Raw genomic sequence first — 57671 nt, 5'->3', positions numbered from 1 at the left:
CTGCTCGTCTAAAGCAGTTAAACGGAACAAATGCCCAGTTTCTTTGAATTGAGTGCAAAATATCGGCAGCCTCGCTTATACTCGAAAACTCTGCCATAAACGGTTCTTCCATACAAAGGCGGCTCCAAAAAACATCTTTTGGAAAATTTTCTCTGTATATTATGTTACCGTAGACAGAGGCATCCTTGGGGAGATTTTTAATTTCCATAGGAGCTACTCCATGTGGAATTCCTAATTCATCGAGAAGATGATTTTCAAACTGAGGAATGGTAAGCCACGCTCTGCCTTTTAATAATTTTATACGGGAGTCATCTTTATTTGGCATAATCTTAGTATTCTCTTAAAGGCATATTTTCTTTTTTTTGCTTTAGCTTGTCAATCGGGTTCGTTTGTGCTATTATTAAATTGCATAATATCGTTTTTATGGAGGAGTTTTAAAATGTTTCAATTAAAAAAGAAAGGTATAAATCTTATTTTTATACCGGTATTGTTTGTTTGTGTTATATTATTATTTTCTTGCAGTGCAAAAGATAAAGCTGCCGTCAATACGGCCAGGCCTAATGAACCTAATGTAGAGGATATCGCCGAAGTATCCGAGACCGAGGAACATGAAGGAGTTTTGCTTGCAGAGGAATATCTTAAAAAAATAATGTACAATAATAATTTGAATGTAGAATTTGAGAAAAGGTCAAATGCACCTTCTGCCCACCAAAAGTATTTAAAAGATAAGCTTGTTTTTAAAACTTTCCCCTTTAATAAGGTGCAAGAAGGAGCGACTGCTGTCGTCGGAAGCGATCTTTGTTTATTCTATCCTAATGCAGAATTAAAATCTCAAGAAGACTTAGAAAAACTGCCTAAGGGGATTCCTGTTCCATTCGGCACGGTTTTAAGTATTGAAGAAGAACCGGTAAGGCTTCCGTTCGATGCCGATGATGAGTTCGATTTCGGTGTTTTTAAGTTTCAAGAAAATCAAAATTATTTTTATCAGACAACATGGAACGGAGAAAAAGGTCTTGTTTTTGGAGCCGATCTTACAGGTATGAATAACGATTTGAAAATAAATCAAGTTATTTCTATGCGTTATTTGACCAACGGTGCTCCTAAAGAATTTTATACGGTATTCGGTTATGAATTTTTAAGCAAGGCTCATCAAGCTGTTTTGGAAAGAGATAGGTTAATTTTTGAAAAAGTTAAACCCGATGAGTACGAGCTGCATATGATGTCTGCTGATGATATGATTGCCTTGTACAGAAATCATTATGGTTATCATTACGAATCATATGAAGATAATTATACGCCGACTCTTCGTGGAAATGACGGCACTACGGTTTTTATTACCACCGATTTGATGGCCCATGCAAAGCATCTTCTTTTTGATAGGATATTACAAAATATTGAAGAGAATTTTTTTACACCTAAACTTCTTGAACTCGTAACAGCCTTTGATGATAGTTTAAGTAATGTAAACAAAAAAGGTTTTCCTACAGCAAGACCTGAAACCTTAGAAAAAGCTAAACTATATTTTCAAGTTGCCCGTGCCCTCTTGGAGCTTGCTCCTGAATCCGTAACTGAAAAAGATAAATACGGTTCTAATGAAACTGTTTATAAAGAGCCCGATAAAAATGAAGTTCTTTCAAAATATCCCAAAACGGTAAGTGAAGAAATAGATTTGATTGATAAGGCTCAAGGTGCTGCCGTTTCTCCTCTTTTTACTTTTGAAGACGGTGCTTTTACAAAAGAAGATTATTCCCAATATAAACCGAGAGGACACTACACAAAAAACGGTATCTTGTCTGCCTATTTTAGAGCAATGATGTGGTTCGGACATGCTCATTTTTTAATTGCAGATAGGGGGCCTGAAGTTTTGGAACAGGATGGCAAGACAGCTTCCGATGCTTATGCTCTAACTTTGAACATGGAGCCTATAGCTCTTTTGATTACCGAGCTTGTAAAAAATGATGAAGAGCTTTATAAAAAGTGGTCGGCTCTTTTTGATCCTATAACCGATTTAATCGGCCTATCCGATGACCTATCTTTTAAAGAGGTCTTGCCTCTCTGGAAAAGCTATGATGTAAAAGATTTTGAAAAATGGGCGAGCGATAAAAACAACCTGTTTGCATTTATGAAATCGGCTCACGAAAAACTAAGACCTCCGGCTATAGCGGGCTCTTCCGCTTTTTACACAGCTTCCGAAGGTACCGATGAAGAAAGAAAGCCTCCAATGGGTTGGAGACTTTTCGGTCAGAGGTTTACTCTTGATTCTTATATTCACAGCTTGGTAAGCTCTCCCAGACTGTATGGCCGTGCACATGTTAAGGGGTTGGATATTATGAAGGCTCTGGGTTCAAAGTCTGCCGATTTATTGCTTCAAAAAGATTACTCCGATTTTCCTGAGTTAAAAACAATCCTCGATAAAATCGAAAAAGAAGCAGTATCTTCTCCCGACAAAATATTTGGAAAAACCTATTACGGTAAAATCTTAAACGGGATAGGCCTGCAAGCCCGTTTTGAGCAAGGCTCAGGCTTTTATTTTACCGAAAGCCCTGCATGGAGTGTAAAGTCCTTATTGTCGGCTCACGGAACATGGGCTGAGTTAAGGCATGATACTATTTTATATACAAAGCAGTCTGCCGCAGAGCTTGGAGGCGGTCCCGGTCCCGACCTTACCTATAGGGTAAAGAAGATTCCCAATCCGGTTCACTATATAGAGCCTAACTTGGCATTTTGGAAAAACGCTGCTTCTTCTGTGGATGTTCTTATAAATGCATTAAAGCCTTATAAGCTCATAGATGAAAAGAATTTACAAAAGCTTGAAATGTTAAAAGATACGGCTTTACATGCTGCCGATATCGTTAAGCTTGAAATTGCGGATAAGCCCGTTTCTGAAAAAGACCTAAAATGGATAGCCTTGATGCCCGGCTTCCTGGCCCGTATTCTTATGCCTTCCATAAATGCAGTTGTTGAGCCTGAACAATTGCGCATGGCCTTGGTTGCCGATGTGTTTACAAATGGAGAAGAAGGCTTTGTCCTTGAAACGGCTGTCGGTATTCCCTATAGAATCTATGTTCCCTTAAACGATGCTCAAGGCGGAAAAAGAATAGCTGTCGGTTATTGTTTTAATTACTATGAATTTGAACAAGACATATCTAAACGTCTGACAAACGAAGAATGGAAAGAAAGGGTTTATTCTAATGAGGACATGGAGGACTTAAAGCCTTTCTGGGCTCAGAATATTTCTTTTTAAAAAAAGCATTTTTGACGGACTCGAATTTTAGATAATATGAAAGTTATAAAATTTATAATCACCGTTTTTTTTATTTGTTTTTGTTTGACGGCTTGTACCGGCAAAAAAGACGAGACGGAAGAGACTGAAAAAATTTTCAGAACATGGAGCTCTGATGGGGAAAAGCCTCCTAAGACGAGGTTTATCCCCAAGGAAGCTTCTTTGCCGGACGGAGCAAAGCCTTGGGGCGGAACGGTGAGCCATCATCTTCTAACCGATGCCTTAATAGATGATTGGTTTACCGAACTTGCCGAGGCGAGAAAGATAAAAACTTTTTATATCTTAAGCCCTTCTCATTGGGGCCTTTCTCTGTACGATTTTTCTTTAACAAACGGATCATGGCAAACTAAGGACGGCCTTGTCAATTCTGCAAAGGATAAGGTTGAAAACTTATCGCGTCTTTTTGATGTGCCCTTTGATGATAAAGTATTTGTATACGAGCACGGTGTTTCAACCTTGATTCCATACATAAAAAAATACTTTCCCGATGCAAAGGTTGTTGCCCTTGCTTATTACGGAGAGCCTCCCGTAAATATGAATCTTGCAACTAAACTTTATGAGACGGTAACAAAAGTTTTTTCTATCAAAGATAAGGATTCTTTCCTTTTAATTTCTTCCGATTTTTCGCATAAATCCGATATGGAAAAAACTGCCGAAAAGGATGCAAAGTCCCACTATTTTTTGACAAGTCTAAAACCTTCTGCATGGACGCTCGGTATCTGCGATAACAGGCCTGCAATGTATTTGCTTTCAAAATTATTTACAGAAAAAACTCAATGTACAATTCAAAGAAATACTAATGCCTATAAGCTAAGCGATGAAACTGACCCTGAAGACATAACAAGTTATTTCTTTACATACTTTTGGGAAAAAGAAGATTAATCTTTTAAATTGTTTTTTATAGTTTCTAAATCTATTTTAAAAAGAAGCCTATCAGCTTTGTGTCTTTTGCAAAATTGAAGGTGTAGCATAGAGTTTTATTTTCGTATCCTACCTTAACGATAACAACTCCTATAACTTCTCCCGAGTTTTTATCTTTTGTTTCCAAAAAATAGGCTTCTTTTGTATACAGGTATTTTCCTGCCGGCTCAAAAAATATTTTAGTATTTACATTTATAAATTCTTCATCCAAGTTTTTTTTAAATTCTTCGGTGCTTAAGTTTCTTATGCCTTCCCAGTCCTTATCGTTTATCATAAAAATAATTTCTTCAGCCTTTTCTTTTAAAAAAGGAATGTGAAATGTTTCCGATGCGTCCTTAGGCTTACAGCTCCATAAAAAAGAAAATAAAACAAAAAGAAAAAATATTTTTAAGGGTTTCAAAAGCTCTTATTCCTTCGGATCTAAAATATCGGCTGCGACTGCATTAAAAAAGTCTTCGGCCTTTTTATTATTTTGACGCCTTATTATATCCTGAACGTCGGCGATTTCTTCAAGCTGTTTTTGAAGAAACTTCGTCTTATCGTTGTCTATAACTATTGTTTTCCCGTCAAGCAATACCATCTTAACTTCGGTAAAGGTGCCGAAGCGGGCCGGCCTTTTGAAGGTTTCAATTTCGATGCTGTGTATTGCCGAAAAATTTATAATTTTTGTTTTTGGAAAAAAGAATATCCCTGCTTTTTGAATAGCCTGTTCTTTTGTGATATTAAAGTACCACGAATTTTCGAAAAGGCCCGCAACTAAAAATAGGGTTCCAAAAATAAGGGCAATTATGGAATACTCTCCTTCTTTCATGGAAGATATATTCAAATAAAAAATTGCACCTCCGATTACAATGGCCGATATACGTAGCCATAATTTCAAGGTAAAAAATTTTACTATCCTGTCTTTTTCTTGTTTCATAAGTTTAACCTATTATTTCAATTTCAGCTGCTTTTCCGTTCCTGTCAGCCGAGTCTTCGCCCTTGGGATTGGGCATCTTAAACACCCTGAACTTTACCGGTGTTCCCTCTTTTATAAGTTTGTCCCTGCATTTTTTATCGATGTTTGTGAACGAAAAGAAAAAGTCTCCGTTTTCGTTTTCGATAATTCCGTATCGGTTCATAAGCCGTTTTATTTTTCCCTTTATTTTTGGCGTTTCATTTTTGCGGCCTATTGCCTTTATCCAATAGTTGGGAGGTATCCTGTCGTCGGATCTTAGTTCAAAATCATCCGATAGGGCATCGATTATTTCTCTCAATGTATTGTGGCTATAAGAGCGTGGATCGAATTCCGGCATAAAGTTACGGATAGAATTCCCTAGGTCGGAAAGACTTACCCAGCCTTCTTCTGTCATGCGGGAATTTCTATAAGCATGGCAGATAAGGTCTTCGAGGGATTTAAACTTTTTGCCGCTTTTTGAGTCTTCTTCGTATTCTTCAGTTTCATCAAAGTTTTCAAGATATTTAAATTCGTTGCAGGCGTTTACCCAAAGAGGTTTTGCATTGGACTTTCCGACTCCCAAAACATAGAGACCATACTCCCGTAATTTTAGGGCAAGGCTGTAATAATCGGAATCGGTAGAAACTATGCAGACGGCATTTATGCCTTGATTTGTGTTTGCAAGTTCTATGGCATCCATTATGATTGTGTTATCGGTTGCATTGGGCCCGTTTCTAAATTGCTGGACAGGCCGGATAGGTACTTTTTCAAGCCAAGGTTTCCAGCCGTTCATATTGGGAGTAGTCCAGTCCCCGTAAAGTCTTTTTATCAGAACCTCTCCTTCTTTTGAAACTTCGGAAATTATCGAGTCGAGATAGGAAGGAGCTATGTTGTCTCCGTCAATTAAAATAGCATATTTTTTTTCCATTTTGTTATTACCTTATTCTATTATTTCTACCTTTAGAAGGTTTGTAGATCCTGCTTTGCCTATAGGAATACCTGCCGTAAGGATTGCTATGTCTCCTTTTTTTACATGGCCTGTATCCTTTGCAATTTGCGAACACACATCGAACATGTTGTCGGTCGATTTTATAGGATCGGCTAAAACCGGATATACGTCCCAGTCGAGGGCCATCTTTCTCATAACCTGAGGCGATTCCGTTATTGCAATAATCGGTACCTTTGGTTTAAATTTTGAAAGAGCTCGCGGTGTTATTCCCGAAGCGGATGCCGTTATTATTGCATTTGCATCGAGGGCCAGGGCAGTGGAGCAGGTGGCTCTTGCAATGGCATTTGTGATTGTGGTCTCATGAAGAGATGCATTTTCAGCAAATAGTTTTTCATAATCTAATGTTTCTTCTATAGAGTTCGCAATTGAGGTCATCATGGCCACGGTTTCGACAGGGTATTCGCCTGCTGCGGTTTCTCCAGAAAGCATTACAGCTGATGTTCCGTCGAGAATAGCGTTTGCAACGTCGGTAACTTCGGCTCTGGTGGGACGCAGGTTGTGGGTCATAGATTCGAGCATCTGAGTTGCGGTGATAACCGGCTTTCCTGCAAGGTTTGCTTTTTTTATCAGCTGCTTTTGAAGATGGGGTATTTTTTCGGGTTCTATTTCTACACCCATATCTCCCCGGGCTACCATTATTCCGTCGGCTTCCGCTAAAATTTCATCTATGTTGTCCAAGCCTTCTTGATTTTCTATTTTTGCTATAACGGCGATTGTACTTTTGTGTTTTTCCAAAAGTTTTCTTATTTGGATAATATCGTCGGCTCTTTGTGTAAAGGATGCGGCAATAAAATCCACATCGTTTTCAATTCCAAATTCGATATCGGAGATATCCTTTTCACTCATGTAAGGAAGGTTTACCCTCAAGCCGGGAATGTTTACACCTTTTCGGCTGCTTAGGGTTCCGGAATTTACTGCAACACATTCTATGTCCGTATCGTTTAAAATATCGATAACCTGTAACTCCAATAATCCGTCATTTATAAGGATTCTGCTTTTAGGTTTAATTTCGGCGGCAATATTCTTATATGAGATGCTGCATATTTGATTTGTTCCGATTACATCTCTGGTTGTAATTATAAATTCCTGACCTTGCACAATTTCTACAGGCTTTTCAAAAAGGCCCAAACGGATTTCGGGTCCCTTAGTATCCAGTAAAAGTGCAATAGGCATTTTTAACTCTTCTCTTATTTTTTTTATTCGATCTATTTTAACCTTGTGTTCTTCATGGCTTCCATGCGAAAAATTAAGGCGGCAGACATTTAAACCGGCTTTAAACATTTCTGCCAAGACTCTTTCCGAGTCGGAAGCAGGCCCTATTGTGCATACTATTTTTGTTTTTTTCATGGGATTCCTCCAAAACTTCTGATATTATGATACTATAAATCGCAAAAAAATTCAAATGCCCAAGATAAAACAAATTGTTTTAAGCGGAGGAGTTAAGCTGAATGAAACTCGGCATTTATAAATTCTTCATACAGATATCGGATAAAAAACAGGTTTCACATTCCGGTTTCCTGGCCTTGCAGATATAGCGCCCATGCAGGAGAATCCAGTGGTGGGCATTTAGTAAATATTTTTTTGGAGTAACTTTAAGTAAATCTTCTTCAACTTGAATCGGAGTCTTGCCCGATGAAAGACCGATACGCGGGGCGGTGCGCAGGATATGGGTATCTACTGCGATTGCGGGTTTTCCGAAACCCATATTTAAAACCACGTTTGCGGTTTTGCGGCCGACTCCGGGAAGTTTTATAAGTTCTTCCATTGTATCCGGAACCCTTCCTGCATACTCATTTTGAATTATGCGGCTTAATTCAAAAATACGTTTAGCCTTTGTCGGATATAAATTTATTGTTTTAATGTATTCGCGGATTCCTTCTTCACCCAGTTCTATCATTTTTTGAGGCGTATCGGCTGCCTTAAAAAAAGGCCCCGTTGCTTTATTTACACCGACATCAGTCGCTTGTGCAGACAGTACCACCGCTACCAAAAGGGTAAAAATATTTGCAGAATGTAATTCTCCTTTCGGGTTAGGATTATTTTTTTTAAAGCGGCGGTATACTTCTTCGATTTTATCTTTATCCAATAAATTCATTTTTTTCCCTTAACGGTTTTAGTTTAGGTGAGCCCGACAGCTTGCATCCCATGATAAAAAGAATCGGAACCAAAATTAAAAAAACCGGTACTACCGTGATAAATGCAATAAACAAATCGTATTTATCGCCGACTATTCCCATAATAAAACTTGCAGTGCTGTAACCGGGAACTCCGAAGCAGGATAAAAAAATCATAAGGGCTGTTGCATCCACCGGAAGGATTGCTGCGGCAAAGGATTGGATTGTCGGCCAAAGGCATGCAAGGCAAAGTCCCATACAAAATAAAAACACCGCCAAACCGAAAAGCGAGTTTACAAAAACAAATAATAGGCTGACTATAAATGAAGCAATCGAAGAAACTATTATCGCTTTTTGAATGGAAACTTTTTTTAAAACCTTGCTGTTTAAGGATCTTCCGATAAACATTCCGAGGGCAAAGCTCGCCGTTACAATTCCTGCATAAAAGGCAGAGGCTTTTAAATAAAGCTGAATTAATGTAGCCGACCAAAAGGCAAAAGCTCCTTCGGCTCCTCCTGCAAAAAAAAGGGATAGGCCGAAAAGCCAAAAGGAGGGCAGGGAAAATATTTCTTTAAAGGCTGCCTTACTTCCGTCCGAAGGAGGAAGTTTTATTTTTTTTGATGAAGGATAGGAAAAACAAATCAATAGAGCAAAAATAGATAGGCCTATGTAAATGTATCTCCAGTTTATTCCTATCGAAAGAAGATAGCCGAAGCCTATCAGACCGGAACAAGTTCCCAAGGGCCAAAAGGCATGCATCATATTCATCTTTGCTCCCGTATCGTTCGGATATAAATCGTTTACTATGGGAGTCAGCAGGGCTTCCATATTTGCAACACCCAAGCCCATACAAAGAGCACTTAAAAGAGCCGTAAAAAAGTTTATGCTTTTTGAAAAGAAAAAAAGCCCTGCGGCTAATATCAAAAGAGAAGTACGCAAAACTTTTATCTTGCCGAATTTGGCAGCAAAGATGGGGCTTATAAAAAGAATTATCATCTGCTCGATAGCACAAAGCATTCCGAATAATCCCGCTTCCGTAAGCGAAAAATTTAAGTCTCTTTTAATATTTACGAGACATATCGAGATTGCAATGGAAGAAAGAGAATAAACTAAAAAACTAAGGCCTGAAACATTAAAGGTTCTTTTTCGTAGATCTTTCATAAGGAATTATCGATATGATATTGTTTTTTATAAGAATAGTCAAGGCGGAGTGTTTTGCTTAAAATTCATCACAGGATATTTTGTAGCTATATTTCCTGTTGAAATGGGTTTATAAGGGAGATTTCTTGATATTTTTGCCCTGAATTTAAATCTTCGGATATAATCAATTTACAATTAGCTTTTTCTGCTGCGGCAATAATTAGTGAATCCCAAAAGGATATCTGTGATTCTATACTTATGTTTATAGCATTTTCTGTCAATTGTAAATCACTTGTTATAATTTCCATATTTTTAAAATTGTGAACTATGGTTTTTATAAGAGTTTTGTCTATGTTTAATTTTTTAGTGGCGGCAACATAGAATTCATTTATTACTTGTGTGGATATTACCGGCTTGTTTTCATAAATTACCTTTCTTAATATATTGCGTGCTTTATTCATTTTATCATTGTCTCGATTGTCAAGTGCATAAACAAGTATATTTGTATCAATAAATATTTTATTCACGATATAACTCATCCCTTGTCCATTGTTTTTTTTCCGAAGAAATATAAACCTTATCCATTAAGGAAAATGTATCATCAAGCCATTCGTTTTTTTGAGGGTGAATTGTTTGTTCAAGTAATTTGCGAATCAGGCTGTTGAAAGAAATATTTTGATGTTTAGCATATTCTTGTCCGGCTGTGAGTATATCTTCATCAAGGCTTAATGTTATATTTTTCATTGTAACCCTCCTGTAATTATTATATATAATTTTTCCAAAAAAAACAAGATTTTATTGACAAAAAAGCTATCAAAAAAATTCCAATTGGGATTGCTGCTTATCTTCAAAGCTGTTTAAATATGCAAATATCTTATCGGGATTATGCTCGATGCCGTTTTCTTTGCAGAGTTTAAAAAACAGATTCATAAGACTTGCATTATGCGGGCTCATTACCGAGTAGTTTTCTCTATATAGTCTTATGTATTTTTGCTTTAGTCCCGGAAAATGTTGATCAAGTTTTTTATAAAAGAATTCCCTGTTTCCCTTTCTGAGAGTAAGTCCCATTCCGAATGAAATTATACCGAACACTTTAGCTTCGATACAATACCTCAGAATGCCATCTATATTTTCCGGAGTGTCGTTTATAAAGGGAAGAATGGGAGTAAGCCAAACCACTGTAGGAATTCCTTCTTCATTTAATTTTCTTAGGACTTTAACTCTTTCGCTTGTTACGGCAACATTCGGCTCTATTATTTTACACAAGGCATCATCATAGGTTGTCAGCGTCATTTGAATAACGCATTTTGTTTTTTTATTTACTGCCTTTAAAAGATCCAAGTCCCTCAGTATAAGGGAAGATTTTGTTATCAGGGTAAATCCGAAACCGTATCGATAAATTGTTTCGATAATCTTTCTTGTAAAGCCTAGTTCTTTTTCAAGAGGAAGATAGGGGTCTGTCATTGAACCCATCCCGATCATGCACTTTTTTCTTTTTTTAATTAAGGCTTCTTCCAAAAGTTCTACTGCGTTTTCTTTGACTTCGATATCTTCAAAGCTGTGAGTCATTTGATAACATTCACTTCTTGAATCGCAATAAATGCAGCCATGAGAACAGCCCCGATAAATATTCATTCCGTTTTTAGGAGATAAAATTCCTTTTGCTTTTACAAAGTGCATGAGATATTATAACATAAAATCTTGACAAGGTCTTGCTGGCAGTAGACTTAAAAATAAAAAATATTTATAATCTATCGAAAGAATTCCTGTTCTTCTTTTAAGAACGGAATTTTATTGAGAGGTAATTATGAACTCTAAATTTTTTACGATTTTAGGATGGGTTGCAACCGCAACCGCTATGGCAATGTATGTTTCGTATATTCCGCAAATAAGTAATAATTTAAACGGAATGAAAGGAAATTGGCTTCAGCCCCTGGTTGCTGCAATAAACTGTACTCTTTGGGTAACATACGGGCTTATGAAAAAACCTAAACGCGACTGGCCCATTGCCTTTGCAAATTCACCCGGCATAATTTTCGGTTTGGTTGCCTTTATTACCGCACTTTAATACAGCTTATCCGCATTCTTGTGATTTTCATTAAAAAATGATAGAATAAGCCTTAGAGGTAACTTATGGAAAATAAACGGATATTAAATAAAATACATATTACGAATAAAGATTTGGATTTGATTAAGAATGCTGTTGCAGAGGCGGAAAAAACTACAAATGGTGAAATTGCTTTGGCGGTTATTCCTCAAAGTGATTCTTATTCGTTTGTAGAATTGTTTGCTGCCGTCTGCTTAGCCTTTATTTCTTTTTTTGTTATGCTTTATTTCGGAAACGGTATTTGGAAATTACTCGAAACAAAACTTTGGTATCCTTCACCTAAGACTCTTACGGCCGTAATCGGAGCAGGTGTTTTCGTTGTAATGCTCCTTTTCTTTTTGCTGATAAATATTCCTGCTCTCGATAGATTAATAATTCCAAAAAAAATAAAGGAAGCAAGGGTATATGCAAGAGCTTTAAAACATTTTGTAGAATGCGGAATTTATAAGACTGCCGAAAGAACCGGTATTTTGATCTTTGTTTCTATTCTTGAAAGAAAAGTTTTTATTATTGCAGATTCCGGTATTGCTGAAAAAGTTGAGCAAGGTACATGGAACGGAATTTGCGGCATAATAACTTCCGGCTTAAAGTCAAAGAATACCGCAAATAGTTTTTGCAAGGCTGTAGAAGAATGTGGGAAAATCCTTGCAGAACATTTTCCTAAAACAAAGGGAAACCCGAACGAATACCCCGACGGGCTTGTAATTTTGGATAGGTAAATGACAGAAAAAATCAAACTTTTTTCTATCTTGCTTTTTTCTGCGGCTGTTAATATTTTTCCGCTTGATGTTCCTAAGCTTAGAGGGCCTGTAAACGACTTGGCCGGTATTCTATCGGATGATAAAAAGACTGAAATAGAGAATTTTCTTTTTGAAATTGAAAAAAAATCGGATGTGCAAATAGCCGTCTTAACTATCCCTTCTCTCGAAGGAGAAAATTGTGAAGAATATTCATTGCGCGTTGCTGAAACATGGCAGCTTGGCTCTAAAGAAAAAGATTCGGGTGTTTTGCTCCTTGTTGCCGTAAACGATAAAAAAATGCGTATTGAAGTAGGGTACGGGCTTGAGGCAAATCTTACCGATGCCGTTGCAGGCCGTATTATACGGAATGTAATAGCTCCCGAATTTAAAACAGGGAATTTCGGTAACGGGATATTCCTAGGGGTAAAAGCTATTGCAGGATATGCCTTACAGGATGAAAGTATGCTGTCAAAAATCAATTCCTCTGATGATGATTCTGACGGCCTTGCTATTATCATCGGACTTACGGCTTTATTTATACTATGGTTTATTTTTTGCAGACTTATTCCGTGCTTTTTCTGGATTTTGTACCGCCTGATAACTTTGAAGGGATTTACCGGTGAGGAATTGGTAAGTAATTTATTTACTTCAAGAAGTGTGTTTAAATTTTCAGGCTCTTCGGGAGGCGGAGGCGGTTATTCAGGAGGAGGGGGCAGCTTTGGAGGCGGCGGAGCTTCGGGAAGCTGGTAACGTCATCTGAAGGAAAAATTCCGCTTTAGATTGCTTTTTAGACTAAAAATTTTCAAAAAATATGTTTTTTTGACTAATTTGGTATTGACATTTATTCATACCTATGATATTATAGCCCCCGTTGCAAATGCAAAATGGGCTATTAGCTCAGTAGGTAGAGCAACGCCCTTTTAAGGCGTGGGTCTCAGGTTCGAATCCTGAATAGCTCAAAACGGAATCGGTTTATATCGGTTCCGTTTTTTTTTGCCCAATGCCGATGTATTGACAAAGAGGCTGTATAAGTGGTACTATTCTGCTTTAAGTCTAAATTTACATTTTTAGAGGTTTATATGGCTAGTTCAAAAAAGATTGCTGCCTCCATAGGGGGCATTATAGTTTTTGTTTTGGGAGTAATTGCCTTCGTTGCGGCTCCTATGATTACGGATCGGGCTTCTCAAGGTTTTAAAGTCGTCGGTAAATGGGGTAACGTAAGAATAGATAACAGTTCATCATCTCCTTTTATTGACCAATATCAATTTTTGGCTAATTATGTTGAACGCCAAAAAATGGAGCCTGAAGATTCCCAAATGAGAGAATATTTTTGGCAGCAAATTTCTTATTTGGCTTTTAGGGCTGCTGTTGTGCAGGTAGCTATGGAGGATGAGGTTGTAAACGCAGGATATAGAGTTCCTCAGTTCCGAGTTAATAAGGATTTAATAAACTATTATTTGGATGAAAACGGCGTTTATTCCGAAAGCAAATATCAGAATACTCCCGAAACCACACGGGTTACATATAGAAAAGAAATCGAAAAATACATTAAGGACAACCGTTATATAGAAGATTTGTTCGGAAACGGAAGTGGGTATGGGCTTAAAACCTCTTCCAAGGAAACGGATTTTATTGTCGATATGGCAAAAAAAGAAAGAAGCTTTAAATATGTTGTTTTTAATTTGAGCCTTTATCCTTCTTCCGAAATCGTAAAATACGGAAAAGAGCACAGCGATCTTTTTACAAGTTATGATTTATCCTTATTAAGCTATCCTACCGAAGAAGAAGCAAAGAAGATGCTGGCCTCACTTAAAAGCGGAGAGGTAAGTTTTGAGGATGCGGTTATTTTAAATGCAACAAAGACCCTGACGGATGATAGCGGAAAAATTACTTCAAATTATCGAACGGATATAAATAGATATTTTCCCGATAACGAACACCTTAAAGCTGTTTTGGCTTTAAAGCCTTCCGAATTGAGTCCGGTTGTTTCAATGCAAAACGGAATGTTCGGAATTGTAAGATGCAACGCAGAACCTTCTCTTCCCGATTTTGAAAGCGAGGCCCTTATTTCAAATATTCGAAATTATATGAACCGAAATGAAAAGGGTATGCTTGAAGATTATGTTCTTCAAACTGCAAATAAATTTGCAGAAGCTGCAAGAACTGCAGGATTTGAAAAGGCTGCTGAAGATTTTAAAGAAACAACCTTAACAGTTGAGACTTCAAACTTTTTCGGCATAAACTATGGGAATGCAAGTTCTCTTCCATCTCTTCCGTCTCAGGGTATTTTTGCAGCACTTGAGAAAAATGAATCTTTCTTTAAAAAAGCCTTTGCTCTAAAGAGCGGAGAAATTTCCGAGCCCATCCTTGCCGGTTCCGAAGTTGCAGTATTAACTCTTGAAGAAGAAAAAGAAGTTGATGAGTACACTCTTGACCGCACTAAAAAAGATTATCAAAATCAAGCAGGTGCTTGGTTCCCCTATTACCATATAGCGGCTATTATGCGTATGCAGGGTATGAATTATCCTCTTCCGATTGCTCATAAGACATTTATGGATTATATTTTTACAAATTCCAAATTCCAAGATAATTTTGGGAACCTGTTTAAATAAGAATGACTGCAAATAATGAAAAACCTGAGCTCATTCCGATTGACTCAGGTTTTTCGGTTTTATACAAAGACAAGTACTTATATTCAAAACGTTCACCGCAAAAAAATATTCTACAATTAATTTCTTCTATTGTAATTCAAAATGAAACATTGGTTCTTTGTGTATCTCCGGTTTTGGGATACGGATTAAAAGAGCTTTTAGAAAAACTCCCGCCGGATTCTTTTGCCATCGGTTTGGAAGCTGATGAAGATCTGTTGAAGCTTTCAAAAAACAAAATCGATAAAAATATTTTAGAGAACTCTAAATTTTTATATACGGGCACGGATTCGGTAAATATCTTATTAAACCGGCTTGATGATTTTATTAAAGGAAAAAAAATTAGACGCGTTATAAGAATAGATTTTTCGGGAGGAGCGGCTTTAAATCAATCCTTTTATTCTCAAGCCTTTGATTTTATCTCTCAATATATTTCGCAAATATGGATTAACCGATTAACTTTAATTCAATTCGGCAGAAATTATGCCCGTAATTTTTTTAAAAACTATTATTCGATCTTACGCTCTATTGTAAAGAGTCCCGATAAAACTTCGGCTTTAAATATAAATTCTTGTTTCGGTTCTTTAATTGAAAAATCGGTTAATAAACCTATTATTGTAATAGGAGCCGGGCCATCTCTTGATTCTTCTGTCGAGTTTATAAAAGAAAACAGGGATAGGCTTTTTGTTCTTGCTGTCGATGCTGCTTTTGCAGGGCTTTATCCCGAAATAAGACCTGACGCTGTTGTTTTGCTTGAGTCGCAATATTGGATTCAAAAAGCCTTTATCGGTATTACGGATTTAGATATTCCCATTATTGCCGATTTGACATCGAATCCTTCTTTGCTTGTAAAGCTAAATGGAAATAAGGCTTTTTTCTTTACCGATTATTCCGGCCAAGATTACGCGGCAAGTTCTTTTTTTTCCGTTTTAAAAGAAAAGAATATTTTACCTTTAAGATTTGAAGCTATGGGCTCGGTGGGGCTTGCTGCCTTAGCTCTTGCCGAAAGATTGGCTTTTGACGGCCTTCCTATTTTTCATACAGGTTTGGATTTTTCGTGGGGGCAGGGCTTCAGTCATTCAAAATTAAGCTATCAAGTTAAAAATGTATTTTCGGATATTTCCAAAATAAAAAGTCTTTACACGGGAGAATCTTTGTTTCCGAATAAGCTTAGTTTTGAAAAGGGCAAAGACGGCAGTCTTGTTTTTACTTCTCCTAATTTAAAAAATTACGGAGAGCTTTATAAAAAACTTTTTGCTTCTAAAGAAAACTTTTTTGATATAGGACAATCAGGTTTGGAACTAAATTCAAAAAAAATACATTTTGATACGGCAAAAAAAATCATAGACGATTTTTATTCGTGCGGAGGGGTTATTGATTTAAATTATGAAGCATCTTGTTCTATAAATAAAAATAATGATAAAAAAAATTTTATATGCTATGATTATGCAGATAAAGAAAAAGTTATAAAAGATTTTTTAATTTCCGAAAAAGAAAAGCTTCTTAGGCTTAAAAATATTTTTATCGGAAAAATAGTTTCTTCTGATGGAGAAATTAAAACTCTTCTTTTGTCTATGCCTTATCTATATCTTCATTTCCCGGATTATAATTCCTTATCCGAAACTATCTTGGATAAACATTTTTTATCCCGTGTAAGAATTGAGATAGAATATTTTTTAAAAATACATCTGATAAATGAAAATTTTATCAATTAAGAAAATACTACAGTTTTAGTAAAATTCATATCGTATAAATTTTTTGTAATGCGGCTATTCATTTCATATGCCCATTGAATTTTTTCTTTTGCTTCATTTATCCAGTTATTGTTTTTTCCTATTTTGATGGAGTCCGTTAAGTACTTAATAGCCTGATAAAGAGCTTGAGATATTTCAACTACTATTTCATCACCGAAGCCTTCCGACAGAGGATGTGCGCAAAGATAATCCCGTGACCAAAAAATTTTATCTAATCCCATTTTATATAAAAAAAGAGACTTGTCCGAAATGTGTTCGGCTTTTTTATCTCTGTTAATAAACCTATATTTTCCATTTACTTTCATTTTTTCATATTCATCACTTATTATTTTAGATTCTGCCTTGGAGTTTGTTTTTATATTTGAATACACATGGTTTAAAATCATCATGTATTTATCATATTGGGTTTTATTGTTTGTATACATATCGGGATGATATTTTTTTACAAGAGTATAATATTCTTTTTTTATTTCTTCTTTTGAAATACTTTGTGCTATTATAATAAAATTTTTTATATCATTATTAAAACTATCTTGTGCTATCATAAGAATAATTATAATAGAGGATATGTAAATAGTCAACTGGAAATTTAAGAACTTTTGTCCTCTTGATAGTATTTTGCTTGTGCATTCCAAAGTTCATAGTACTTGCCGTTTATATCGGAAACGAGCTCGTTATGATTTCCGTATTGAACAAGACTGCCTTCATCCATAACGGCAATTTTATCGCAGAATTTACAAGATGAAAGCCGGTGCGAAATATAGATTGCAGTATTTTTTGAAGTTATATTATCAAAATGAGAATAAATCTCTGCTTCCGAAATAGGATCGAGGGCTGCCGTAGGTTCATCCAAAATAAAGATTTTGCCTCCGTGATAAATTGCGCGTGCCATTGCAATTTTTTGAGCTTCTCCGCCGGAGGCTTCAATTCCGCCTATGTCAAAGTTTTGATATAGATAGGCTTCGGCTCCATGCTTTTTATAAAAAGCTTCCATGCCCGTTTTTGAAAGAGCATCGGCAACCTTTTTTTCGTCATAAGAACTTGAGGCGGAAACATTCTCGCCTAATTTAAGAGACAGTAATTTAAAGTCTTGAAAGACAACCGAGAACACATCTATGTACTCATCATAATCATATTCTTTTATGTTTACTCCGTTTAAAAGTATTTCTCCTTCAGTCGGCTCGTAAAGTCTTACAAGTAATTTGATAAGAGTGGTTTTTCCCGATCCGTTTTTACCAACCATTGCAAGTTTTTGACTTGAATCTATTTTTAGGTTTATATTTTTAAGAGCATATTTATCTCGGTCGGGATATTTAAAACTTATATTTTTTAATTCAAATACGATTGGCTCGTCTTTGTTTATGGAAAGTTTTCCTGAGTATTTTTTTTCGTCTATGTCGAGGAAGTTTAATAATTTTTTACGGGATTTATCTGAAGCAACAAGAGTAGTTAATCCGTCCATAGCTTCAGATACTTGAGCCGAAAAAACATTTATAGCTCCTATGAAAAAAAAGACTTCACTCAAGGCAATGGAACCGTAAACGGCTTTTAAACCTACAAATAAAAAAACTAAAAGCAAAAGAGATCCTTCGAGGAGTTTAGCTGACCCTATAGTACGGGAAAAAAACTTTGCCATAAAATCATGAGTACTTTTTTGCATTGCAAGATAGGTGCCTGTATACTTTTCGGCTAAGGCCTTATCATATAATCTAATATCCTTTCCTGTTCTATAATCATAAATTAAATTCATATAAGATTTTAGATAACGGGCATTTGTTTTGACTTCTTCCGAAATATGTTCTCCGAATTTTTTATAAATATATTTTGACAAATAAAAAGAAATTATATTAAAGGCAATCAAAAGAATTAAAAAGGCTGAATTTATAAATGCTCCTGAAAGCCCCATAAAGCCTTGGGGAGTAAAAAGGCCTATAAAAAAATATAGGGCGATGCCTGCTCCTATAAATCCGGCTATACAGGTGCCTGTGTTTTTTATAAAATCACCATGAGAAAAAACTATAAAGCGTTCAAATTGCTTGATTGAATTTAAATCGTTTTGAAATTCGTTTTGTTCGGTAAGTTCAAAATTTAATCTTAAAACTTTAAGAGCTTTTTCCATAGTATGTTTTTTAGAAAAACATTTATAATGGTACATAAAACGTTTGTCCAATATTCCTGAAATTATCGATAAAACCATAAATGCCGCTAAAAGAATAATGGTCAATCTTAAAACTTCACTCGGTAATCTTTGTGATGTTACTGTTTCAATAATTATCTTGGATAAATAAAGGAGGCAAAAAGGCCGTATGGCCTCTATTATATTAAAAAAGATGCTGTTCCACATTAGCCCCCTTTCTATTTTTTCAACATAAAAAAACATTCTAAAAAATCTTTTAAGCCTCTTCATTTTCATCTCCTTGTTATGGTCTCTAAAAACTTCAATTTTTAGAGGGCTTCCTTAAATTTATTTGCGATGTTTTTAATAAGTTAAAGACTTATTAAAAACTCGTCAGGCAAGTCTAAAAATCTAACAAAGTTTTTAGGCTTGCCTATAATACTTACTTTGAACATCATACATGTTTCTGTATGTTTTATTTTGATTCATAAGTTCATTATGAGTGCCTTCTTCTATTATTTTTCCGTGTTCTAGTAAAATAATCCTGTCACAAAATTTTGTAGATGCGAGTCTGTGCGAAATAAAAATAGAAGTTTTTTCTTTACTCATCGCGTCATACTCTTCATATATTCTACTTTCCGCGATCGGGTCAAGGGCGGCTGTCGGTTCATCCAGAATATTTATTTTTGCATTTTTATAAAGAGCTCTGGCAAGCAGCATTCTTTGATTTTGCCCGCCCGATAAATCGATTGCTTCATCATTGCTTTCCTTTACTAAAATAGTTTGGCTGCCATTCGGGAGATTTGAAACCATTTCATTTAAACCGCTAGAAGTAATTGCATCTTTTAATTTTTTTTCATTGATATTTTCCGTTCCGGCAATATTGGCTGCAAAAGTTTCCGGAAAAATATTTATATCCTGAAATACCGGAGAAAATAAATTATAGTATTCTTCTTTTTTAAAATCCGTGCTGCTTTTTCCGTCAATTAAAACGGAGCCCTCGGTGGGTTCTAAAAGTCCCATTAAAAGATGCATAAGAGTTGTTTTTCCCGCTCCATTGATACCGACAAGAGCAAGTTTTTCTCCGGCATCAATTTTTAAATTAAAGTCTTTAAAAATCCATGCTGCGTTTTCCGAATATCTAAAGGAAAGATTTTTAAATTCGATTGAAGGTTTTTCGCTCGTATCATTTACGGTAAGCTCTCCGCCTGTTTTTTCATCGGGAGTGTTTAAAAAAATTCTTATTTGACTTAATTCGCTGTTAAATATAATCAGGTTACTTATCTGAAGAACAATAGCGTCCATCCATTTTGAGAATTCCATAACCAAGCCTATAAGAAAAACGAATTGAGAAACGGCAATGGTTCCGGCGTTTAATTGATAAATTAAGTAAATATAGGCAAAAACATCTCTTATAAAAATCATTAAGGCATTTAGAATTTTTCCTCCTGCCTGTACATTCGATTCTGCTCTCAAAAATTTTTTTACTCGTCCGTGATAGTGTTCAAAGTTTTCGATCAGCCAATCTTTCATTTTATAAAGGCGGATGTCTTTTGCAAAGCGTCTGTCTTCCGACGTTGTAAGAATGTAGCTCTCTTTTTTTTCGTCATCACCGCGGTCTTCCATGTTTTTTTGTGTATATTTTCCCGTATAGATTCCGTACAGTAAATTTACGGTTCCTGAAGCCAAGACGATAAATAGAAGAATTAAGTCGATGCTTATAATACCTGAACTGAAGAAAAAAGCTCCTACAACTGCGGTTAAAAGAAAGGATAAATTAAGTCCGAAAAAATGAAAGGGGCCGCCCGAGCTTCCCGTCATGACTATGTTTTTTACCTTGGTTATTTTTGTTTGCACTTCGGGAGAAATAAGGGTTTGATAGTTAAGCTCAAACATTTTTTTATTTACAGGTACCGAATAAATATGGAATAAAGGACGGGAGCCTAGAGCCATCAACTTTGTTTCAAGCACCTGTATGATAATTTTACAGGCCGTTATCAAAATACCTGCCGTCAAAATGGAAAGTAAAATAGGCTTAGCCTCTGCTCCGGTTTCAATACCCACTATAATTGTTTTAGGGATAAGAATGGTTTGATAAATCATAAAAATACGGATAGGTACCGAAACAATCATAAAGAAAATGCCTGCCGGAAATGTTTTTAACCAAACTCCTAAATAATAGAAAATATTGTTAAAAATGTTTAATTTTGTATCGTTTTTTTCCATAATTTCCTCTCTAAACTTAAGGTTTAAATATGTAAGACTATTCTAACATAGGATTGAAAATCGGTCAAGGGTTTTAACATAGTTTCAATCTTTTACGCCTACTTGAAGTCTTTTCAAATTGAATGTATAGTAATTATTAATATATTGAGTATGTTTCCCAATAAATTTTTATTTTGAGAGAGAGTATGAGTCAAACTTGTAATCATGAATGTGAAGGTTGTAATTTAACCTGTAATGAAAGAACTGCTGCGCCGAACAGTTTTATTGAGAGTCCGAATAAACTCAGCAGTATTAAAAAAGTTATCGCAATTATAAGCGGTAAGGGCGGAGTAGGGAAATCTCTTATTACTTCCTTATCTGCGGTACAATCCCAAAAAAAAGGTTATCAATGTGCTATCCTTGATGCCGATATTACAGGTCCGTCCATTCCTAAAGCTTTCGGAATATCCGGGACTGTTGTCGGAAACGATTCGGGGATTTTTCCTGCAAAGACTAAAACCGGAATTGATATTATGTCGGTTAATTTGCTTCTTGAAAATGAAACCGATCCTGTCATATGGAGAGGTCCTGTAATTGCCGGCACTGTAAAACAATTTTGGACGGACGTTATTTGGAAGGATATTGATTTTATGTTTATCGATATGCCTCCCGGAACCGGCGATGTGCCTCTCACCGTTTTTCAATCCATACCTGTAGACGGTATTATTGTGGCGACTTCTCCTCAGGAACTCGTTTCAATGATAGTTGCCAAGGCTGTCAATATGGCAAAAAAGATGAACATACCAATAATCGGTTTGGTTGAAAACTTTTCGTATTTTACTTGTCCCGATAACGGAAAAGATTATCATATTTTCGGAGAAAGCGGCATTGATGAAATAGCCTTAGAATATGGTATTCCGGTTCTTGCAAAACTTCCTATTGATCCTGAAATTGCAAAGGCTTGCGATAAAGGCAAAATAGAAAACATTGATGCACCATGGTTCAATCCTATTGTTGAATGTATTGCAAAACTTTAATTAAATAGGAATGTTTATTTTAAGGAAAGCACATGGCAAAAAAGAAAACAGGAGACCTTGCTCACCGCTGCAGCAAATGCGGTTACACTCAAGCCCGCTGGCTCGGCCGATGTCCCGAATGCGGCGAATGGAATACTTTTGAAGAAGTTATAATCAATCAAGATTATTCCGCAGCCGAAAGGAGCATTGCAGAAAAATTTGTAAAAGAAGCTCATTCCGTTCCTCTTGATGCTATTGAAGCAAATGATGCCGTCCGCCTTTCTACGGGGATTGCGGAATTTGACAGGGTGCTGGGCGGAGGTGCCGTAAAGCGTTCGGCAATTTTAATCGGAGGAGATCCGGGCATAGGAAAATCGACACTGCTCTTACAAGCCGCTTCGGCCTCTTCTTCGGGCTCCGTAAAAAAAGTTCTGTATGTTTCGGGAGAAGAATCGGGCGGGCAAATCCGTTCCCGTGCCGACAGGCTGAATCTTCCTTTAAAAAATATTGAACTTTTATGCACTTGCAGGTTGGAAGATGTAGAGAGAGTTTTAAACAAGGTAAATCCAGTTTTTGTCATAATCGATTCCATTCAAACTATGTATTCCGCAGATGCCGGAGCCGTTCCGGGAACTATAAATCAGTTAAAGCTATGTGCTCATGAGCTTGTATCTTGGGTTAAAGAGAGGGACAGCGTTTTATTTTTAACTGCCCATGTAACAAAGGACGGAAACATAGCGGGGCCTAAGGTTCTCGAACACCTTGTGGACACGGTCATTTCCTTTGAGAGAACAGAAGACGATGTGCGTTTTTTACGTGCCCTAAAAAACCGCTTCGGCTCGGTTGACGAGCTTGGAATTTTCTCCATGGATGAAAGCGGTTTAAAAGCCATAGATGACCCGTCTTCATTATTTATTACCAATAGGACAGGCCCTCTGCCTGCAGGTTCCGCTGCCGTTCCCGTCTGCGAGGGGAGCCGTGTTTTTATGGTAGAAATACAGGCTCTTACGGTTCCTGCCAAGGGTGCGGTTACAAGGGTTTTTTCGGACAAGATAGATTCCGCCCGCGTCAGCCGCATCGCCGCCGTTTTGGAAAAAAGAATAGGCTTACAATTTTCGGATCAGGATATTTATGTAAACGTTGCAGGAGGCATAAGGCTTAAAGAACCCGCCGCCGACCTCGCCATAGCACTTGCTCTTTATTCCGCTCGTGCAAATATTTCTGCCCAAAAAGAAGGAGCCTACATTGGCGAGTTAAGCCTCGCAGGAGAAATCCGAAGCGTCAAAAAATTAAAGCAAAGAATCAAAACCGCCCAAAGCATGGGCTTTACAAAAGTCGTGTCGCCTCCTCCTTCCGATTCCGAAGCCGGAGACATAAACACATCACAGCTTTTTAAGGCGGAAGATTTAAGCTCGGCAATAAAGAAGGTGTTTGGGTGATTTTGATTTTTTCCCCAAAATAATGTATAATGGGTTTAGGAGGGTTTAATACTTATGAAATTATTGATTATTTCGGACGGGCATGGGGATCTTGAAAAACTAAAAAGGATAAAACCTGTTGCCGATGGGGTTGATGCCCTTATTTTTGGAGGGGACTTTGCTGCTTTTAAAAAGATTGAAACGGGGGCTCCTTTTCTAAACGAGCTTTTAAAGATTCATAAAAATATTTTTGCCGTGTTGGGGAATTGCGATGCTCCGGACTTTGAAAAAAAATTAAAAGATGCCGGTGTTTCGATTACGGGTGAGGTAAAAAATTTTGAAGGGCTTATCTTTGCAGGTTCAGGGGGCGGGAGCAAATTTACAGGTACTACGCCCTATGAAAGAACCGATGAAGAGCTTGTAAAAGACTTGACTGATGCCTTTGAAAAAGCAAATATTACCGAAGCCGGTAACTTGGTTTTGGTTTGTCATAATCCTCCGCATGGGGCTAAGGTCGATAAGGTGGCTCCCATGGTTCATGTGGGCTCAAAGGGTATCACTGCCTTTATCGAAAAACATAAGCCGCTTTTGGTTGTGTCGGGGCATATTCACGAGTCCTTTGCGGTCGATAAAATCGGAGAAACCGTTTTGGTAAACCCTGGTGCCCTTATGGAAGGCCGTTATGCTCTTGCCGAGATTGTAAAAAACGAAAAGGGCTTTGAAGTTTCTGTAGAATTAAAAACCTTGGATTAAGGCTTTTCGATTATAAGAAGGTGCCTTTCTTTTTTTAAAAAAGGAACATCAAGTTTTTCTATTTTATAGTTTAGGCCTTCTTTTTTGACAAGCTCCGTTTCTTCGTTTATTTTTTCTTTTGCGGCCTTGTATAAAAATAATTTACCCTTAGGCTTTGCAAGATTTAAAAGGGTGTTTAGGATGTGCTTATCCAAAGTGCGGAAAGCTCTGCAAGTTACAATATCAAATTTATTTTGAGGGGCCTTTTCGGCTTCGCTTTCGATAATCTCGGTGTTATTTAATTGGAGAACGGCCTTGATGTTTTCTAAAAATGTGCATCGCTTTTGCATTCTTTCGATTAAAGAAAGTTTTACATCTAAATTGCCTAAAGAAATAAAGAGAGCTGCAAGGGGAATCCCGGGAAAGCCGGCTCCGGTTCCGGCATCGGCAATGTAAAAAGGCTCTTTTGTAATGAGGGCTTCATTATCATTTTTGCTTGAGGTTTTGCTTTCGGTATTTTTGTTTTCGGTATTTTGGGTTGCGTTATAAAAAAAACGCCATGCCGAAAGGGAATCTAAAATATGGGAGACGATTAATTCTTCATCGTCCTTAACCTTCACCAAGTTAAATGAGGCGTTAAACATTTTAAGTTCCCGCATATAAATGTTTAAAAGTTTAGAAAGCTTATTATGAGTCTTTTCGTTTATGCCTAATTCTTTTAAGCCCTTTAGTAGAAGACCATCTGATAAAAGGACCTTTGATAAAAGTTTATCATCTTCCATTTTTAAAGCGTTTCCTACATCATCTTATCTATTATGTTTAATTTTTTTTCGGAATAGGGATGATAGCGGAGCTTAATGTCGATGAAGTTTGATTTTTTTAAGATGCTTTTTGCATTGCTGAAAACTTTAAAGCTTTCGTCTCCGTGATATTTTCCTATGCCGCTAAAGCCGACTCCTCCGAAGGGAAGGTAATCGCTTGCCAAGTGGACTATCGTATCGTTGATACAGCCGCCCCCGAAAGAAACTTCATTGAGGAATTTCTTTTCTATATTTGAGTCGGTTGTGAAAAGATAAGAGGCTAAGGGCTTTTCGCGGGATTTAATCAGTTTAATTGCTTCTTCTATTGTTTTAAAACTTATTACGGGAAGGATTGGCCCGAAAATTTCTTCCTGCATTATTTTGGAATCAAAGGTGATATTATCCAAAACTGTGGGCTCAATAAATTTTCTGCTTTTTTCTCCTTTGCCGCCCGTGATTATTTTTTCTCCTTCAATTAAACCCATGAGGCGGTCAAAATGTTTTTCGTTTACGATGTGGGGAAGGTGCATGTCCAAATAGGTTTCCGTGGGGAAAAATTCTTTTAAAGCTTCTTTTAATTCTTCGATAAATTTTTCTTTTACCTCATCTTGAATTAAAAGATAATCGGGGGCTACGCAGGTTTGTCCGGCGTTAAGGTATTTTCCGAAAGCTATTCGGCGGGCTGCAACTTTTAAGTTTGCAGATTTTTCGACTACGCAGGGAGATTTTCCGCCGAGCTCCAAGGTTACGGGGGTTACATATTTGGCAGCCGCTTCCATTATGAGCTTGCCGACAGTTGTTCCGCCTGTAAAAAAGATGTAGTCAAAACGCTGCTCCAAAAGTTTTGAGTTTTCTTCCCTCCCTCCGGTAATTATCGATATATATTCCGGCGGAAAGTTTTCGGAGATTATTTTTTTTATAACCTCCGATGTTGCAGGCGAATAATTTGAGGGCTTTACAACGGCGCAGTTCCCTGCAGCAATGGCACCTACCAATGGAGCGAGGGTTAAATTTAAAGGATAGTTCCATGGCGACATAATGAGCACGGTGCCGAAGGGCTCATACATTATTTTGCTTGAGCTTTTAAAATGAGCAATCGAGGTTGGAACCCTTTTAGGTTTAATCCATTTTTTTAAGTGCTTTATTGCAAATTTAAGTTCTCCGCGTACAATAGCAAATTCCGAAAAGAAGCCTTCCATTTCGGTTTTGTGTAAGTCGGAATAAAGGGCATTTAAAAGTTCTTTTTTGTTTTGGTTTAAGACTTCCTGTAATTTTAATAATTGAGAAATCCTAAACTCATAGCTTTTTGTTTTATTTGTTCCAAAAAAAATCCTGCAATTTTTTACGATTGTTTCTATATCTTGATTCATTATGTGCTCCGGCAATGTTTTGTCGAAGCATTATACACATAAACCGAATAAAATTCAAGGCTAAAATTTTAAGCTATTTTTCCGTTTTCGATTTTTATAGCCCTGTCCGCCTCTTTTATTGTAGAAGGACGATGTGCAATCGTTATTATGGTTTTATTTTTGCGGATATTATTTAGGGCTTGCCGGAAGAGTGCTTCGCTTTCACTATCCAAATTGGAAACGGCTTCGTCCATCAGTAATATAGGAGAATTTTTTAAGACGGCACGTGCTATAGCAATTCTTTGCTTTTCTCCGCCTGAGAGCTGAACACCCCGCTCACCGACATTGGTATCGTAGCCTTGTTCCAGTCTTTTAATGAAGCCGTCAGCCATCGCAACTTTAGCAGCTTGTTTAATTTCTTCATCGCTTGCATCGGGACAGGCAAGGGAAATGTTTTCTTTTATGGTTTTATTAAAAAGATAAACATCCTGCGGTACATAGGCGATTATATCCCTCAGGGAATTTTGGTGTATGTCTTTTATGTTTTTTCCGTCAATATAAATTGCTCCGCTGTCAGGTTCGTAAAAGCGCATAAGCAAATTCGCTATTGTAGATTTTCCCGCTCCCGATTCACCCGTAAGGGCAATGCTTTCACCGGCCTTAACCGTAAAATTAACCCCGTGCAAAACTTCGGTACCTTTTTCGTAAGAAAATTTTACGTCTTTAAATTCTATGTTTCCCTTAACCGAAGATTTGTTTTGCGGAATATATGGAACCCTGTCTTTAACGGCCGGTTCTTCTTCTAATATATCCAAAATTCTTTTTGCCGCTCCATTTGAAATATTCATAGCTCCTGCCGTAACCGAAACGCTCATTATAGGCACAAAGGCAAAAAGAGAAAATATTATAACAACCGAAACCATTTCAGGTTTTAACGAGCCTGCAATTACTTCCGAATGAGCAAGTAATATTGTTGAAATTAAAACTGCGGAGGTAATTAAGTTTATTATCAAACTGTGTAAACCCTTAAATCTCCCATCCCGTATTTCTTTTTTATTTAAGCGTAAGGTATCGGCAGTAACCTTTTCAATGTATTTTTTTTCTTTGCCGAAAATTAAAATCTCACGTAAACCTTGAACCGTATCTACAGCTTCGGCATTTACCTCAGCCAAACCGTCGCGTATCTCTTCTCCGATTTTTTTTGTAATAGGATTAAAAAAATATGGAACAGCTGCGACAAGAATACAGGCGGCAAAAACGGCTGCACTTATTTTAAATGAAAGAAAACTTAATGCAGTAAGATAAAGAACAGTGCAGACAAATGCAATTATGTAAGAGCCTGCGGTGTGAGCATAAAAAACTTCGGTGGCTTCAACATCTTCGACAAACACGGAGGTAATACTTCCGCTTCTTTTTTTGCCTGTGGATTGCGGTGCTGTTTTGGAAATCGAATCATATAAAAGGTTTCTTATTTTTTCGATTACACCGTATGAGACCAAATGACATTCGTACATTTCCAAAAAAGCAAAAAGTCCTTTGCCGATAATAAAAATAATCAGCGGTATAAAAAGATAAAGTATTTTTCCTGTGCTCATTTTAAACAGAGCCGCTGAAGCTATATATGCGCCCGTTAAAACGGTGAGCAAAGCAAAAACACTGTTAAATATTCCGTAAATAATCGAAATAATAAATTCTTTTTTATAAAAGCTTATGTATTTAGACATTTTAATAAGCGGTTTATATTTTTCTTTAAACATATTAATTTTCTCCTTGTTGCGCTTCTACAAGCTTTTTGTAGTATCCGTCTTTTAAAATAAGTTCTTTGTGAGAGCCTTCTTCTACGATTTCTCCTCTGAGCAAAACCAGAATTCTATCACTGTTTTCAATTGTATTTAAGCGATGCGCAATCGTAATGCTTGTTCTGTTTCTTAACAAGTGATTAAGACTTTGTTTAATTTCATTTTCATTTTCGGTATCCACGCTGGACGTAGCTTCATCAAGAACTACAATCGGTGAGTTTTTTAAAACGGCTCTTGCAATTGCAATTCTTTGTCTTTGCCCTCCCGAAAAGTTAAGCCCTCTTTCTCCGACTTTTGTATTGTAACCTTCCGGTAAACTTTGAATAAAGGAATGAATATTTGCAGCCTTACATGCATCTATAAGCTTCTCCTCATCTGCATTTTCATTTGCATGTAAAAGATTTTCTTTTATTGTTCCGTTAAACAAATAGGTTTCTTGCGAAACTACCGTAATTAAACTGCGCAAAGATTTTAATGTCAAGTCTTTTATATCGGTACCGTTGATATAAATGCTCCCGCTTGTAGGCTCATAAAACCTTAACAATAAATTTACAATGGTAGTTTTTCCGCTTCCCGATTCTCCTGCAACTGCAAGTTTTTCATTTTTTGCAACAGTGAAATTTAAATTCTTAAAAACCGTATTCTTTTTTTCGCTGTAAGCGAATTCAATATTTTTATATTTTATTTCAAAACCATCGGCCGATTTTATGTCAATGGTTTTAGTCCCCTCATCTTTTATTTTTTCTTCTTCATCAAGTAAGGCAAAAATTCCGCCCATAGAGGTTATGCCCATAAAACCTTGATGAAAGTATGCCGCCAATTCGTTTGCAGGTCTAAAAACTTCGTTGGTCATAAAAAGCAAAATAAGTAATGAGGATGCGGGAATTATATGCATAGAAGTTAATAGTGCTGCTACGGCAAGGGTAAAACTTGTACCGATACCGGAAGCAAAATTGGAAATACCTATTTCGGCTAGGTTTACTTTTAAGTTGCGCATAGTTTCAGAAAAAAGTGTTCTCATTTTTTCTTTTAATAATTTTCCGAGCCTTTCTTGTGCATTATACGTCTTTGCCGTTGTAATCCCTTGAATGCCGTCTAAAATTTCTGCAGTTAAATTTCTATAAGCCGCCCAATGGGCATTGGAAGATTCCGATAGTATCTTCCCGAAAGCAACGGGAGAAATCAATACGGCGATTAAGGCTGCCGTCGATATTATGCCTAAAACATAATGCAGCGAAAAAACATAAATGAGCATTGCACCGCATGCAATTACACACACAAGTATTTGCGGAATGTATAGCGTTAAATACCCTTCTAAATAGTCTACTCCGCTTACCATTGTTGAACCTAATTTACCTGTTCTTTCATCATCTAAAAATGCAGGTCCCAGTTTTAACAGTTTATCGTAAATGCGGCGCCTTAAAATGTTTTTTACCTTGCCGATAATTTTTTTGCCGTAAACTGAATTGTAATATATTAAAATAAGGCGGGATGCTATGATTGCCGATATGTATAAGATACTTTGTATTACCACGGATAATTCTTCTTTGGAATAAAGTTGTCCCACTATTTTCCCCAACAAGACAGCTTGAGCTACATAAGTTCCCGATACGGCAACACCCAATAGGGCTTTAAACAAAATGCTGCATTTAATACCTTTTGTCAATTCGATAACTCTTCTGTTAAGCATCATAATTGTTTATCTCCACTTTCGTTTTATAAAGTTAGTATTAGCTAACTATACTGAATTATGATAAATTTTTCTACTCTATTTTAATTGAAAATAATCCAAAATGATATTTTTATTTAGTTATTGTAGGTTTTTCTCCATTTCTGTATTGGATTGGGCTGATGCCGTAAACGGATTTAAATGCATCAGAAAATTTACTTGCATTTAAGTATCCGCAATTTATAGCTATATCGGTAATTTTTCTATCGGTAGAGGAAATATAAAATGCTGCAATTTTTAATCGATATTTTTTTAAATATGAGTAAGGGCTTTCTCCGTAAATTTGCTTAAATAATTTTTGAAAAATAGTGTAGCTTAAATCTTCATTTTTAACCATCTTTTTAAAAGATATATTTTTATCTATATTATTAACGGCATATTCATGAATTTTTTTTACCTTATTGATGTGATAACCCGAATAAAATTCTTCTTTTCGGTATTCTTCCGTATTGATTACACTTAAAAGATATAGAATTTCGAATAATTTAATTTGAAAGTACTCTATATGTTTCAAGCTTTGTTTTTCATACAGTGTATTCATTATATAAGAGATCTCGGAATTAATTTTTATTTTATACCATCCGTCCTGCAAATCTAAATTTTTGCATATTTTTTCAACATCTATATTAAATAATTGAGCAGTATTTTTGAAATTAGAATTTATTTTATCAAGAAAGAATAGTATACTTATACCCTTATAAAACTTCAACGGAAAAAAGCTTTTTGATAATGCAAGTTTTTCATAATTTATAGCTGTTTCTTTTTCTCCTAAATACGAAAAAGTTTGATTTTCAAATTGACCTTCCATAATCCCTTGAAAGCAGTAATCGATTCTAAAAACATTCCTAGGCTCTCCTTTTAAGCTATATGATTTCTCGGTATAAGTGTCGTATATTTCCAGATGTATCCCCTCATATAACTTTATTATAATGGTATCGTCTTTTGTTTTTTCTTTCATATAAAATGAGTTTAATATTTTCTATTCAGCTTGTCTAGTCTTTTTTGTAGGTTTAGCTTAACTGCAAATTTACAAAAAAACCTGCTAATGCCTTTTAAACATTAACAGGTTTATCTAAAGTAGATTTTAATAGTATAAATTTTGATTAGAATTTAACCGATAGGGCAAATTTTATATTGTGGACAACGAGTTTGTTTACAGTATTCCAAAAATTGGTACCATCACCCTCGCTTAGGTTTGTACTAAAGGTATTAAGCAAATTATTGACAATATTCCAGTTTGCATCAAAGATTACATTCTCGGTTATAAGCCAAGTAAATCCCGAATCTGCACTGAACTTTCCATCAGCAGTATTAAATGTAAACGTGTTTCCATTATCGGTTTGTGTAACATTACCTGATGCATCGCGCGTTTCTGTCTTGGTAAAATTCCAGTCAACTGATGGAACATTAAAGCCTAAGCCGAAGTTAAGCTTAAACTTCGATACGGGGGCATAGACAAAAGCCGCCTTTAATTCAGGATACAGACTTAATGTTGTTTTGTATGTCCTGAGGGGCTTATATGTCTTTGCCTCGCCTCCGCCTGAGGTAACAGTACGTGTATAGTCATACTCGTTCTCAAAGCCAAATCCTATTCCTAAACCGGCCTCGGCTTTAAAGGCAAATTTACCTTCGGGTTCATAGGCAATTTGGTACTTAGGGGTAAGTGTAATTACATCCCTTAGGTCACCATATTGATACGTTGTGGTTGTGATGCCGCCTGCTACAGTTATACTTCTTTTTGCAGGCCATATACGCCATTTGGTGTCCAGATCGGCCAGAACTGTCTGGGTTAGGCCGTCTTTTGATGAAAAATCATGGGAAAATCCTGCGTTTATAACAAGGTCGTATTTATTCTTATCTGTAAAGCTTGTAACATTACCATTTACATTGGTCGTCTTCTTATCGACATTAGACTCAAGTCCCAACTTGGCAGAAATCTTAAAGAGCTTATTATTTGAGTTTAAATTTATACCTCCAATTAAATTAAAATCCAGGTAAAAGAGATTATCGGTTTGTTTTGTTTGTGTGGCCTCTGTCCATGTAACCTTGTTGTTGGCTTTAGGCGTATAAGACATATCCGCCATAACACCGATGTTCCCGAATCCGAAAAGAAGCTTTCCATTAGACGTATGCTGAGTGGATGTTGATGTTTCCGTATCGCCGCTCGTTTCTTTCTTACTTATCCATTCATTGACTTGACCTTCAAAGTAGGTACCTAAATAGAATGGTTTAAACTGGTGGGCAAGACCTAAGTTTATCGAGCCTATACCGGTATCGCCGTAGCCCAAAAATCCGAAGATGTTTTTAGGCTGTACATTTTGCCATTCATTTACATTCATAAAATCGTCAACATCAGTGCCGAAAAGGTTTTGAGTACTGTGTGATGTCATTGATGTTTGAGCGAAAACCAATGATGCAGCCATTAAAAGAACTGCAAAAACAAATAATTTCTTTTGTATTTTCATAATATCTCCTTTTTCTAAAATCTACTATAGCCGATTATCCTGTAAAACTCCGAATTTGTCAATATGAGTCCGCCGCTTTTTAGGTAAATTTACGATAATTTAAGAAATTTGCTTCCAATGCCACAAAGGTTTTGAAAGTTCCGATGAAAAGGTTTGTACCCGGTTAAAATCGGGGAGCCAGTCATCGGAGGCGACAAGCTCTTGGTAAAAGCCCTCATCTATTTTTAAGCTTGAAAGGAGGTCTTTTAAGGTTTCGTCTTCCTTTAGGTTTAGCATCCGGTTTTCAAAGAGAGAATAGTTTTTTATGCCGGCCGTTCTTTTAACCGGTGTGTATTGGGTCATCACCGAAATAAGAGCCCTGCCTCTTAAGTTTTTTGCAAACCATCTTAGAACAGCCTTCGAGTCCGGCATTCTGGAGGGTAGGGCAAGATGGCGTACTATGACGCCTGAGTAAAGTTTTCCTAAAGGGTATTTTTCTTTATTTTCCGTGCCTATTTTTAAGGGAGAAAGGCAGGCCATTTTTAGGATTGCCCTTGTTGCCGTTTCGGGATAATCGGGTGCGTAAAAAATTTGAGAAGAAATTTGCGGGTTTAATGTTTTTAAGTCGGGAAGCCAGCCGTCAACACAGTCCGAAAGGAGGCTTATAGCTTCTTCGGTTTCATAGGCAGAAGAATTCCAGACAACAGGAATCTTTAAGCCTCGGTCTTTTGCTTCTTTTAGTCCTAGGGCTATTGCAGGGATTGCATGGCTGCCTGTAACGATGTTTATGTTTTCTGCCCCTTCTTTTTCGAGAACAAAACACAAGTTTACAAATTCTTCAAGGTTTACAGCCCTTCCCATGCCTTCTTGGGATATCTGATAGTTTTGGCAAAAGGAACAACGAAGGTTGCAGCCCGTAACAAAGATTGTGCCTGAACCTCCGGCTCCCGTGATTGGCGGCTCTTCCCCGAAGTGGAGGCCTGCCCATGCAAGGCGCAGCTCTCGTGTTTCGCGGCAAAAGCCTTTTTCGCCCTTATTGCGGTTTACCTTGCAATTTTTTGGGCATAGAGTGCATGAGTCATATTCTTTAAAACTAAAATCTTCAAAAGAAAGCATTTATTAGGCGTCCATTGGGCTGTTTTTTTACGGATTTTCTTATATTTTTTTGCGCTCGACAATTACCGTCATTATCGAATTTAAAAGATCCATATCCAAACTTTCAGCCTCGGAAGAAATAATTAAATTTATCTGCTCCCAGTCTTCTTGCGGAAAGTCCATGTCTTTTTCAAAATTGCCTGCAATAAGAGAAAATATTTGATAGAACCATTCGACAGCATCTTCTTTTTTTTGTCTGCCCTCTGAATAGGCCGAAAGCCAATAGTCGGCAAAATCGTTTGCCAAAACTTGGGCCTGCTTATCGTAAAGCGAAACCGCTTTGCAAAAGATTTCCGTCAGGCGGGCGTCAAAAACTGCTGTGTCTCCGTCCTTATTTAGCTTTTCTGCAAGTTGGTTCGCATGCGACTTTTCTACAAGCCGGCTTGCATCCGAATAAAATTTTTCCATCGTATCCATAATATTTTCCTTAATTTGCCGGCAGCATTATTAATGCCTGCCTTTTTTGCTGAAGCCTTCAACTCGGGCGGAGGCCTCGACGGTAAATGGCGTTCTGTCTCCGCGTTTTAGGTAATGATAGCCGAGGCCTGCAATCATCGCCGCATTATCCGTACAGAATTTAAGCGAGGGGAAGATACACTTTAATTCCTTGTGCTCTGCAAGTTTTTCTCTCAACAAAGAATTGGCCGCAACTCCTCCGCCTGCTACTATCGTTTTTAAGCCCGTATCTATCGAAGCATCCAAAAGAGGCCTGAGCAAAATTTTTACAGCCCTTGTCTGGAATGCGGCTGCAATGTTTTCGGGTGTTTTTTCAAAGTCCTTATTCCAAAACTGGTCTATCTGATTTATGACGGCGGTTTTTAGTCCCGAATAGGAAACATCGTACTTATGCCCTTCCTTGTGGATTATAGGCATGGGGAAGTTAGCCGCCTTGGGATTTCCGTTTTTGGCGAGTTTGTCGATTACGGCTCCTCCCGGGTATCCCAGATTATAAAACTTGGCAACCTTATCAAAGGCTTCCCCCGGCGCATCGTCGATTGTGGTACCTAGGACTTCAATATCGTCAAAGTTATTTACCTTGCAGATAATCGAGTGCCCGCCTGAAACTAAAAGCCCCAGATATGGGTAGGGGATATCGTGTTCCAGATGGCTTGCATATAGATGTCCCAGCATGTGATTTACGGCAATAAAGGGTTTATTTGAAGACCATGCAAGGGTTTTTGCAAAGGTAAGCCCCACTAAAAGGGAACCCATGAGTCCCGGCCTTCCGGTGGCGGCTATGCCGTCTATTTCTTCGAGGCTCAGATCGGCTTCGGCTAAAGCTTGTTTAACAACGGGCAAAATCCATTCGGTATGTTTTCGGCTTGCTATTTCGGGAACGACGCCGTTATACATTTTGTGGAACGGAATTTGTGTTGCAACAATATTGCTTAAAATTTTATTTCCGTCCTCGACGACTGCCGCCGCAGTTTCATCGCAAGAACTTTCTATTCCTAATATCTTCATTTTATTTCCCTTTTGATTTTGAAATTGTAGAAAATGTATATCCTTCTTGAGTTAAATCGGAGTACATTTCTTTTAGAAGAATTGCAAGATCTACGGTAAACACGTGGCCTATCATAATTGCTTCTCCTCTTTGTGAGGCAATTTCCAAGCCTTCTATAATTTGTTTTTTCATATAGGCCTTATCTTTTTTATTATCAAGAAAGACAGCTCTTTCCCAAATATTCATATTCAGTTTTTTTGCAACTTGAGGAACAACGCTTTTTGAACTGGTGCGGGAATCCAAAAAGTATATGTTTTTTTCCTTGCACAATTCAAGCACTGCCTCCATAGCTTTTTCATCCGATGTAATAAGAGAGCCCTCGTGGTTATTCATTCCGGCTATGGGCCCAATTTCTTCCACATTTGAAGCTACGATTTTTTTTATCTCTTCACGGTCCATGCCGGGTTTAACGGCTCCATCTCCTGGATTAATATTGGGGTTTAATGCCTGCATCGGCTGATGAAGGATGAGTTCCTTCCCGGCCGACCTTATTCTTCTTGCCGTTTCTCTTGAGTTAGGCAGCTTAGGCAAAACAGCTATGGTACAGGGAAAAGGTAAATCCAAAAAATACTGTAACTGTTCAAGGTTGTGTCCTGCATCGTCAAACACAAAAATAAGTTTTCCCTTTGAGGGAAGCTCAGGCAAGTCTTGAATAGGGTAGGCCGAAACGTCAGGCTCTTGTTCTTGAGGTTTAGGCTTATCCGTGATTATGGGATTTTCAGGCTTTTTTGCCTTATTTTCTTTGCCCGTCTTTTCGCTTTCTTTAGGTTTATCGTGTAAAGTCTTTTTTGCAGCTTCTTTAGCCAGATTTTTTGCTGTCTGCGTTTCAAGTTCTTTAGGCTGATTTTTTGCTGTCTGCGTTTCAGCTTCCTTAGTTTTTTCGGTACGCTTATCTTTAGCCTTGCTTTCTATAGGCGGCTTTTCGGTAGTTTTAGGCTTTTCTTCTTCTATTTTTTCTTGTTCCTTGGCAATTTGCGTTTTATTCCCTGTTTCATCTTTATTTTTTACCGAAGGAATTATAAACAAAAATACTGCGAGCATTATTATACAGACTGCCAAAAAACCGGCTATAGCTCCGGTATAGTTAATTTTTGACTTTTTTCTTCTTTTTTTTCCGGTTTTTTTTACCGGTTTAGTTGTTTTTCCTGTTTTGGTGCTTTTTTTTGCCATAGATGTAAAAGATAAGCATTAAGGGGGCTTTTGTCAATCGGGGAGAATTTGACTTAGCTCTCTTACTTTTTATAATGTTTTTTTACCATTTCAAAAAGCTGTTTTTTGTTAAAGGGCTTTTTTATTATATCGTTTAATCCCATAGATTTACATAGGTTCCTTTCATTATCTTGAGATCCTGCAGTACATGCGATGATAGGTCTTGAATATCCCTTTCCCCTCAAAATTTGTGTAGCCTCATATCCGTTTATGCCGGGCATCTGTATGTCCATAAATATAATATCAAAGTGCTCGCTTGATGCCGTATCGATAGCTTCTTCTCCGTCATTTGCCGTGCTTACAATACAGTGAGCTTTTTCCAATATAATTTTTAATAATTTTTGGTTTACAGGATGATCGTCCACAACTAAAACCTTACAGCCGAAAAAGTTATCTTCATCTAGAGTATGTACATTTTCATTTTGGTGACCTTGGCCTCCTGCCTCAACCGGCTCCAATTCCGGAATATCGTCTTTTTCTGAAATTATTGCTAATTTACGGTAAAGTTCGTTTAGCAGATGAAAGACTATTCTTGATTTTAAGGGCTTATAAAGATAACCGTCGAACCACTCTAAAAGTTTCATCTTGGCATCTCTTCCGAGGCTGCCTTCAGGAATCATCAAAAATAGTTTTGAAGCTGAAAGACTATCGTCATTGTGAATTTCGGCTCCGAGGCGCCATCCGTCCATTTTAGGCATAACCATATCTATGAATACCACATTGAAGGGGTTTTTATGTTCGGCTGCAGTTTTCATAACTTCTATTGCCTGCTCTCCGGAGCTGACCAAGGCTATATCTTCAAAGCCGAATTTTAAAAGCATTCTCTTTAAAATAGTTCTGGTTTGCATATTATCATCGACGATTAAAAATCTGGTATTCTTATCCAATAAGATGCTTTCATGGGGTGCTTTTTTCTTTGAAGGGACTAAAGGAATCTTAAACCAAAAAACGGATCCTCTAGGAATATTGTCTTTTATTCCTATTTGACCCTTCATCATAGTTATAATATTTTTCGAAATTGCAAGCCCTAAACCTGTTCCTCCGTATTTTCTGTTTATTGCAGCATTCCCCTGATAAAAGGAGTTGAATATTTTTGATTTTTGTTCGTTGTTGACTCCTATTCCCGTATCTGCAACTTCAAAAAGAATAAAGAAGTGTTTAACCGCATAGGGGTCATCAGTGTTATTTTCAAAAACCAGTTTGACCGAAACCGAAACATAGCCTGTTTCGGTAAACTTAACTGCATTTTTTACAAAGTTTAAAAGAACCTGCTGCAGCCTTGCCAGATCTCCGTATATAAAGTCGGGAATTTTGTCGCTTATATCTACAACAATTTCCAATCCTTTTTTATGAGCTTCCATCGAAATTAAATCTACGGTCTGCTCAACTGAATCGGTCAAGCTAAAAACCGTCCTTTCCATTGTCATATTTCCGCTTTCAAGTTTTGAAAAATCCAAAACGTCGTTTACAAGTGTGAGTAAAACTTCAGCACTAAAATTTACCTGACGGGTATATTCGCTCTGCTCTTCATCAAGGTTTGTTTCGTTTATGAGCTCCATCATGCCTATTATTGTTTGGATAGGTGTTCTTATTTCATGGCTTACATTTGCCAAAAAAAGGCTTCGCATACTGTTTGCTTTTTCGGCATCTTGTCTTGCGATTATCAAAAACCGTTCTTTTAATTTTTGTTTGGTAATGTCATCAATGGTTACAAAGAAATTATTGTCATCTTGTTGAGTAAAGCTGAACTTTAAAGCTGTCTTATCCGAAAGGCTTGAGGGTTTGTCAAATTTAGCTTCAAAAGCCGCTGTTTTTGGATTGCTTTTTATAAATGCGGACAGCCTAATATAGTCCTCTTCCAACAGCACTGTTTTTAAATAATCCTGTAATCGTATTTTTGTGTTTTTAATCAGGTAGTCGGGTAAAAGTCTTTCCGCTTCAGGACTCCAAAAAAGCGGGACATAATCCGGAGAAAAAATTATATACGCTATATTTGACTCGGTTAAATACTTTCCAAGTTTAAAATTTAAAATACTTTTATTAAAGAGATGCACCCAAAACTTCCTCCATTTTGCGCAAAACCGTTTCTTTTTTTATTGGTTTTAATATGTATCTTTTAGCACCTTTTTCCAGAGCTTTGATAACGGAATCCCTTTGAGTGACGGAAGATAGAATAACAAATGGAGTTGTGATTCCCTTCTTTTTTGCTCCGTTTAAAACATCTATGCCGCTCATACCCGGCATAATCATATCAAGGAACACAACATCATAAACATCATTTTCTACTTTGTTTAAAAAATCTTCTCCGTTTTCAAATAGAGTTACTTCGGCATTTAATCCCGAAAAAATAGCAGTCATCATTTTGCGTACCACCAAATCATCATCTATTACAGCTATAGATAGTTTTTCGGCCGTGTCCAGTTTAAACCGGGTTTCAAGGTTGCTTGTATTTTTATTGTGCTCATTGTCGGGATTCAGCATTGTTTGAGTTACTGCTATCTTATCTTCAGTTGTTTGTAAAAGAGCCGAAAGGGCCTGGCCAAGGCTTCCTACAACTTCAATCATCTTATAGTCGGGGTTTTGCGAAAAGAAGTCTGTTACAAATTGATTGAGGGTAAGGAGTTTTACATTTTTAGGAGACACTACTTTTACGGCTAGGATATTATCTATCAAATATTCCAGGTTAGCCGTATCGGCATAGGTTAAATTTAAATCGGTCAATATAATTAAAATTTTAGCCTCGGCAAGTTTGTAGGATTCAATTAATTCTATTATTCTAAATTGAAGAAGCTCAAGTTTATCTCTGTTTAAACCTTGTGCCAATTCTATAAATATGACATCTTCATTTACCCGCGTTTCTAAGATGCAGGGTGTGGGATCCATGGGAAATGTTGTTCCTAAAATTATTCCTATTGAGAATAAAAGTTCGTCAACTTTTACGGGTTTTGAAATTACCTTTTTTACTCCGTATGAGGCTAATAAAGCTATGTCAACCTTGGCTATTTTTCTTCCCAATACTATCGACGGTATTCCTGCAAGAGTCGGCGTTTTTTGTTTTTCGGCAAAAAAATTAAATAGGGCGTCTCTGCTAAAACTATAATCTATTATTATGAGCATGACAGGCTGCTGCTTCATAATATTCATGGCTTCTATAACTGTTTCGGCATAAATAACATAAATGCCGACTTCTTGTAATTTTTTTGTAATATAATATCGTAAAGTGGGGGCTATCCCTATCAATAAAACTTGTTTCATGTTATGATTATATCATATTGGAATAATCTTATCTAGTTGGATACAACTTGGTTGTCTTGTAAAATTGGAGGAATTAATGAAAAAAGCTTTTTTATTTTTAGCAAACGGATTTGAAGATGTTGAAGCCCTTACGCCCATAGATTATTTGAGAAGGGCCGGAATAGATTTGATTACGGTTGGTGTTGGAGGGAAAACTATAGTTTCTTCTCACAAGGTTCCTATAACCTGTGATATTGTGTTGGAAGAAGCCTTGCAAACGGATGGCGATTTAATTGCCGTCATCCTTCCCGGCGGCCTTCCTAACAGCAGCACTCTTGCCGGCTCAGAGGCTGTCAGAGAATTTGCAAAAAAGACCCTTGCAGGCGGAGGAATCGTAGCTGCAATCTGCGCGGCTCCTGCCCTTGCCCTGGGCTCTTGGGGCCTTTTAGAAGGAAAAAACTATACCTGCTACCCCGGTATGGGACAGGATTTGAGTACAAAGCCTAAGGCCGGAGAGCGTGTCATCAGAGACGGAAATATAATAACGGCCTGTGCAGCAGGGGCTGCAGAAGAATTTGCCTTTGCAATTGTAGAAGCTATTTGTGGAAAAACCGCATTAAATAAACTTAAAACTGAGGTGGTGGCACGATAATGGGAAAACTTGCAGATTGGTTTGAAAACGAAACTTTTTGGGCGGAGTATGCTCCGATTATGTTTGATACGCAGAGGTGGGCCGAAGCTCCTACCGTTGCGGAATCTATTTTGAGGATAATAGGCGTTCCTGTGGATAATGCAGGGATTTCGATCTTGGATGCAGGCTGCGGCCCGGGAAGGATTGCCATCGAGCTTGCAATAAGAAAGGCTAAGGTTACGGGCATCGACTTAATCCGACCATTTTTAAATGCTGCTATGGATTCGGCTCAAGATGAAGGTGTCGACATAGAGCTTATTCAGGGAGACTTGCGTAAATTTGTCCGCCCCGAAGGTTTTGATGCGGCTATCAGCATGTATACGAGTTTCGGGTATTGCAGCACAATCGAAGAAGACATGCAAATCTTAAAGAACATAGCCCAATCCATAAAGCCTAATGGCTGGTTCATTCTCGAAATGACGGGAAGAGAAATAGCCGTGCGCGATTTTACCGAGGGCGAATGGTTTGAGAGAGCCGGGTTTACGGTCTTAACCGAATACTCCGTTGAAGGAGCTTGGGAAGGTTTAAGCTCCCGCTGGATTCTTTATGATGAGCAGGGAAGGAAGGCCGACCACACCTATGTTCAACGTCTTTATTCCGCCGTGGAGTTAAAAAGGCTTATGTTGGCAGCCGGCTTTTCTTCGGTAGAAATATACGGCGATTTTGATTTTTCGCCCTATAACGAAAAGGCGAGAACGATGGTTCTCATAGCAAGAAAGTAGCTTTATTTTTTCTTATAAAAATACAGTTATTTCTTTCTATAAAAATACTTGTAAATTACCTCAATTGTTGATATATTGTATTTTGTAAATTTGAGTTGACTCGCAATAAGGAGTTTTGATATGGAAAATAACGGCATTGACGGTATTGTTTTATATGAAGATGCAGATCATAAATTTATATGGCTTGGTTCGGAAAGCAAACAGAGAAAGGGTGCTGTACAGACAATGCAGTATCTTATTATAGACAGGGGTAGGGGAGTCCTTCTTGATCCGGGCGGAGTTCATCTTTTTTCCAGAGTTGTTACTGCCGTAAGCCGCTTTATTTCCGTGGATAAAATAGATACTATTTTTTTCTCACATCAAGACCCCGATGTTTCTTCCGGTATAGCTTTATGGCTCGGCATCACAAAAGCTAAAATATATATTTCTTCGCTTTGGATTCGATTTATGCCCCACTTCGGCATAGTGGATATTTCGAGAATGGTTCCGATACCGGACAAAGGGATGAGTATATCGCTTCCCTCAGGCTCAAATATGAAGTGTATTCCTTCGCATTTTATGCATTCTCCGGGGCAATTCGGTTTATACGATGAGCGCTCCCGTATTCTTTTTAGCGGGGATATAGGGGCCGCAGTTTTTGATGATGACGATGAACCTTCCTTTGTAGAAAATTTTGAAAAGCACCTTCCTTTGATTGAAGGCTTCCATGTCAGGTATATGGCTTCCAATAAGATTGTCAGCAAATGGGTAGAAAATGTACGCCGTTTAAATCCCCTGATGATAGCTCCGCAGCATGGTGCAATATATAAAGATGAACAGGTGAATAATTTTTTAAATTGGCTTTCCGGTTTAAAATGCGGTACGGATTATATCGAAAACCTGTTCTAATTTAGGAGGTTCTATGGCTGATGAACAGAACATTGCCGATAATTTTAGTGATCTAATCGATAAAATTGTTGTACAATATAATAAAGGCGTTATTCTTGATTTTGTAACCTCTCATTCATTTAAAATTATTGAAGAATCTATGGACAATTTGCAGGAGAAATTTGAAACTATCCTTTCCGTTTTTGAGGAAATACAAAAGGAAAGCAGTTCTTCTGCTTCTAATGCCAATTATGTCGATGAAATGCTTTCTAATGTTTTAAAAAGAAGAACCGTAATTCAAGAAGAAATTCATGCACGGGTTGATGAAGTTGAAGCCACTGCGGAAAATGCAGAAAATGCAGCTTCAGCTTTTGAGGTGCTAAAGGACAGGACTGCGGAAGTTGAAGATATGTTGTCGGGCATTAAGGATGTTTCCGTAAAGACCGGCATTCTTGCAATCAATGCTTCGATTGAAGCCGCCCGTGCAGGAAGTGTCGGAAACGGTTTTAGAATTATTGCCAATGAGGTACGCTCTCTCGCAACCCAAACCGGAGATTTTGCAAAAAAAATCGAATCAAAACTGGAAGAATTAAATAAATCGGTTGATGAAATAAACAGCAGTATGACCGGCTTTATAGAACTTTTTTCAAAATTCAGAAAATCATTTAACGGCGTATTGGCTAATTTGGATGAAAACTCAGCAACCCTTAAAGATGCGGGGCTTTCGCTGGCCGAAATAACCGCTTCCATAAAAGAACAGGATATTACCATAAGGGAAGGCTTTTTGTCGTTAAAAAAGATAGACAGCTTTTTGCGTGACACTTCGACGATTCTTGATGCAGTCCAAACAAGCCATGAACATCTGGGAACCTTGCTGCAGCAAAGCTAGAATGTACATTCAGAGCACATTTTTCATCGGCTACTTGAAAACTTGAGTTTTTCGTGTTATTATTCTTATATCATGAAAAAAAGAACTTCATTTTTAATTTGGCTTTTTGTTTTGATTATTTTGGGAGGCACGGCCTTTTTTTTCGGGTGGATGCAGTTTTCCGTTCCTGCGGGATCTTATGGCGTAATGCTTTCAAAGTCGGGAGGCTATCATGACAGGCTCATTATTCCGGGCGAATTTATGTGGCGATGGGAAAGGCTTGTCCCGACCAATTCAAAAATTCTTACCTTTAATTTAAAAGCCCAAGACGTTGAGTATAAAAGTGAAGGTGCCCTTCCTTCCGCCGATAAATTCGGTTTGGTGATGGAACAAAAAAACGATTTCCGCTGGAAGTTTGCTCTAAAGATTTCGGCTTCCGTAAAGCCTGAAAGTTTAATAAGCCTTGTCAAAAATGCTTCGATAAAAACCCAAGGCGATTTGGACGATTTTGTTAGAACAAGAGTTGAAGAAGCCGCTCAAAAATCCGCAAACGAATTTATCGAATATTTTTTATCCAATCCTGAAGAATATGAAAAGCTGAAATTTCAATATGCGGCCTTTAACGATAAAATCACTTCGGATCTAAAAGGCAAGGAGAATACCGAAATTGAAATTGTTTCGGTTGAGCTTTCTTCCGATTTTGTAATTCCCGATTTAAAACTGTATACAACAATAAGGGATGTTTATTCGGAGTATGAAAAAGCAAGGAGCAAGGTTTTCACCGACCTTATGATTGAAGAAGGAAAATCCGCAGCCTCTTCAAAATTCCGAATGAATGATCTAAAAGAATGGGGCGAGCTTTTAAAGCAATATCCCCAGCTTATCGATTTTTTGGCCGTAGCTAGAAGCGATGCGAGCGAAACCCTCAAGGCTTTGCGTGAGCTTAAAGCTAAGATGAGCGGCGCTCAGGTCAGCGGTACTCAAGGCGGCGGGCAATAGTTTTTACCGATGAAAGCCGAAGAAAAAAAAACATTATACACATTTTTCCGCACAGCCTCGGAATATCTATCGGGTTTTAAAACCGATGAAGAATATCCCGATTTTGCCGATACCGTTCTCCCGGAGACGGCTCTCCCCGATACCACTCTACCGGAAACGGGAGGAACGGACGGCTTAACAATTCCTTTAAGCGATTCAGATGCAGCAAACGGCCTTGAAACTCTTGAAAAGGTCTATGCTCAAATTGCTTCTTGTAAGGCCTGCCGTCTATGCGAGAGGCGGCATAATACGGTTGCAGGAGAGGGGCCTTGCGAGTTTTCTAATTTTGATAATAAGATAGAAGTAATGGTCATAGGCGAGGGGCCGGGCGCTGATGAAGATGCGCAAGGCCGCCCCTTTGTCGGTAAGGCAGGCCAGCTTTTAGATAAGATGCTTGCCGCCATCGAATTATACCGCACCCATAACTGCTATATCACAAATGTGGTAAAGTGCAGACCGCCCAATAACCGCGACCCTCTGCCCGATGAAACGGCTGCGTGCAGAAATTATTTAAATGCCCAAATTGCCTTGATAAGGCCTAAGGCGATTCTTGTGGTTGGGCGAGTAGCTCTTCAAAATCTCTTGGAAACCCAAGAAGGAATAGGCAAGATGCACGGCAAGTTTTTTGAATACCAAAACATTCCGCTGATGGCGACCTATCACCCAAGTGCCCTTTTGAGAGATGTCAACTTAAAACGCCCTGCATGGGAAGACTTAAAACTCTTCCGTTCCCGCCTCAATGAATTGCCTCAACAAATTGATTGAGAAAAACTAGGCGGCACCTATGGCAAAATGGCTTACTCTTGCCTTTAATCTTCCACTCTACCAAAGCTTTACCTATAAAAACATAGAAGAAGACGGCGGGAGCCTTGTCGGAAAAAGAGCTTCGGTTCAACTCGGCTCAAGAAATTTGATAGGCTTTATAATAGAAGAATCTGATGTGTTTCCTAAAGACAGCCCTGTGGGAGAAGATAAGATAAAGCCGATTAAGCGAGTGGTCGACAAGGAAACAATTTTCGGGCAAGCACAGATAGAACTTGCATCTTGGATTTCGCACTTTTATATTTGCAGCTTCGGAGAAGCCCTCTCCGCAATTCTTCCTTCGGGAAAAAGAGAAGTTTCTTTTGAAAACTTAAAATGGGGAGCCGAATTTGAAGATAAGAATTTTTCTCTTTCCGATGAACAAAAGGATGCCGTCGAAAAAATCGTAAACTCAAACAAAAAAGAATTCTTTTATTTATACGGCTTAACCGGTTCAGGGAAGACGGAAGTTTTTTTAAAGGCCGCCGAAAAAATAATCGCAGGAGGCAAGGCCGTTATCTACCTTGTTCCCGAAATAGGGCTTACCCATCAGGTTATAAGTGCGGCCGTAAAACGCTTCGGCTCTCAGGCTGCCGTTTTGCACTCAGGCCTTACGGGAAGTGAAAGGCTCAACCAATGGATGAGGATAAGACGGGGAGAAGCTCTTATGATTGTCGGGGCGAGAAGTGCCGTCTTTGCTCCTGCCGAAAACATAGGCCTTATCATAATCGATGAAGAGCATGATGCTTCTTATAAGTCGGGTTCCGTGCCCCGCTACCACGCCCGCCAGACGGCGATGTACTTGGCCGTCAAGCATAATTGCCCCGTGGTAATGGGCTCTGCAACTCCATCGCTTGAAGCGTGGAATATGATTCAAAACAAAAAAATCAAGCTCCTTTCCCTTTCAAAAAGACTTGCAGGCGGAAGCCTCCCTCAAATCGAAATAGAAAATATTTCCGGCTTAAAGGGAGCTTTGAGCGACAGGCTTATAAGCGAAATACGCAAAACCAAAAATGAAGGAAAACAAACAATTCTTTTTTTGAACAGGCGGGGCTTTTCCCATATTTTTCGATGCCGTTCCTGCGGCTATGAGATGCTTTGCAAAAACTGTTCCGTGCCGATGACCTTTCATAAAAGTGAAAATGTAATGAAATGTCACTATTGCGGAATGCAGGCAAGTCCGCCTTCTCTTTGCCCCGAATGTAATTCCCTCGATATAGGTTATGCCGGTGTCGGTACGGAATTTATCGAAGAAGAAGTTTCCCGCTCCTTCCCCGACTGCACGGTTGCGAGGGTTGACACCGACACCGTTTCCAAAAAGAACAGTCTTGAAAACCGCTTAAAAGATTTTAAGGAGGGTAAAATAGATATCCTCCTCGGAACTCAGATGATAGCAAAGGGCTTGAATTTTCCGAAAGTAAGGCTGGTCGGAATTATCCTTGCGGACACGGGACTTCAAATGCCCGACTTTAGAGCCGCCGAAAGGAGTTTCGCTCTTATCACTCAGGCAGCAGGAAGGGCAGGGCGGTTCAGCGAGGACGGGCTTGTCATTATTCAAACCCTAAAGCCTAACCATCCTTCGATTGTTTGTGCAAAAAATCACGAGTACGAAAAGTTTTATGAATATGAACTCGGTCAAAGAAAGCTCTTGGATTTTCCGCCCTTTAAGCGTCTGATTCGTTTGGTCTTTAGAAGCAAGGACTTAAAAAAAGCCGAGCTGGCCGCAGAAGGTGCCGCAAACATTCTAAAATATATTCTGTCTTCCCAAAGCAAAGACGAAGCCGAAATAATGGGACCCTCGGAATGTGTCCTATCGATGATAGCCGGAAATCACCGCCAACAGATTTTGCTCCGCTCTTCAAATTTCCCCCTAATCCAAACCGCCGCATCCCGTTTTGTAAAAGAATATAAACCGATGACAGGCATCTACATCGAGATCGACACCGATCCGGTCAATCTTATGTGAAGCAAAGGAATTTCGGATATGCACTGTATGAGCGATGATTACCTTGTAGAAGAGCTCTTGAGCGAAAAGTAGCTTTGTTTTTTGGCTGCCGGTGGTTTCACGCTAGCGACGTTTTGCCGTAAGGCAAAACTCGAAGCTTAAAAAATGTACCTCTCTATACATTTTTTAAGCGGTATACATTTTTCTTAAAAACTGTTATACTCTCCCCTCAATACAAGGAATTTTTATGAAAGAACGATTGGATAATTTAAGAAACAGACTTATTGAAGTCGAAAAAGAAGTTGAAAACCCTAACCTTATCAAAGATGTTGCAAAATATAAAGAAACCATGCGGGAACACTCATATCTTTCAAAATTGATGGAAGAATACGATAACTATCTTTCTATCGAAAAACAGATAGAAGATTCCAAGCTTCTCATTCAGGAAGAAAGCGATGCCGAACTTAAAGAGATGGCGAGGGAAGAGCTGCACTCTCTTGAAGCCGCCTTTGAAAAAAGCGAGGCAGATCTCAAGATGCTTTTAATTCCGCCCGATCCTCTGGAAGAAAAAAATATTATTATGGAAATACGCGGCGGTACAGGAGGCGATGAAGCTGCCCTCTTTGCGGCTGACCTTTTTAGAATGTACACCCACTATGCCGAAATGAAAAACTGGAAGTACGAGGTTTTGTCCCTGAACGAAACCGAGCTCGGCGGATACAAGGAAATTACCTTTTCCATTTCGGGAAAGTATGTTTACGGAAGTCTCCGCTATGAGTCGGGCGTTCACCGCGTTCAGCGTGTTCCTGAAACGGAGGGCTCAGGCCGCATTCACACAAGTGCCGTAACCGTTGCGGTTTTGCCCGAAGCCGAAGAAACCGAAATCGAAATCAATCAAGAAGATTTGCGTATTGATGTTATGCGTGCAGGAGGCCCGGGCGGTCAGTGCGTTAATACCACAGACTCGGCAGTCCGCATTACCCACATACCCACAGGCCTTGTCGTTATTTGTCAGGATGAAAAAAGTCAGATTAAAAATAAGGCAAAGGCTATGCGTGTTTTGCGAAGCCGCCTTTATGATTTGGAAGAAAGTAAAAAGCAGGCAGAACGGGCTCAAAACAGAAAAAGTCAGGTCGGCTCCGGCGATCGCTCCGAGCGTATCCGCACCTATAACTTTCCGCAAAACCGCGTAACCGATCACCGTATTAACTTAACCCTTTACAAATTAGATGCGGTCATGCAGGGTGCTCTCGACGAATTAATCGATGCCCTCTGTATCGCCGCCCGCGAAGAAATGATGAAGGCAGCGGATCATCACTTGGAGCATAAATAAGGCTCAATGCTTTTTTTTACCGTAAAGGATGCCCGTCTTTTTGCAGCTCATTCCTTTCTTTCTTCGCAGCTTTTAACTAGGAACGGATACGGAAGGAATGATGCCCTCTTTGATGCTGATATTTTAATAGCCCATATCTTAAAAAAAGAACGTTCATGGCTTTTGTCTCATTCCGATTTTGATTTTTTGCCTTACAAGAATGAGTTTGAGACTTTTGTAAAAAAAAGAAGTTCAGGTCTCCCCATTGCCTATTTAACCGGAACAAAGGATTTTTTCGGGAGAACTTTTTATGTAAATGAAAATGTGCTTATCCCCAAGCCCGACACCGAAACCTTGGTAGAGCTTGCATTGAATTTTGCAAAGGAAAAATTAAAAAAAAATGAGTCTCTCTTTGTTTTGGATATTTGCACAGGGTCGGGCTGTATAGGTCTATCCCTTGCGGCGGAACTTTACGAGAGCTTAAGCCAAACATCTGACGCATTTGATAAACCGCAGGGGGCGCAAAGAACGCAAAGTTATTTTTCTGAAAAGTTTTTCTTAGTTCTTGCGGATATTTCGGAGGAGGCTTTAAAAGTTTGTAAAAAGAATATGGATTCTCTTTTACCTGCACCTCTTTATAAGATGGCCATTGCAGTGAGAGCCGATCTGCATTTTTCTTTTCCCTGCGCGCCGGAGTCAAAACGAAGCTACGATTTGATAACTGCAAATCCGCCATACGTTCCGTCAAAGCTTACGGAAAGCCTTTTAGAAGACGGCCGCTCTGAACCCCGCCTTGCCCTTGACGGCGGTATTGAAGGGCTGGACTTAATTCCGCCCTTGGCACAAAATTCTTATTTGAGCTTAAACTTCGGCGGGAAACTTTTTGTTGAAGTAGGCGAATACCATGCAGCCCAAGCTGCCGAGATTTTTAGAAACGCAGGTTTTTCGCAAGTTCAAATTCATAAAGACCTTGCTGGAAATGACCGAGTCATAGAGTGCACAAAGTTCAGCTTTTAAAGCAATTGTTTTTTTAATCTGAGCAGATTTCTTAAACTGTTTTTACATATCTCATTTCGGGAGCCTTTAAAGCTTCATGGACTTGTGTTTTGCCATCCGGCTTAAAGCCGTGATGCTCATAAAAACTTCTTGCAATCCGGTTTTCTTGAAAGACCCAAATGCATAATTCATGTATGCCGGCTTCTTTTGCTTCTTTTTGAAAATGAGTAATTAATTTTGAACCTACTCCCGACCTTTCAAAAGCTTTTTCTACATAAATAGCCATAAGTTCAAAGCTATCCGGTTTATCGCTGTCCCGGCACATTCCCGTACGCATCATTCCCTTTATTATTCTGTCTTTGTCATCTTCATAAACATATAATTTTGATGTACTGTTTTGAGTATTAACTTTTTCCTTTAAACGTTCGATAGATTTTTCAATCGACAACTCACAAAACAAAAAATTATCGTCGACGATACCCCTATAAGTATTTCTCCAACCGTAAACATTTATTTCTGCAACTCTTGATAAGTCCTTTAATTCTGCAAGTCTGACCATTGTTTTTCTCCTTGGTTAATACTAGCCGATTTGGCGCATAAAAACAAGGCAGGAGAATACGATAACCCATGTTGTCAATAATATTATTCAAGTATTGATATTTTGATTTTTTTGTTATATCATAATTATGTAAGTTTAAATTTAAAGGAGTAAATTATGGGTCTTATATCAGCAGCAGTTGGAGCAGTGGGCGGCGGTTTGGCCGATCAATGGCTCGAAGTTATTGAGGCGGGCGATATGGGTGAGGGCGTTGTCCTTGCAAAAGGAGTTGCCGTCCGCACAGATAAACGTAACACAAACAAAAAAGGTTCAAGCGATGTCGTTTCAAACGGTTCTATTATTCATGTAAATCAAAACCAGTTTATGATGTTGGTGGACGGGGGAAAGATAGTCGATTATACGGCGGAGCCCGGATATTTTAAGGTTGAAAATTCGGCATCGCCCTCCCTATTCGGCGGTCAATTCGGAGATGCCCTAAAAGAAACCTTCAGCCGTTTTAAATTCGGCGGTACCACCCCGATGAAGCAGGAAGTATTTTATGTTAATTTACAGGAGATTAAAGGTATTAAGTTCGGTACTCCCAATCCTCTGCAATACTTTGACAACTTCTATAATGCGGAATTGTTTTTGCGCACCTTCGGAAACTATTCGATTAAAATAACCGATCCGATAAAGTTTTTTAAAGAAGCTTGTCCTCGGGATGCCGTAAATGTTCACATTGATGAAATAAACGAACAATACTTGAGCGAATTCTTAGAAGCCTTACAGGCTGCCATAAGCCAAATGTCTATGGAAGGCGAGCGCATTTCCTTTATTCCTTCAAAGGGAACGGTTTTAAGCAAACACATGTCCGAGATTCTGGATGATTCATGGAAGGATTTGCGCGGAATGGAGGTGCTTTCAGTCGGTATTGCAAGTATTTCCTACGATGATGAATCTAAAGAACTTATCAATATGCGTAATAAAGGAGCGATGCTCGGCGATCCCGGTGTACGTGAAGGCTATGTGCAAGGCTCGATTGCCCGCGGTATGGAAGCTGCAGGTTCAAATCAAGCAGGAGCCGGAATGGCCTTTATGGGTATGGGTATGGGCATGAATGCGGCAGGCGGTTTTATGGGGCAGGCAAGTCAAACCAATATGCAGCAGATGCAAATGAATCAAGCCTCTCAGAGAGCTGCTCAAGGAGCAGGGCAACAACAAGGTGCCGGAGCTAAGGCAGCCGGAGAATGGTTTTGCACAGAGTGCGGCCATAAAAATACCGGAAAGTTTTGTGCCGAATGCGGAACTCCTAAACCTCAAGGAAGCGGCTGCCCTTCATGCGGCGCGGAAGTAAAAGCTGGAGCAAAATTCTGTCCCGAATGCGGAACAAAATTATAACCGATAAATGTGGGGAAAGATATGAGTGTTGAAAATTATAAATGTCCGGGCTGCGGTGCGCCTATAAGTTTTAAACCGGCGGCCGGAGGTTTTAAGTGCGATTATTGTTTTTCAAGTTATACGGAAGAAGAAATTACCCGCTACATGGAAGGTCTAAAAGCAAAAAGGGGTGGCTCTGAAGGTTCCTCTTCTTCCGAAAGTAAAAGCGGAAATAACGGATCCGTAAAACAATATCACTGCAACAACTGCGGAGCGGAAGTCGTGGCAGGAGAAACTTCAAGTGCGGCATTCTGTTATTATTGTCATAGCCCCGTAGTCTTATCCGAAAGACTCAGAGGGGAATTTAAGCCCGATAAGATTATTCCCTTTAAGCTTGATAAAAAAGATGCCTTAAAATGTTTTGCTTCTTGGGTAGAAGGGAAAAAATATGTACCCGCAGATTTTACAAATACGGGTACGCAAGAAAAAATGACCGGAGTTTATCTTCCACACTGGCAGGCTGATGTTGTTGCAGACCTTGATTATCACGCAGTAGGTTTAAAGGTTTCATCATGGAAAAGCGGGAACACTGAATATACAAAAACGGATAAGTATAAGATTGAGCGCAAGGGGAAAATTGAGTTGGATAAATTTCAAGAGCTGGCTTTTACAAAGATAGATAAAAACCTTATAAACGGAATAAGTCCATATGATTTAGAGAATCAAAAAGATTTTTCTCAAGGCTATCTTGCAGGCTTTTTTTCGGAGCAATACGACATTAAAAAAGAAGATGTTGAGCCTACAATAAAAAGTAGAGCAGAGGATTATACTAAAGACCTTATTAAAGACTCTACCGATTACAGCGGAGGTTTTGAAGATGAAGAGGATAATACTTCCTACACCGTAAAAAATTATAATTACGTTTTGCTTCCATCATGGATACTCACTTATCTTTATAAGGGAAAAACCTATGTCTTTGCCGTAAATGGGCAAACCGGAAAATCTTCAGGAGAGCTTCCGTTAAACAAATCTAAACTTGCCCTTGTTTCAGGTTTGATATCGGGAATCCTTGCAGCTCTCTTACTTTTGGGCGGGAGGTTTATATGGTAGTAAAAAAAATTATTTGCTCATTGATAATTTTTTTCTGTATAGGTTTAAGTTCGTATGCAGAAATTGAAAAAAAACTTTTGATAGATGAAGCCGGGGTTTTAAGTCAAGAGAGTTTTTCAAAGATAGAGAAAAGCTTATATAAGATTTCGCAAAAGAGTAAGTCTGAAACCGTAATTGTAATTGTTCCATCCACAGGAGAAAAAAGTCCTCAAGACTATGCCGATGATTATTTTGACTATAACGGTTACGGTCAAGGAACCGAAAGTGAAGGAAGCCTTTTACTCATTGTAACCGGGGATGGTACTCAAGGCAGTCGATATGCACATATTTCAACCCATGGAAAAAAAACGATAAGCACTCTTACCGACAATAGCATTGAAAAACTTTTAGACTCTTTAATATACGGAGGATTAAAAGAAAATAATTATGCCAAGGGAATAGAATCTTATCTTAAGGCCCTTGCTCGGAAGTTTTACAACAGTCTTTCGCTTATGGAAATTTTAATCAGTTTAGGTATTGCAGTTATCAGCTTTGCTTTTAAATTTTTAGGCACACAAAGAAAATATAAAAACAAGGAAGCCTTTGCCTTTGCTCCCTTCTATGATATTAAAAAGAACAGTCTTGTTTCTTTTGAAACTATTGATGATGTGTTTCTTTCTACCAATACGGTATCGCACGTCATTAAATCAAATAGCGGAGGAGACTCGGGAGGTAGTTCTACACATACATCATCAAGCGGAAGAACTCACGGCGGCGGAGGAAGAAGTTTTTAAGTTTTACTTAGAATTATAAAAAAAATGCTCTTTTAATAAACGCTTTCAGCTGCAATCTCCGCCGTCCATGGCGGTAAGCTGAAACGCTTATTTATTTTGATAAAAATTAGTTTTGATATATTTTAACTTAAGGTTAAACCTTTTTAGTCTATATATAAACTTTTTGGGGTTTTTCTTTGCAGCATTTAAAAATAATTCTGCCCGTTTCTCGATTAAAATCTGTTCAGGAGTTTTATCCTTATACAAATTTTCATCCACACCGGACCTCTGGTTAGATTGAAATTTATTATACATGCTTGACCTACAATCTTTTGTATTATGTACACTAATAAGCTTGGAGATTTTGCATCATTTTTTTGTTAGAAAGGCTTTGCGGTACACATTTAAATACGCTCACTGTTAATGATGAATATCGGCATAACTAAAAATTTTTTTAGTTTTTTACGGAATTATTTAAGTTTTCGGATAAAATTCTCTCCCCTTGCCTTTTTACCGATAATTTATTATCCTTTTAATATGCACTTTCTCATTTCATTGCGAAAGTGCGTAAAAAAACAATGCTCGGGATTTGAAAATCCCTGCGCTTATTTTTTTGGAGGTTGATATGGCACAGTACAAGTTTGAAACTGAAGTGAACCAGCTTTTGTCGCTCATTATTCATTCGCTTTATTCAAACAAGGAAATCTTTTTAAGGGAACTTGTTTCCAATGCTTCGGATGCATTAGATAAGTTAAAGTATTTAACCCTTTCCGATGAAGCTTATAAGCAGATTAAATTCGAGCCCAGAATCGATATCTGTTTTGACGATACGGCCAATACGCTTACCGTGCGGGATACCGGCTTGGGTATGAACGAGGAAGATCTAAAAAATAATTTGGGAACGATAGCAAGGTCCGGAACAAAGGCTTTTTTAGATCAGCTTGCAGCCGCCGATAAAAAAGATTCAAACCTTATCGGTCAATTTGGTGTAGGTTTTTATTCGGCCTTTATGGCAGCCTCTACCATCGATGTTATTTCCAAAAAAGCCGGAGAAAACGATGTTTGGAAGTGGACTTCGGACGGAAAGGGTGCCTACGACTTGGAAAAGGTTGACGATACGGCCTTCCCCATAATAGATGATGTAACCGAAGGAGCAAACGGAACCTGTGTTATTCTTCACTTAAATAATGAGGACTCGGAGTATGCTACCCGATGGCGTATCGAAGAAATAATTAAAACCTATTCCGACCACATCGCCTTCCCAATCTATCTTCATTTTACCGAAAAGCAATATGACGATAAGGGAAAGGTAAAATCGGAAGCCTTTAAAACGGAACAGATAAACGATGCCGGTGCTATTTGGCAAAAGCCTAAATCGGAATTAAAAGAAGAGGATTATTTTAACTTTTATAAATCCATTTCTCACGATTCTCAAGAGCCTTTACTCTATGTGCACACAAAGGCGGAAGGAACTCAAGAATACACAACCCTCTTTTATGTTCCGTCGAAAGCACCCTTCGACATGTTCCATGCGGATTATAAGCCGGGAGTTAAACTCTTTGTAAAGAGGGTCTTTATTACCGATGATGAAAAAGAACTTCTGCCCACATATCTCCGCTTTGTGCGCGGCGTTATAGACAGTGAAGATTTGCCACTAAACGTAAGCCGCGAAATCTTGCAGCAAAATAGAATTCTTTCAAACATTAAAAACGCTTCGGTTAAAAAACTTTTAGGAGAGTTTAAAAAGCTCGCCGAAAACGACAAAGAAAAATACAATAAATTCATAGCCGAATTTAACCGCCCATTAAAAGAAGGCTTGTACGGCGACTATGAACACAGGGAAGAGCTTGCCGACTTGGTACGCTTTAAGACAACTTCGCCCGAAGTAAAAGAAGATGAGTGGACCAGTTTTGCCGATTATGTTTCAAGAATGAAAAGCGATCAAAAGGCTATCTACTACATCACTGGTGAAGACGAAAAAACCTTGCGTCAATCTCCTCATCTTGAAGTATACAAACAAAAAGGTTTTGAAGTTTTAATTATGCCCGATGAGATTGACGATATAATTATTCCTTCATTGGGAAAATACAAGGACTGGGAATTAAAGGCTGCAAACAGAGCCGGCTCCGATAAAGAACTTAATACCGAAGAAGAAACTAAAGCAGCCGAAAAAAAAGAAAAGGACTTTAAGCCCGTACTCGAAAAGATTAAAGAGGTTCTCGGCGATAAGGTAAAAGAGGTTCGCTTTTCAAAACGCCTTTCCGATTCTCCTTCATGTATAGTTGTGGATGAAACCGATCCCAGCTTGCAGATGGAAAGAATGATGAGGGCTATGGGGCAGTTTAATACAAGTGCCGTAAAACCGATTTTGGAAGTAAATGCCGATCATCCCTTGGTTCAAAAATTAAAGGATTCGAAGGATAAAGAATTTGTAGAAGATATGTCCAACCTCCTTTTGGAACAAGCCCTCTTGGTCGAAAGCGGAGAGCTAAAGGCTCCGGTCGACTTTGTAAAAAGGCTTAACAGGCTGATGACAAACTTAAAATAGATTTTATTGATAAAGTAGTAGACGGCTCGGCATGGATTCTGCCGGGCTGTTTATCTTCGTATTATTGGAGGCGATATGTATTTAGATAAAGCGGCGGCGATGGAACTTGTGGACGGGGACATGGAAATCTATATGAGTTTACTTGAAACCTTTATCGAAGCCTATGAAAAAGATGAGGCTGAAATAGATCGGTTGAATGTTCTCTTAGGTGCAAGTGCCGAAACTGTTTTAAGTGATGATGTTTTACGTGAAAATGTACGGAAAACGGCTCACAAGATAAAAGGAAGTTCCTATACGGTCGGTGCAAACATCTTGGGCGACTCTGCAAAAAATATCGAAAAGTTTTTGGTTGAACCTTCAAATATTAAAAGCCCTGCAAACATTGAATTGCTTGACGGCTTTTTTGCAAAGTTTAAAGAAAATTATGCTAATACTTTAGAAGAAATGAAAACGGTTATCGCTTAAAGCTTTTTTAAGTAATTCTTCAATTATTATTTATTGGTCGCCCTCACCGCTTCCAAAACTTCTTCTGCTTGTTTTAAAGAAATCTTTGCGGTTTCGGAAAGAGCTTGGGCTGTTGCCGTTTTTAGGTTTTCCGTGCTGCCGAAGGCTTTTAACAAAACATGGGCTCTCTTTTTGCCGATGTGGGGAAGGTTTTCAAATTCGGTTTTAAGTTTGTTTGATCTTCGGAGTTTATTATTCCTTGTGTTTGAAAAGCGGTGAGCCTCATCACGGATTCTTTGGAGAAGGCGGAGGGCATCGCTTCTTCGCGGCAAGATGACAGGTTTCGAATTATGCGGAAAATAAACCTCTTCATTTTTTTCGGCAAGGCCGATAACCGGAATGCCGAGGTCGAGGGCGTTTACAATTTTGCTTGCAGCATTTACCTGCCCAATGCCTCCGTCTATAAGAATTAGATCGGGGAGGTCTGCACCCTCGTTGAGAAGTCGGGTATAGCGGCGGGCTATTACTTCCCTCATCGAAGCATAGTCATCGATTACGCCGTCAGTATTTTTTAACCTGAATATCCTGTAATTCTTTTTGTCGGGATTTCCTTCTTTAAAAGAAATCAGGGCAGCGACCGTAAATGTGCCGCCGAGGTGAGCAATGTCGAAGCCTTCGATACGCTGCGGAAGGCAGGGCAGGTTAAGCCTTTTTTGTAAGTCTTCAACAGCGGCAAAATCTCCCTGTTCTCTTAGGCGGCGCATGGCATCTTCTTTTGCGTTAAAGCGAGCCATCTTCAATGCCGCCTTGTGGTGTTTAATTTCAGCCGGAGAAAGATTCAGCTTCTCTTCTTGGGCAGCCGAAGGTGCCGGCTCTTTAACGGTGTAGCCGATTGTTTTGGAAGCCGCTTCTTCGATTTCGGTAAGACTGTCTGCCGCTGATGTTTCTTCTGCTGCAAGACTTTCTTTTTCTAATGGAATAATGCTTATCCTTGTCTTTGCGTGAAGCTCCTCGTTAAGCCATTTTTCGATGAGGGCGTTTCCTTCGGCAGCTTGCGGAATAAATATTTTAGGCGGAACCTCGTTTGCCGAAGTGTAATAAGCCGATATAAATTCGGATAGAATTTCTCCTTCTTCTTTTAAGCTGTGTGAGCGGTAAAGGTCGCGGCCGACAAGCCGTCCGTTTCTCATTTTTAAAACGGCGATGCTGACCATGGCTCCTTCAAAGGCCCATGCAATATAATCGCGGCTTTCCGGGTCCATGTCTTGAACTATGTTTTGTCCGCGTAGAGCATAGACTGCCTGTATTCCGTCACGGAGACGGGCGGCTTTTTCAAACTCTTTTTTTTCTGCCGCTTCTTTCATCTTTTCTTTTAAGGTGCCGGAAACATCTTCCATTTCACCTTCTAAAAGCAGGGTAATTTCTTCTATATCCTTACCGTATTCTTCTGCACTTATCTTTCCGCAGCAGGGAGCCTTACATCTTCCGATGTGGAAATAAAGGCAAGGAGTTTCCCGCTTTTTTAATCGCTTACATTGACGCAGGGTATAATTATGTTTTATAAGAGCTAAAAACATATCGACGGCCGAAACATTGGGAAACGGCCCGAAATATTTTGAGCCGTCATTTTTAATGTTCCGAGTGCGGTAAACTTTCGGGAATTCTTCATCGGTTAATTTTAAGACGGGATAGGTTTTTCCGTCTTTTAGATTTATATTGTATCTCGGCTTATGCTTTTTGATTAGAGTATTTTCCAAGAGGAGGGCTTCATACTCGTTTTCGGTTTGAATGTACTCGATTGACTCGGCACGGGAAACCAGGATTCGGGTTTTAATGTCCCTGTTCGATGTAAAATAAGAGCTGAGGCGGTTCTTTAAAGATTTAGCCTTCCCGACATAAATGACCGTTCCGGCCTTATCCTTCCAAAGATAAACCCCGCTCGTTTTCGGAGCCGAGAGAGCAACCTCATGCAGTTTTTCACGCGTAGTAATTTCCGCCATCTTTTACAAACACTTGTTTAAAGCCTCGATTACATATTCATCATATTTTTCTTCGATACTTGCAGGATGAATATAAAAAGAGTCTTCTTCGATAAAGCCTATTATCGGAATCTGCATTTCGCGTAAATTTGTTTTTAGTTTTTCGCAAGGCTTTTTTGTATTTAGTTTTACGGCCCAAGAGCTGAAGCCCGTGTCCGGGGTGCTGCCTCCTCCGAGGGAAAAGTTTTTTTGCACCAATTCTCCGGCTCCGCTTTTTAGACTTGCAATTATTTTTTCGGCACGCTTTTTTATTTTCTTTT

The 57671-nt window shown here is 38.4% G+C and carries 53 protein-coding genes and 1 tRNA gene (2 of these 54 cut by a window edge); 25 read left to right on the top strand and 29 right to left on the bottom strand.

From position 1 onward, the window contains the following. Window positions 1-325, bottom strand: the start of a protein-coding gene (locus HGJ18_RS08965; protein ID WP_253695942.1) for an SAM-dependent methyltransferase. The gene continues 737 nt to the left of window position 1, outside the view; the window shows 325 of its 1062 coding nt (coding positions 1-325); it begins with the start codon at window positions 323-325; the stop codon falls past the left edge of the window. A 114-nt stretch (window positions 326-439) separates the two neighbouring features. On the opposite strand from HGJ18_RS08965, the gene HGJ18_RS08960 reads away from it, so the two are divergent. Both HGJ18_RS08960 and amrB read left to right on the top strand, forming a co-directional pair. Further along, window positions 440-3244, top strand: coding sequence for a DUF3160 domain-containing protein (locus HGJ18_RS08960; protein WP_253695934.1), 2805 nt, complete (start codon window positions 440-442; stop codon window positions 3242-3244). A 36-nt stretch (window positions 3245-3280) separates the two neighbouring features. Further along, on the top strand, window positions 3281-4165 hold the full coding sequence (gene amrB / locus HGJ18_RS08955; protein ID WP_253695932.1) for an AmmeMemoRadiSam system protein B: 885 nt from the start codon (window positions 3281-3283) through the stop codon (window positions 4163-4165). 31 nt (window positions 4166-4196) lie between these two features. On the opposite strand, the gene HGJ18_RS08950 is transcribed toward amrB, so the two are convergent. The 9 genes from HGJ18_RS08950 to HGJ18_RS08910 all read right to left on the bottom strand — a co-directional run bounded on the left by HGJ18_RS08950 (window position 4197) and on the right by HGJ18_RS08910 (window position 11084). Then, a complete protein-coding gene (locus HGJ18_RS08950; RefSeq protein ID WP_253695930.1) occupies window positions 4197-4604 on the bottom strand; it encodes a DUF3887 domain-containing protein in 408 nt (135 codons plus the stop codon). Between the two features lie 6 nt (window positions 4605-4610). Then, window positions 4611-5123: a hypothetical protein gene (locus tag HGJ18_RS08945; RefSeq protein WP_253695928.1), complete on the bottom strand. Its 513-nt coding sequence runs from the start codon at window positions 5121-5123 to the stop codon at window positions 4611-4613. A gap of 4 nt (window positions 5124-5127) precedes the next feature. Beyond that, entirely contained in the window at window positions 5128-6069 is a 942-nt protein-coding gene (locus HGJ18_RS08940) for an NYN domain-containing protein (RefSeq protein ID WP_147624968.1), read from the bottom strand. 12 nt (window positions 6070-6081) lie between these two features. Beyond that, a complete protein-coding gene (pyk, locus tag HGJ18_RS08935; RefSeq protein ID WP_253690531.1) occupies window positions 6082-7497 on the bottom strand; it encodes a pyruvate kinase in 1416 nt (471 codons plus the stop codon). A 115-nt stretch (window positions 7498-7612) separates the two neighbouring features. Continuing rightward, on the bottom strand, window positions 7613-8245 hold the full coding sequence (nth, locus tag HGJ18_RS08930; RefSeq protein ID WP_002691409.1) for an endonuclease III: 633 nt from the start codon (window positions 8243-8245) through the stop codon (window positions 7613-7615). Then, entirely contained in the window at window positions 8229-9425 is a 1197-nt protein-coding gene (locus HGJ18_RS08925) for an MFS transporter (RefSeq protein WP_253695926.1), read from the bottom strand. Before HGJ18_RS08925 ends, nth begins: the two co-directional genes overlap by 17 nt. Before the next feature lie 86 nt (window positions 9426-9511). Next, window positions 9512-9931, bottom strand: a complete 420-nt coding sequence (locus tag HGJ18_RS08920) for a PIN domain-containing protein (protein WP_252508164.1) — start codon at window positions 9929-9931, stop codon at window positions 9512-9514. After that, the gene (locus HGJ18_RS08915) at window positions 9924-10148 is read right to left on the bottom strand and encodes a DUF6364 family protein (protein ID WP_002667360.1); all 225 of its coding nucleotides are present in this window, start codon (window positions 10146-10148) and stop codon (window positions 9924-9926) included. The genes HGJ18_RS08920 and HGJ18_RS08915 overlap by 8 nt, the downstream gene beginning before the upstream one ends. 69 nt (window positions 10149-10217) lie before the next feature. Further along, window positions 10218-11084, bottom strand: coding sequence for an SPL family radical SAM protein (locus tag HGJ18_RS08910; protein ID WP_253695924.1), 867 nt, complete (start codon window positions 11082-11084; stop codon window positions 10218-10220). Between the two features lie 127 nt (window positions 11085-11211). Here HGJ18_RS08910 and HGJ18_RS08905 point away from each other — a divergent pair, with 127 nt between their 5' ends. From HGJ18_RS08905 to HGJ18_RS08880, 6 genes are all read left to right on the top strand, one after another. After that, window positions 11212-11472: a SemiSWEET family transporter gene (locus tag HGJ18_RS08905; protein ID WP_002667363.1), complete on the top strand. Its 261-nt coding sequence runs from the start codon at window positions 11212-11214 to the stop codon at window positions 11470-11472. 65 nt (window positions 11473-11537) lie between these two features. Beyond that, on the top strand, window positions 11538-12230 hold the full coding sequence (locus tag HGJ18_RS08900) for a TPM domain-containing protein (RefSeq protein ID WP_002675982.1): 693 nt from the start codon (window positions 11538-11540) through the stop codon (window positions 12228-12230). Then, on the top strand, window positions 12231-13001 hold the full coding sequence (locus tag HGJ18_RS08895; protein WP_253695922.1) for a TPM domain-containing protein: 771 nt from the start codon (window positions 12231-12233) through the stop codon (window positions 12999-13001). It begins immediately after the preceding gene. Window positions 13002-13137: 136 nt separating this feature from the next. After that, a tRNA-Lys gene (locus HGJ18_RS08890) sits at window positions 13138-13210 on the top strand. 120 nt (window positions 13211-13330) lie between these two features. Further along, a complete protein-coding gene (locus tag HGJ18_RS08885) occupies window positions 13331-14863 on the top strand; it encodes a hypothetical protein (protein ID WP_002680488.1) in 1533 nt (510 codons plus the stop codon). A 2-nt stretch (window positions 14864-14865) separates the two neighbouring features. Beyond that, window positions 14866-16614, top strand: coding sequence for a motility associated factor glycosyltransferase family protein (locus tag HGJ18_RS08880; protein WP_253695921.1), 1749 nt, complete (start codon window positions 14866-14868; stop codon window positions 16612-16614). Here the strand turns inward: HGJ18_RS08880 and HGJ18_RS08875 are convergent. From HGJ18_RS08875 to HGJ18_RS08865, 3 genes are all read right to left on the bottom strand, one after another. Beyond that, on the bottom strand, window positions 16611-17198 hold the full coding sequence (locus HGJ18_RS08875) for a J domain-containing protein (protein WP_002675978.1): 588 nt from the start codon (window positions 17196-17198) through the stop codon (window positions 16611-16613). The genes HGJ18_RS08880 and HGJ18_RS08875 overlap by 4 nt on opposite strands. A 44-nt stretch (window positions 17199-17242) precedes the next feature. Next, a complete protein-coding gene (locus HGJ18_RS08870; RefSeq protein WP_253695919.1) occupies window positions 17243-19060 on the bottom strand; it encodes an ABC transporter ATP-binding protein in 1818 nt (605 codons plus the stop codon). 132 nt (window positions 19061-19192) lie between these two features. After that, window positions 19193-20995, bottom strand: coding sequence for an ABC transporter ATP-binding protein (locus HGJ18_RS08865; protein WP_253695918.1), 1803 nt, complete (start codon window positions 20993-20995; stop codon window positions 19193-19195). A gap of 185 nt (window positions 20996-21180) precedes the next feature. Here HGJ18_RS08865 and HGJ18_RS08860 point away from each other — a divergent pair, with 185 nt between their 5' ends. From HGJ18_RS08860 to HGJ18_RS08850, 3 genes are read left to right on the top strand one after another with little or no spacing between them, the layout of a single operon-like run. Continuing rightward, the gene (locus HGJ18_RS08860; RefSeq protein ID WP_002680483.1) at window positions 21181-22011 is read left to right on the top strand and encodes an Mrp/NBP35 family ATP-binding protein; all 831 of its coding nucleotides are present in this window, start codon (window positions 21181-21183) and stop codon (window positions 22009-22011) included. A 32-nt stretch (window positions 22012-22043) separates the two neighbouring features. Beyond that, window positions 22044-23429, top strand: coding sequence for a DNA repair protein RadA (radA, locus tag HGJ18_RS08855; protein ID WP_253695916.1), 1386 nt, complete (start codon window positions 22044-22046; stop codon window positions 23427-23429). A gap of 54 nt (window positions 23430-23483) precedes the next feature. Then, window positions 23484-24161: a metallophosphoesterase family protein gene (locus HGJ18_RS08850; protein ID WP_253695914.1), complete on the top strand. Its 678-nt coding sequence runs from the start codon at window positions 23484-23486 to the stop codon at window positions 24159-24161. Here HGJ18_RS08850 and rsmG read toward each other — a convergent pair. From rsmG to HGJ18_RS08790, 12 genes are all read right to left on the bottom strand, one after another. Then, on the bottom strand, window positions 24158-24922 hold the full coding sequence (rsmG, locus tag HGJ18_RS08845; RefSeq protein ID WP_253695912.1) for a 16S rRNA (guanine(527)-N(7))-methyltransferase RsmG: 765 nt from the start codon (window positions 24920-24922) through the stop codon (window positions 24158-24160). The genes HGJ18_RS08850 and rsmG overlap by 4 nt on opposite strands. A gap of 14 nt (window positions 24923-24936) precedes the next feature. After that, window positions 24937-26310 carry an aldehyde dehydrogenase gene (locus HGJ18_RS08840; RefSeq protein ID WP_253695911.1) on the bottom strand — a complete coding sequence of 458 codons (1374 nt, stop codon included), beginning with the start codon at window positions 26308-26310 and terminating at the stop codon, window positions 24937-24939. A 68-nt stretch (window positions 26311-26378) separates the two neighbouring features. Next, entirely contained in the window at window positions 26379-28046 is a 1668-nt protein-coding gene (gene cydC, locus HGJ18_RS08835; RefSeq protein ID WP_253695909.1) for a thiol reductant ABC exporter subunit CydC, read from the bottom strand. 1 nt (window position 28047) lies between these two features. Continuing rightward, window positions 28048-29781, bottom strand: a complete 1734-nt coding sequence (locus tag HGJ18_RS08830) for an ABC transporter ATP-binding protein (protein WP_253695907.1) — start codon at window positions 29779-29781, stop codon at window positions 28048-28050. 109 nt (window positions 29782-29890) lie between these two features. Beyond that, window positions 29891-30775, bottom strand: coding sequence for a helix-turn-helix transcriptional regulator (locus HGJ18_RS08825; RefSeq protein WP_253695906.1), 885 nt, complete (start codon window positions 30773-30775; stop codon window positions 29891-29893). Between the two features lie 145 nt (window positions 30776-30920). Beyond that, entirely contained in the window at window positions 30921-32282 is a 1362-nt protein-coding gene (locus HGJ18_RS08820; RefSeq protein WP_253695905.1) for a TDE2508 family outer membrane beta-barrel protein, read from the bottom strand. A gap of 99 nt (window positions 32283-32381) precedes the next feature. Further along, complete coding sequence (locus HGJ18_RS08815; RefSeq protein ID WP_253695903.1) at window positions 32382-33377, bottom strand: radical SAM protein; 996 nt, start codon at window positions 33375-33377, stop codon at window positions 32382-32384. Window positions 33378-33416: 39 nt separating this feature from the next. Further along, window positions 33417-33833: a hypothetical protein gene (locus HGJ18_RS08810; protein WP_253695901.1), complete on the bottom strand. Its 417-nt coding sequence runs from the start codon at window positions 33831-33833 to the stop codon at window positions 33417-33419. Between the two features lie 30 nt (window positions 33834-33863). Next, window positions 33864-34880, bottom strand: a complete 1017-nt coding sequence (tsaD, locus tag HGJ18_RS08805) for a tRNA (adenosine(37)-N6)-threonylcarbamoyltransferase complex transferase subunit TsaD (protein ID WP_253695899.1) — start codon at window positions 34878-34880, stop codon at window positions 33864-33866. 1 nt (window position 34881) lies between these two features. Then, a complete protein-coding gene (locus HGJ18_RS08800; RefSeq protein WP_253695897.1) occupies window positions 34882-36090 on the bottom strand; it encodes a divergent polysaccharide deacetylase family protein in 1209 nt (402 codons plus the stop codon). Between the two features lie 62 nt (window positions 36091-36152). Continuing rightward, a complete protein-coding gene (locus HGJ18_RS08795; RefSeq protein ID WP_253695895.1) occupies window positions 36153-38183 on the bottom strand; it encodes a response regulator in 2031 nt (676 codons plus the stop codon). Then, window positions 38170-39384, bottom strand: coding sequence for a response regulator (locus tag HGJ18_RS08790; RefSeq protein ID WP_253695893.1), 1215 nt, complete (start codon window positions 39382-39384; stop codon window positions 38170-38172). The genes HGJ18_RS08795 and HGJ18_RS08790 overlap by 14 nt, the downstream gene beginning before the upstream one ends. Before the next feature lie 76 nt (window positions 39385-39460). On the opposite strand from HGJ18_RS08790, the gene HGJ18_RS08785 reads away from it, so the two are divergent. The 9 genes from HGJ18_RS08785 to prmC all read left to right on the top strand — a co-directional run bounded on the left by HGJ18_RS08785 (window position 39461) and on the right by prmC (window position 48624). Next, a complete protein-coding gene (locus HGJ18_RS08785) occupies window positions 39461-40015 on the top strand; it encodes a DJ-1 family glyoxalase III (RefSeq protein WP_002675955.1) in 555 nt (184 codons plus the stop codon). Then, the gene (locus HGJ18_RS08780; RefSeq protein ID WP_253695885.1) at window positions 40015-40776 is read left to right on the top strand and encodes a class I SAM-dependent methyltransferase; all 762 of its coding nucleotides are present in this window, start codon (window positions 40015-40017) and stop codon (window positions 40774-40776) included. Before HGJ18_RS08785 ends, HGJ18_RS08780 begins: the two co-directional genes overlap by 1 nt. A gap of 120 nt (window positions 40777-40896) precedes the next feature. Beyond that, the gene (locus HGJ18_RS08775; protein WP_253695883.1) at window positions 40897-41664 is read left to right on the top strand and encodes an oxygen-binding di-iron domain-containing protein; all 768 of its coding nucleotides are present in this window, start codon (window positions 40897-40899) and stop codon (window positions 41662-41664) included. 13 nt (window positions 41665-41677) lie between these two features. Next, entirely contained in the window at window positions 41678-42532 is an 855-nt protein-coding gene (locus HGJ18_RS08770) for a methyl-accepting chemotaxis protein (protein ID WP_253695882.1), read from the top strand. Window positions 42533-42604: 72 nt separating this feature from the next. Next, window positions 42605-43510: a hypothetical protein gene (locus tag HGJ18_RS08765; protein WP_253695880.1), complete on the top strand. Its 906-nt coding sequence runs from the start codon at window positions 42605-42607 to the stop codon at window positions 43508-43510. 9 nt (window positions 43511-43519) lie between these two features. Further along, window positions 43520-44314, top strand: a complete 795-nt coding sequence (locus tag HGJ18_RS08760; protein ID WP_253695879.1) for a uracil-DNA glycosylase — start codon at window positions 43520-43522, stop codon at window positions 44312-44314. 19 nt (window positions 44315-44333) lie between these two features. Continuing rightward, on the top strand, window positions 44334-46316 hold the full coding sequence (gene priA, locus HGJ18_RS08755) for a replication restart helicase PriA (RefSeq protein ID WP_253695877.1): 1983 nt from the start codon (window positions 44334-44336) through the stop codon (window positions 46314-46316). 226 nt (window positions 46317-46542) lie between these two features. Further along, complete coding sequence (prfA, locus tag HGJ18_RS08750) at window positions 46543-47628, top strand: peptide chain release factor 1 (protein ID WP_253695875.1); 1086 nt, start codon at window positions 46543-46545, stop codon at window positions 47626-47628. A gap of 6 nt (window positions 47629-47634) precedes the next feature. Beyond that, on the top strand, window positions 47635-48624 hold the full coding sequence (gene prmC / locus HGJ18_RS08745) for a peptide chain release factor N(5)-glutamine methyltransferase (protein WP_253695873.1): 990 nt from the start codon (window positions 47635-47637) through the stop codon (window positions 48622-48624). A 31-nt stretch (window positions 48625-48655) separates the two neighbouring features. Here the strand turns inward: prmC and HGJ18_RS08740 are convergent, their stop codons facing one another. Next, complete coding sequence (locus HGJ18_RS08740; RefSeq protein WP_253695871.1) at window positions 48656-49162, bottom strand: GNAT family N-acetyltransferase; 507 nt, start codon at window positions 49160-49162, stop codon at window positions 48656-48658. 156 nt (window positions 49163-49318) lie between these two features. Between HGJ18_RS08740 and HGJ18_RS08735 the strand changes: the two genes are divergently transcribed. Genes HGJ18_RS08735 through HGJ18_RS08725 form a run of 3 tightly spaced genes read left to right on the top strand, consistent with a single transcriptional unit; the run spans window position 49319 to window position 52401 of the window. Next, complete coding sequence (locus HGJ18_RS08735) at window positions 49319-50539, top strand: SPFH domain-containing protein (protein WP_253695864.1); 1221 nt, start codon at window positions 49319-49321, stop codon at window positions 50537-50539. Between the two features lie 21 nt (window positions 50540-50560). Continuing rightward, on the top strand, window positions 50561-51628 hold the full coding sequence (locus tag HGJ18_RS08730) for a TFIIB-type zinc ribbon-containing protein (protein ID WP_253695862.1): 1068 nt from the start codon (window positions 50561-50563) through the stop codon (window positions 51626-51628). Next, window positions 51622-52401, top strand: coding sequence for a TPM domain-containing protein (locus tag HGJ18_RS08725; RefSeq protein ID WP_253689215.1), 780 nt, complete (start codon window positions 51622-51624; stop codon window positions 52399-52401). The genes HGJ18_RS08730 and HGJ18_RS08725 overlap by 7 nt, the downstream gene beginning before the upstream one ends. A gap of 87 nt (window positions 52402-52488) precedes the next feature. Here the strand turns inward: HGJ18_RS08725 and HGJ18_RS08720 are convergent, their stop codons facing one another. Then, window positions 52489-52695: a hypothetical protein gene (locus HGJ18_RS08720; protein WP_002667461.1), complete on the bottom strand. Its 207-nt coding sequence runs from the start codon at window positions 52693-52695 to the stop codon at window positions 52489-52491. A 310-nt stretch (window positions 52696-53005) separates the two neighbouring features. Here HGJ18_RS08720 and htpG point away from each other — a divergent pair, with 310 nt between their 5' ends. Next, a complete protein-coding gene (gene htpG, locus HGJ18_RS08715; protein WP_253695860.1) occupies window positions 53006-54928 on the top strand; it encodes a molecular chaperone HtpG in 1923 nt (640 codons plus the stop codon). A gap of 75 nt (window positions 54929-55003) precedes the next feature. After that, entirely contained in the window at window positions 55004-55393 is a 390-nt protein-coding gene (locus HGJ18_RS08710) for an Hpt domain-containing protein (RefSeq protein WP_253695858.1), read from the top strand. 26 nt (window positions 55394-55419) lie between these two features. Here HGJ18_RS08710 and uvrC read toward each other — a convergent pair whose 3' ends face one another. Next, window positions 55420-57372, bottom strand: a complete 1953-nt coding sequence (gene uvrC / locus HGJ18_RS08705; protein ID WP_253695856.1) for an excinuclease ABC subunit UvrC — start codon at window positions 57370-57372, stop codon at window positions 55420-55422. A 3-nt stretch (window positions 57373-57375) separates the two neighbouring features. Beyond that, window positions 57376-57671, bottom strand: the end of a protein-coding gene (selA, locus tag HGJ18_RS08700; protein WP_253695854.1) for an L-seryl-tRNA(Sec) selenium transferase. Its footprint extends 1051 nt past the window's final position; the window shows 296 of its 1347 coding nt (coding positions 1052-1347); its start codon lies beyond the right edge, outside the window; the stop codon is at window positions 57376-57378.

This window comes from Treponema denticola (genome assembly GCF_024181405.1).
Lineage (GTDB): Bacteria > Spirochaetota > Spirochaetia > Treponematales > Treponemataceae > Treponema_B > Treponema_B denticola_D.
Note: the sequence above shows the minus strand (reverse complement) of the source record. Positions and strands in the feature narration are given on the sequence as shown.

Coding starts and splice junctions, on each gene's coding strand:
- HGJ18_RS08785 (WP_002675955.1), top strand. CDS start 39,461: ATGAAAAAAGCTTTTTTATTTTTAGCAAACGGATTTGAAGATGTTGAA.
- HGJ18_RS08730 (WP_253695862.1), top strand. CDS start 50,561: ATGAGTGTTGAAAATTATAAATGTCCGGGCTGCGGTGCGCCTATAAGT.
- HGJ18_RS08885 (WP_002680488.1), top strand. CDS start 13,331: ATGGCTAGTTCAAAAAAGATTGCTGCCTCCATAGGGGGCATTATAGTT.
- htpG (WP_253695860.1), top strand. CDS start 53,006: ATGGCACAGTACAAGTTTGAAACTGAAGTGAACCAGCTTTTGTCGCTC.
- HGJ18_RS08815 (WP_253695903.1), bottom strand. CDS start 33,377: ATGCTTTCTTTTGAAGATTTTAGTTTTAAAGAATATGACTCATGCACT.
- nth (WP_002691409.1), bottom strand. CDS start 8,245: ATGAATTTATTGGATAAAGATAAAATCGAAGAAGTATACCGCCGCTTT.
- HGJ18_RS08790 (WP_253695893.1), bottom strand. CDS start 39,384: ATGAAACAAGTTTTATTGATAGGGATAGCCCCCACTTTACGATATTAT.
- HGJ18_RS08905 (WP_002667363.1), top strand. CDS start 11,212: ATGAACTCTAAATTTTTTACGATTTTAGGATGGGTTGCAACCGCAACC.
- HGJ18_RS08940 (WP_147624968.1), bottom strand. CDS start 6,069: ATGGAAAAAAAATATGCTATTTTAATTGACGGAGACAACATAGCTCCT.
- HGJ18_RS08945 (WP_253695928.1), bottom strand. CDS start 5,123: ATGAAACAAGAAAAAGACAGGATAGTAAAATTTTTTACCTTGAAATTA.
- HGJ18_RS08860 (WP_002680483.1), top strand. CDS start 21,181: ATGAGTCAAACTTGTAATCATGAATGTGAAGGTTGTAATTTAACCTGT.
- radA (WP_253695916.1), top strand. CDS start 22,044: ATGGCAAAAAAGAAAACAGGAGACCTTGCTCACCGCTGCAGCAAATGC.
- amrB (WP_253695932.1), top strand. CDS start 3,281: ATGAAAGTTATAAAATTTATAATCACCGTTTTTTTTATTTGTTTTTGT.
- HGJ18_RS08925 (WP_253695926.1), bottom strand. CDS start 9,425: ATGAAAGATCTACGAAAAAGAACCTTTAATGTTTCAGGCCTTAGTTTT.
- prfA (WP_253695875.1), top strand. CDS start 46,543: ATGAAAGAACGATTGGATAATTTAAGAAACAGACTTATTGAAGTCGAA.
- HGJ18_RS08710 (WP_253695858.1), top strand. CDS start 55,004: ATGTATTTAGATAAAGCGGCGGCGATGGAACTTGTGGACGGGGACATG.
- HGJ18_RS08810 (WP_253695901.1), bottom strand. CDS start 33,833: ATGGATACGATGGAAAAATTTTATTCGGATGCAAGCCGGCTTGTAGAA.
- HGJ18_RS08840 (WP_253695911.1), bottom strand. CDS start 26,310: ATGAATCAAGATATAGAAACAATCGTAAAAAATTGCAGGATTTTTTTT.
- HGJ18_RS08875 (WP_002675978.1), bottom strand. CDS start 17,198: ATGATAGCACAAGATAGTTTTAATAATGATATAAAAAATTTTATTATA.
- HGJ18_RS08720 (WP_002667461.1), bottom strand. CDS start 52,695: ATGTATAATAAATTTCAATCTAACCAGAGGTCCGGTGTGGATGAAAAT.
- HGJ18_RS08915 (WP_002667360.1), bottom strand. CDS start 10,148: ATGAAAAATATAACATTAAGCCTTGATGAAGATATACTCACAGCCGGA.
- HGJ18_RS08780 (WP_253695885.1), top strand. CDS start 40,015: ATGGGAAAACTTGCAGATTGGTTTGAAAACGAAACTTTTTGGGCGGAG.
- HGJ18_RS08820 (WP_253695905.1), bottom strand. CDS start 32,282: ATGAAAATACAAAAGAAATTATTTGTTTTTGCAGTTCTTTTAATGGCT.
- HGJ18_RS08865 (WP_253695918.1), bottom strand. CDS start 20,995: ATGGAAAAAAACGATACAAAATTAAACATTTTTAACAATATTTTCTAT.
- HGJ18_RS08830 (WP_253695907.1), bottom strand. CDS start 29,781: ATGATGCTTAACAGAAGAGTTATCGAATTGACAAAAGGTATTAAATGC.
- HGJ18_RS08900 (WP_002675982.1), top strand. CDS start 11,538: ATGGAAAATAAACGGATATTAAATAAAATACATATTACGAATAAAGAT.
- HGJ18_RS08760 (WP_253695879.1), top strand. CDS start 43,520: ATGAAAGCCGAAGAAAAAAAAACATTATACACATTTTTCCGCACAGCC.
- HGJ18_RS08850 (WP_253695914.1), top strand. CDS start 23,484: ATGAAATTATTGATTATTTCGGACGGGCATGGGGATCTTGAAAAACTA.
- HGJ18_RS08725 (WP_253689215.1), top strand. CDS start 51,622: ATGGTAGTAAAAAAAATTATTTGCTCATTGATAATTTTTTTCTGTATA.
- tsaD (WP_253695899.1), bottom strand. CDS start 34,880: ATGAAGATATTAGGAATAGAAAGTTCTTGCGATGAAACTGCGGCGGCA.
- HGJ18_RS08895 (WP_253695922.1), top strand. CDS start 12,231: ATGACAGAAAAAATCAAACTTTTTTCTATCTTGCTTTTTTCTGCGGCT.
- HGJ18_RS08880 (WP_253695921.1), top strand. CDS start 14,866: ATGACTGCAAATAATGAAAAACCTGAGCTCATTCCGATTGACTCAGGT.
- HGJ18_RS08775 (WP_253695883.1), top strand. CDS start 40,897: ATGGAAAATAACGGCATTGACGGTATTGTTTTATATGAAGATGCAGAT.
- HGJ18_RS08765 (WP_253695880.1), top strand. CDS start 42,605: ATGAAAAAAAGAACTTCATTTTTAATTTGGCTTTTTGTTTTGATTATT.
- rsmG (WP_253695912.1), bottom strand. CDS start 24,922: ATGGAAGATGATAAACTTTTATCAAAGGTCCTTTTATCAGATGGTCTT.
- HGJ18_RS08960 (WP_253695934.1), top strand. CDS start 440: ATGTTTCAATTAAAAAAGAAAGGTATAAATCTTATTTTTATACCGGTA.
- uvrC (WP_253695856.1), bottom strand. CDS start 57,372: ATGGCGGAAATTACTACGCGTGAAAAACTGCATGAGGTTGCTCTCTCG.
- priA (WP_253695877.1), top strand. CDS start 44,334: ATGGCAAAATGGCTTACTCTTGCCTTTAATCTTCCACTCTACCAAAGC.
- HGJ18_RS08800 (WP_253695897.1), bottom strand. CDS start 36,090: ATGGCAAAAAAAAGCACCAAAACAGGAAAAACAACTAAACCGGTAAAA.
- HGJ18_RS08735 (WP_253695864.1), top strand. CDS start 49,319: ATGGGTCTTATATCAGCAGCAGTTGGAGCAGTGGGCGGCGGTTTGGCC.
- HGJ18_RS08740 (WP_253695871.1), bottom strand. CDS start 49,162: ATGGTCAGACTTGCAGAATTAAAGGACTTATCAAGAGTTGCAGAAATA.
- pyk (WP_253690531.1), bottom strand. CDS start 7,497: ATGAAAAAAACAAAAATAGTATGCACAATAGGGCCTGCTTCCGACTCG.
- HGJ18_RS08870 (WP_253695919.1), bottom strand. CDS start 19,060: ATGAAGAGGCTTAAAAGATTTTTTAGAATGTTTTTTTATGTTGAAAAA.
- cydC (WP_253695909.1), bottom strand. CDS start 28,046: ATGTTTAAAGAAAAATATAAACCGCTTATTAAAATGTCTAAATACATA.
- HGJ18_RS08825 (WP_253695906.1), bottom strand. CDS start 30,775: ATGAAAGAAAAAACAAAAGACGATACCATTATAATAAAGTTATATGAG.
- HGJ18_RS08770 (WP_253695882.1), top strand. CDS start 41,678: ATGGCTGATGAACAGAACATTGCCGATAATTTTAGTGATCTAATCGAT.
- HGJ18_RS08910 (WP_253695924.1), bottom strand. CDS start 11,084: ATGCACTTTGTAAAAGCAAAAGGAATTTTATCTCCTAAAAACGGAATG.
- prmC (WP_253695873.1), top strand. CDS start 47,635: ATGCTTTTTTTTACCGTAAAGGATGCCCGTCTTTTTGCAGCTCATTCC.